59 protein-coding genes, 5 tRNA genes and 1 other RNA gene (2 of these 65 running past the window's edge) are annotated in these 57671 nt (G+C 43.9%); 22 read left to right on the plus strand and 43 right to left on the minus strand.

Features of this window, described 5'->3' with window-relative positions; genetic code table 11:
* The 14 genes from rplA to A3774_RS03055 all read right to left on the minus strand — a co-directional run.
* On the minus strand, positions 1 to 640 hold the 5' portion of the coding sequence (rplA, locus tag A3774_RS02990) for a 50S ribosomal protein L1 (protein ID WP_067862902.1). Its footprint begins 56 nt before the window's first position; the window shows 640 of its 696 coding nt (coding positions 1-640); it begins with the start codon at positions 638 to 640; its stop codon lies off the left edge, out of view.
* Positions 640 to 1074 (minus strand): 50S ribosomal protein L11, encoded by a 435-nt coding sequence (gene rplK / locus A3774_RS02995; RefSeq protein WP_067862909.1) that lies wholly within the window; start codon positions 1072 to 1074, stop codon positions 640 to 642. Before rplK ends, rplA begins: the two co-directional genes overlap by 1 nt.
* Before the next feature lie 102 nt (positions 1075 to 1176).
* Positions 1177 to 1710, minus strand: a complete 534-nt coding sequence (gene nusG / locus A3774_RS03000) for a transcription termination/antitermination protein NusG (RefSeq protein ID WP_067862911.1) — start codon at positions 1708 to 1710, stop codon at positions 1177 to 1179.
* A gap of 12 nt (positions 1711 to 1722) precedes the next feature.
* Complete coding sequence (gene secE / locus A3774_RS03005; protein WP_067862913.1) at positions 1723 to 2091, minus strand: preprotein translocase subunit SecE; 369 nt, start codon at positions 2089 to 2091, stop codon at positions 1723 to 1725.
* A gap of 60 nt (positions 2092 to 2151) precedes the next feature.
* Positions 2152 to 2227 (minus strand) — tRNA-Trp (locus tag A3774_RS03010).
* 66 nt (positions 2228 to 2293) lie between these two features.
* Positions 2294 to 3517 carry an elongation factor Tu gene (tuf, locus tag A3774_RS03015; RefSeq protein WP_067862880.1) on the minus strand — a complete coding sequence of 408 codons (1224 nt, stop codon included), beginning with the start codon at positions 3515 to 3517 and terminating at the stop codon, positions 2294 to 2296.
* Between the two features lie 85 nt (positions 3518 to 3602).
* A tRNA-Thr gene (locus A3774_RS03020) sits at positions 3603 to 3677 on the minus strand.
* 10 nt (positions 3678 to 3687) lie between these two features.
* Positions 3688 to 3762: transfer RNA gene (locus A3774_RS03025), tRNA-Gly, on the minus strand.
* Positions 3763 to 3773: 11 nt separating this feature from the next.
* Positions 3774 to 3857: transfer RNA gene (locus A3774_RS03030), tRNA-Tyr, on the minus strand.
* A 30-nt stretch (positions 3858 to 3887) separates the two neighbouring features.
* Positions 3888 to 3963, minus strand: a tRNA-Thr gene (locus tag A3774_RS03035).
* 26 nt (positions 3964 to 3989) lie between these two features.
* Entirely contained in the window at positions 3990 to 4652 is a 663-nt protein-coding gene (locus A3774_RS03040) for a hypothetical protein (protein WP_067862918.1), read from the minus strand.
* Positions 4652 to 5377: a type III pantothenate kinase gene (locus A3774_RS03045; RefSeq protein WP_067862920.1), complete on the minus strand. Its 726-nt coding sequence runs from the start codon at positions 5375 to 5377 to the stop codon at positions 4652 to 4654. Before A3774_RS03045 ends, A3774_RS03040 begins: the two co-directional genes overlap by 1 nt.
* A complete protein-coding gene (gene birA, locus A3774_RS03050) occupies positions 5374 to 6348 on the minus strand; it encodes a bifunctional biotin--[acetyl-CoA-carboxylase] ligase/biotin operon repressor BirA (protein ID WP_067862921.1) in 975 nt (324 codons plus the stop codon). The genes A3774_RS03045 and birA overlap by 4 nt, the downstream gene beginning before the upstream one ends.
* Before the next feature lie 19 nt (positions 6349 to 6367).
* Positions 6368 to 6871 carry a dihydrofolate reductase gene (locus A3774_RS03055; RefSeq protein ID WP_067862922.1) on the minus strand — a complete coding sequence of 168 codons (504 nt, stop codon included), beginning with the start codon at positions 6869 to 6871 and terminating at the stop codon, positions 6368 to 6370.
* Positions 6872 to 6974: 103 nt separating this feature from the next.
* Here A3774_RS03055 and A3774_RS03060 point away from each other — a divergent pair, with 103 nt between their 5' ends.
* Entirely contained in the window at positions 6975 to 7826 is an 852-nt protein-coding gene (locus A3774_RS03060) for a thymidylate synthase (protein ID WP_067862923.1), read from the plus strand.
* A 108-nt stretch (positions 7827 to 7934) separates the two neighbouring features.
* Here the strand turns inward: A3774_RS03060 and lgt are convergent, their stop codons facing one another.
* Positions 7935 to 8732, minus strand: coding sequence for a prolipoprotein diacylglyceryl transferase (gene lgt, locus A3774_RS03065; RefSeq protein ID WP_067862924.1), 798 nt, complete (start codon positions 8730 to 8732; stop codon positions 7935 to 7937).
* 10 nt (positions 8733 to 8742) lie between these two features.
* Positions 8743 to 9543: a sulfite exporter TauE/SafE family protein gene (locus A3774_RS03070; protein ID WP_082792330.1), complete on the minus strand. Its 801-nt coding sequence runs from the start codon at positions 9541 to 9543 to the stop codon at positions 8743 to 8745.
* 110 nt (positions 9544 to 9653) lie between these two features.
* Here A3774_RS03070 and A3774_RS03075 point away from each other — a divergent pair, with 110 nt between their 5' ends.
* The gene (locus tag A3774_RS03075) at positions 9654 to 10427 is read left to right on the plus strand and encodes an NRDE family protein (protein WP_067862926.1); all 774 of its coding nucleotides are present in this window, start codon (positions 9654 to 9656) and stop codon (positions 10425 to 10427) included.
* 7 nt (positions 10428 to 10434) lie between these two features.
* On the opposite strand, the gene ptsP is transcribed toward A3774_RS03075, so the two are convergent.
* Both ptsP and A3774_RS03085 read right to left on the minus strand, forming a co-directional pair.
* Positions 10435 to 12708: a phosphoenolpyruvate--protein phosphotransferase gene (ptsP, locus tag A3774_RS03080; protein ID WP_067862929.1), complete on the minus strand. Its 2274-nt coding sequence runs from the start codon at positions 12706 to 12708 to the stop codon at positions 10435 to 10437.
* A 13-nt stretch (positions 12709 to 12721) separates the two neighbouring features.
* A complete protein-coding gene (locus A3774_RS03085) occupies positions 12722 to 13213 on the minus strand; it encodes an RNA pyrophosphohydrolase (RefSeq protein WP_067862931.1) in 492 nt (163 codons plus the stop codon).
* A gap of 244 nt (positions 13214 to 13457) precedes the next feature.
* Here A3774_RS03085 and A3774_RS03090 point away from each other — a divergent pair, with 244 nt between their 5' ends.
* Entirely contained in the window at positions 13458 to 14111 is a 654-nt protein-coding gene (locus A3774_RS03090) for a histidinol-phosphatase (RefSeq protein WP_067862934.1), read from the plus strand.
* A 55-nt stretch (positions 14112 to 14166) separates the two neighbouring features.
* On the opposite strand, the gene A3774_RS03095 is transcribed toward A3774_RS03090, so the two are convergent.
* From A3774_RS03095 to A3774_RS03135, 9 genes are all read right to left on the minus strand, one after another.
* Positions 14167 to 14574, minus strand: coding sequence for a CBS domain-containing protein (locus tag A3774_RS03095; RefSeq protein ID WP_067862942.1), 408 nt, complete (start codon positions 14572 to 14574; stop codon positions 14167 to 14169).
* Positions 14575 to 14684: 110 nt separating this feature from the next.
* Complete coding sequence (locus tag A3774_RS03100; protein ID WP_067862945.1) at positions 14685 to 15722, minus strand: NADP(H)-dependent aldo-keto reductase; 1038 nt, start codon at positions 15720 to 15722, stop codon at positions 14685 to 14687.
* Positions 15723 to 15740: 18 nt separating this feature from the next.
* Positions 15741 to 16937, minus strand: coding sequence for a class I SAM-dependent rRNA methyltransferase (locus tag A3774_RS03105; RefSeq protein ID WP_067862948.1), 1197 nt, complete (start codon positions 16935 to 16937; stop codon positions 15741 to 15743).
* A gap of 113 nt (positions 16938 to 17050) precedes the next feature.
* Entirely contained in the window at positions 17051 to 17443 is a 393-nt protein-coding gene (gene gcvH, locus A3774_RS03110; RefSeq protein WP_067862951.1) for a glycine cleavage system protein GcvH, read from the minus strand.
* Between the two features lie 42 nt (positions 17444 to 17485).
* Positions 17486 to 18592: a glycine cleavage system aminomethyltransferase GcvT gene (gene gcvT, locus A3774_RS03115; protein ID WP_067862953.1), complete on the minus strand. Its 1107-nt coding sequence runs from the start codon at positions 18590 to 18592 to the stop codon at positions 17486 to 17488.
* A 252-nt stretch (positions 18593 to 18844) separates the two neighbouring features.
* A complete protein-coding gene (locus A3774_RS03120; protein WP_067862956.1) occupies positions 18845 to 20107 on the minus strand; it encodes a UbiH/UbiF/VisC/COQ6 family ubiquinone biosynthesis hydroxylase in 1263 nt (420 codons plus the stop codon).
* A 10-nt stretch (positions 20108 to 20117) separates the two neighbouring features.
* Positions 20118 to 21365, minus strand: coding sequence for a 2-octaprenyl-6-methoxyphenyl hydroxylase (ubiH, locus tag A3774_RS03125; RefSeq protein ID WP_067862960.1), 1248 nt, complete (start codon positions 21363 to 21365; stop codon positions 20118 to 20120).
* A complete protein-coding gene (gene pepP / locus A3774_RS03130) occupies positions 21362 to 22678 on the minus strand; it encodes a Xaa-Pro aminopeptidase (protein ID WP_067862963.1) in 1317 nt (438 codons plus the stop codon). The genes ubiH and pepP overlap by 4 nt, the downstream gene beginning before the upstream one ends.
* A complete protein-coding gene (locus A3774_RS03135) occupies positions 22679 to 23290 on the minus strand; it encodes a UPF0149 family protein (protein ID WP_067862966.1) in 612 nt (203 codons plus the stop codon).
* 188 nt (positions 23291 to 23478) lie between these two features.
* Here A3774_RS03135 and A3774_RS03140 point away from each other — a divergent pair, with 188 nt between their 5' ends.
* The 4 genes from A3774_RS03140 to A3774_RS03155 all read left to right on the plus strand — a co-directional run bounded on the left by A3774_RS03140 (position 23479) and on the right by A3774_RS03155 (position 24917).
* Entirely contained in the window at positions 23479 to 23688 is a 210-nt protein-coding gene (locus tag A3774_RS03140) for a TIGR02449 family protein (protein ID WP_067862969.1), read from the plus strand.
* On the plus strand, positions 23685 to 24008 hold the full coding sequence (locus tag A3774_RS03145) for a cell division protein ZapA (protein ID WP_067862971.1): 324 nt from the start codon (positions 23685 to 23687) through the stop codon (positions 24006 to 24008). The genes A3774_RS03140 and A3774_RS03145 overlap by 4 nt, the downstream gene beginning before the upstream one ends.
* A 132-nt stretch (positions 24009 to 24140) precedes the next feature.
* Positions 24141 to 24320, plus strand: a non-coding RNA gene (ssrS, locus tag A3774_RS03150) — 6S RNA.
* 12 nt (positions 24321 to 24332) lie between these two features.
* Complete coding sequence (locus A3774_RS03155; protein ID WP_067863326.1) at positions 24333 to 24917, plus strand: 5-formyltetrahydrofolate cyclo-ligase; 585 nt, start codon at positions 24333 to 24335, stop codon at positions 24915 to 24917.
* A 7-nt stretch (positions 24918 to 24924) separates the two neighbouring features.
* On the opposite strand, the gene A3774_RS17120 is transcribed toward A3774_RS03155, so the two are convergent.
* On the minus strand, positions 24925 to 25050 hold the full coding sequence (locus tag A3774_RS17120) for a hypothetical protein (RefSeq protein WP_269454593.1): 126 nt from the start codon (positions 25048 to 25050) through the stop codon (positions 24925 to 24927).
* 175 nt (positions 25051 to 25225) lie between these two features.
* Positions 25226 to 26164 carry an AEC family transporter gene (locus A3774_RS03160; protein WP_067862973.1) on the minus strand — a complete coding sequence of 313 codons (939 nt, stop codon included), beginning with the start codon at positions 26162 to 26164 and terminating at the stop codon, positions 25226 to 25228.
* A 54-nt stretch (positions 26165 to 26218) separates the two neighbouring features.
* Here A3774_RS03160 and A3774_RS03165 point away from each other — a divergent pair, with 54 nt between their 5' ends.
* Positions 26219 to 26737: a glycine cleavage system protein R gene (locus A3774_RS03165; protein WP_197467998.1), complete on the plus strand. Its 519-nt coding sequence runs from the start codon at positions 26219 to 26221 to the stop codon at positions 26735 to 26737.
* Between the two features lie 119 nt (positions 26738 to 26856).
* Here the strand turns inward: A3774_RS03165 and argH are convergent, their stop codons facing one another.
* Positions 26857 to 28251, minus strand: coding sequence for an argininosuccinate lyase (gene argH, locus A3774_RS03170; RefSeq protein ID WP_067862976.1), 1395 nt, complete (start codon positions 28249 to 28251; stop codon positions 26857 to 26859).
* Between the two features lie 167 nt (positions 28252 to 28418).
* On the opposite strand from argH, the gene hemC reads away from it, so the two are divergent.
* The 4 genes from hemC to A3774_RS03190 are packed head-to-tail and all read left to right on the plus strand — an operon-like array spanning position 28419 to position 32733.
* The gene (gene hemC, locus A3774_RS03175; RefSeq protein WP_067862979.1) at positions 28419 to 29360 is read left to right on the plus strand and encodes a hydroxymethylbilane synthase; all 942 of its coding nucleotides are present in this window, start codon (positions 28419 to 28421) and stop codon (positions 29358 to 29360) included.
* Positions 29361 to 29363: 3 nt separating this feature from the next.
* Positions 29364 to 30149: a uroporphyrinogen-III synthase gene (locus A3774_RS03180; RefSeq protein ID WP_067862982.1), complete on the plus strand. Its 786-nt coding sequence runs from the start codon at positions 29364 to 29366 to the stop codon at positions 30147 to 30149.
* A gap of 23 nt (positions 30150 to 30172) precedes the next feature.
* Entirely contained in the window at positions 30173 to 31486 is a 1314-nt protein-coding gene (locus A3774_RS03185) for a uroporphyrinogen-III C-methyltransferase (RefSeq protein ID WP_067862985.1), read from the plus strand.
* A complete protein-coding gene (locus A3774_RS03190) occupies positions 31486 to 32733 on the plus strand; it encodes a heme biosynthesis HemY N-terminal domain-containing protein (RefSeq protein WP_067862988.1) in 1248 nt (415 codons plus the stop codon). The genes A3774_RS03185 and A3774_RS03190 overlap by 1 nt, the downstream gene beginning before the upstream one ends.
* Before the next feature lie 75 nt (positions 32734 to 32808).
* On the opposite strand, the gene A3774_RS03195 is transcribed toward A3774_RS03190, so the two are convergent.
* From A3774_RS03195 to trxA, 4 genes are all read right to left on the minus strand, one after another.
* On the minus strand, positions 32809 to 33849 hold the full coding sequence (locus tag A3774_RS03195; RefSeq protein ID WP_067862991.1) for an FAD-binding oxidoreductase: 1041 nt from the start codon (positions 33847 to 33849) through the stop codon (positions 32809 to 32811).
* 3 nt (positions 33850 to 33852) lie between these two features.
* The gene (gene ubiD / locus A3774_RS03200; protein WP_067862994.1) at positions 33853 to 35331 is read right to left on the minus strand and encodes a 4-hydroxy-3-polyprenylbenzoate decarboxylase; all 1479 of its coding nucleotides are present in this window, start codon (positions 35329 to 35331) and stop codon (positions 33853 to 33855) included.
* A gap of 64 nt (positions 35332 to 35395) precedes the next feature.
* A complete protein-coding gene (gene rho, locus A3774_RS03205; protein ID WP_067862996.1) occupies positions 35396 to 36655 on the minus strand; it encodes a transcription termination factor Rho in 1260 nt (419 codons plus the stop codon).
* Positions 36656 to 36884: 229 nt separating this feature from the next.
* Positions 36885 to 37211, minus strand: a complete 327-nt coding sequence (gene trxA, locus A3774_RS03210; protein WP_067863000.1) for a thioredoxin TrxA — start codon at positions 37209 to 37211, stop codon at positions 36885 to 36887.
* Between the two features lie 258 nt (positions 37212 to 37469).
* Here trxA and ppx point away from each other — a divergent pair, with 258 nt between their 5' ends.
* Positions 37470 to 38984 (plus strand): exopolyphosphatase, encoded by a 1515-nt coding sequence (gene ppx / locus A3774_RS03215; protein WP_067863003.1) that lies wholly within the window; start codon positions 37470 to 37472, stop codon positions 38982 to 38984.
* Positions 38985 to 39064: 80 nt separating this feature from the next.
* On the opposite strand, the gene A3774_RS03220 is transcribed toward ppx, so the two are convergent.
* Both A3774_RS03220 and hslO read right to left on the minus strand, forming a co-directional pair.
* A complete protein-coding gene (locus tag A3774_RS03220) occupies positions 39065 to 40612 on the minus strand; it encodes a phosphoenolpyruvate carboxykinase (RefSeq protein WP_067863006.1) in 1548 nt (515 codons plus the stop codon).
* A gap of 164 nt (positions 40613 to 40776) precedes the next feature.
* Positions 40777 to 41649, minus strand: a complete 873-nt coding sequence (gene hslO, locus A3774_RS03225) for an Hsp33 family molecular chaperone HslO (protein ID WP_067863009.1) — start codon at positions 41647 to 41649, stop codon at positions 40777 to 40779.
* 123 nt (positions 41650 to 41772) lie between these two features.
* On the opposite strand from hslO, the gene A3774_RS03230 reads away from it, so the two are divergent.
* Entirely contained in the window at positions 41773 to 42561 is a 789-nt protein-coding gene (locus tag A3774_RS03230) for a phosphatase PAP2 family protein (protein WP_067863012.1), read from the plus strand.
* A gap of 66 nt (positions 42562 to 42627) precedes the next feature.
* On the opposite strand, the gene hslR is transcribed toward A3774_RS03230, so the two are convergent.
* Both hslR and yrfG read right to left on the minus strand, forming a co-directional pair.
* On the minus strand, positions 42628 to 43035 hold the full coding sequence (gene hslR / locus A3774_RS03235) for a ribosome-associated heat shock protein Hsp15 (protein ID WP_067863015.1): 408 nt from the start codon (positions 43033 to 43035) through the stop codon (positions 42628 to 42630).
* A gap of 11 nt (positions 43036 to 43046) precedes the next feature.
* Positions 43047 to 43700 (minus strand): GMP/IMP nucleotidase, encoded by a 654-nt coding sequence (gene yrfG, locus A3774_RS03240; protein WP_067863017.1) that lies wholly within the window; start codon positions 43698 to 43700, stop codon positions 43047 to 43049.
* A gap of 32 nt (positions 43701 to 43732) precedes the next feature.
* Between yrfG and nudE the strand changes: the two genes are divergently transcribed.
* Positions 43733 to 44293 carry an ADP compounds hydrolase NudE gene (gene nudE / locus A3774_RS03245; RefSeq protein WP_067863020.1) on the plus strand — a complete coding sequence of 187 codons (561 nt, stop codon included), beginning with the start codon at positions 43733 to 43735 and terminating at the stop codon, positions 44291 to 44293.
* Positions 44294 to 44347: 54 nt separating this feature from the next.
* The gene (cysQ, locus tag A3774_RS03250) at positions 44348 to 45181 is read left to right on the plus strand and encodes a 3'(2'),5'-bisphosphate nucleotidase CysQ (protein WP_231867923.1); all 834 of its coding nucleotides are present in this window, start codon (positions 44348 to 44350) and stop codon (positions 45179 to 45181) included.
* A 136-nt stretch (positions 45182 to 45317) separates the two neighbouring features.
* Here cysQ and A3774_RS03255 read toward each other — a convergent pair whose 3' ends face one another.
* Positions 45318 to 45599: a hypothetical protein gene (locus A3774_RS03255; RefSeq protein WP_067863026.1), complete on the minus strand. Its 282-nt coding sequence runs from the start codon at positions 45597 to 45599 to the stop codon at positions 45318 to 45320.
* Positions 45600 to 45889: 290 nt separating this feature from the next.
* Here A3774_RS03255 and A3774_RS03260 point away from each other — a divergent pair, with 290 nt between their 5' ends.
* On the plus strand, positions 45890 to 46471 hold the full coding sequence (locus A3774_RS03260) for a superoxide dismutase (RefSeq protein WP_067863030.1): 582 nt from the start codon (positions 45890 to 45892) through the stop codon (positions 46469 to 46471).
* Positions 46472 to 46561: 90 nt separating this feature from the next.
* Here A3774_RS03260 and A3774_RS03265 read toward each other — a convergent pair whose 3' ends face one another.
* Positions 46562 to 47182, minus strand: coding sequence for an arylesterase (locus A3774_RS03265; RefSeq protein ID WP_231867924.1), 621 nt, complete (start codon positions 47180 to 47182; stop codon positions 46562 to 46564).
* Between the two features lie 11 nt (positions 47183 to 47193).
* Here A3774_RS03265 and A3774_RS03270 point away from each other — a divergent pair, with 11 nt between their 5' ends.
* Entirely contained in the window at positions 47194 to 47883 is a 690-nt protein-coding gene (locus A3774_RS03270) for an ABC transporter ATP-binding protein (RefSeq protein ID WP_067863033.1), read from the plus strand.
* Positions 47880 to 50372 (plus strand): ABC transporter permease, encoded by a 2493-nt coding sequence (locus A3774_RS03275; protein WP_067863036.1) that lies wholly within the window; start codon positions 47880 to 47882, stop codon positions 50370 to 50372. Before A3774_RS03270 ends, A3774_RS03275 begins: the two co-directional genes overlap by 4 nt.
* Before the next feature lie 81 nt (positions 50373 to 50453).
* Here A3774_RS03275 and A3774_RS03280 read toward each other — a convergent pair whose 3' ends face one another.
* Entirely contained in the window at positions 50454 to 53303 is a 2850-nt protein-coding gene (locus tag A3774_RS03280) for a DUF748 domain-containing protein (RefSeq protein WP_067863039.1), read from the minus strand.
* 419 nt (positions 53304 to 53722) lie between these two features.
* Here A3774_RS03280 and A3774_RS17125 point away from each other — a divergent pair, with 419 nt between their 5' ends.
* Positions 53723 to 53845: a hypothetical protein gene (locus A3774_RS17125; RefSeq protein WP_269454594.1), complete on the plus strand. Its 123-nt coding sequence runs from the start codon at positions 53723 to 53725 to the stop codon at positions 53843 to 53845.
* A 267-nt stretch (positions 53846 to 54112) separates the two neighbouring features.
* Complete coding sequence (locus A3774_RS03285) at positions 54113 to 54403, plus strand: hypothetical protein (protein ID WP_067863043.1); 291 nt, start codon at positions 54113 to 54115, stop codon at positions 54401 to 54403.
* Between the two features lie 62 nt (positions 54404 to 54465).
* Here the strand turns inward: A3774_RS03285 and rpiA are convergent, their stop codons facing one another.
* Complete coding sequence (gene rpiA / locus A3774_RS03290) at positions 54466 to 55137, minus strand: ribose-5-phosphate isomerase RpiA (RefSeq protein WP_067863047.1); 672 nt, start codon at positions 55135 to 55137, stop codon at positions 54466 to 54468.
* Between the two features lie 162 nt (positions 55138 to 55299).
* Between rpiA and ilvA the strand changes: the two genes are divergently transcribed.
* Positions 55300 to 56817, plus strand: coding sequence for a threonine ammonia-lyase, biosynthetic (gene ilvA, locus A3774_RS03295; protein ID WP_067863050.1), 1518 nt, complete (start codon positions 55300 to 55302; stop codon positions 56815 to 56817).
* A 14-nt stretch (positions 56818 to 56831) separates the two neighbouring features.
* Here ilvA and A3774_RS03300 read toward each other — a convergent pair whose 3' ends face one another.
* Positions 56832 to 57671: the 3' portion of an RluA family pseudouridine synthase gene (locus A3774_RS03300; protein WP_082792331.1), read on the minus strand. 96 nt of this gene lie beyond the right edge of the window; 840 of the gene's 936 nt are visible here — the last part of the coding sequence; its start codon lies off the right edge, out of view — the gene reads right to left on this strand; its stop codon occupies positions 56832 to 56834.

Raw genomic sequence — 57671 nt, forward strand, 5'->3', positions numbered from 1 at the left:
GAACTACCTTCTTAAGATAAATACCTTTTGCAGCAGAAGGCTTCAGCTTCTTCAAATCTGCAATCAATGCTTCAATGTTTTGCTTGATAGAAGCAGCTTCAAAATCAGCTTTACCAACGCCAGCATGAATAATACCGTTCTTATCAGTACGGAAACGAACCTGACCTGCTTTAGCATTTTTAACTGCTGTAACAACATCTGGTGTTACTGTACCAACTTTAGGGTTAGGCATTAGGCCTCGAGGACCAAGCACCTGACCTAGCTGACCAACAACACGCATAGCGTCTGGCGTCGCAATAACAACACCAAAATCAAGATCACCGCCTTTAATTTGCTCAGCAAGATCTTCAAAACCAACAACATCTGCGCCAGCTTCTTTTGCTTTCTCAGCATTTTCACCTTGAGCAAATACGGCTACGCGAACATCATTACCTGTACCATTAGGCAATACAGTAGAACCACGAACAACCTGATCAGATTTACGTGGATCAACGCCTAGATTTACAGCGATATCAACCGTTTCTTTGAACTTTACAGTAGATAGTTCAGACAATAGAGAAACAGCATCTTCGATAGCGTACGCTTTACCAGCTTCTACTTTCTCAGCAATCAACTTTTGACGTTTAGTTAACTTAGCCATTACTCATCCACCTCTGTAAGTAAGCCCATGCTACGCGCTGTACCAGCAATAGTACGGCAAGCCGCATCCATATCAGCAGCTGTAAGGTCTGGCATTTTAACAGTAGCGATCTCTTCTAACTGAGCGCGAGTAACAGAACCCACTTTTTCAGTATTCGGACGACCAGAACCACTCTTAAGGCCTGCAGCCTTCAACAACAACACTGCTGCAGGAGGTGTTTTAGTGATGAACGTAAAGCTACGATCAGCATAAACAGTAATAACAACAGGAACAGGCAAACCGCTTTCCATGCCCTGTGTCTGGGCATTAAACGCTTTACAGAATTCCATGATGTTAACACCATGTTGACCTAACGCAGGACCTACTGGAGGTGACGGATTCGCGCCACCGGCAGGAACTTGCAGCTTAATGTAAGCTTCAATTTTCTTAGCCATTTTTCAATGTACTCCTAGTGGGTTCAAACGCCTCTCAGCTCCCCATTTTCTCAAGACAGAAAAACCCCAGCTCTCGCTGAGGTTATTCCTTCATACTTTTTATCAGGCTTTTTCTACCTGACCAAAATCTAGCTCAACCGGTGTAGAACGACCGAAAATCAACACTGCAACATGCAGTTTATTCTTCTCGTAATTAATCTCTTCTACAACACCGTTAAAGTCAGCAAATGGGCCATCAGTAACACGCACCATTTCGCCTGGCTCAAACACAGTCTTAGGACGCGGCTTATCAACACCACTTTCCACACGACTTAGAATTTCATTCGCTTCAGCTTCAGTGATCGGCGCAGGCTTACCTGCCGTACCACCAATAAAACCTAAAACATGAGGTGTATTTTTCACCAAATGCCAGCTTTCGTCGTTCATATCCATATTCACTAAAACATAACCAGGATAGAACTTACGTTCAGATTTTCGCTTTTTACCATCGCGAATCTCTACAACCTCTTCGGTAGGAACTAAAATCTCACCAAAAAGATCCTGCATACTATGCAGTTCAACTCGTTCTTTTAGCGTATTCATCACACGCTTCTCGTACCCGGAGTACGCATGCACTACATACCAACGCATCGACATGCTTATCGCCTCTTAACTAATCGCCCCAGATACAAGCCAACTCAATAACGAGTCAAGCCCCCACAGCATCAAACCAACAACCAAAACGACCACAACAACAATAGCTGTCGTCTGCAACGTTTCTTGGCGTGTCGGCCACACCACCTTACGAATCTCCTGCTTTGCTTCTTTAAACAAAGTGAAGAAAGCCTTACCTTTAGCCGTTTGCAGGGATATAAAACCTGCAACCATAGCCAACACCAGCAATGCTACTACACGGTAGAACAAAGACTGATCAGCAAAGATGGAGTTACCCACAACACCGGCAGCGACAACCGCCACTACAACCACCCATTTCAGGGCATCAAACTTTGAACCTTCGGGATTCACTTTCGCATTCACGCTTAGGGCCTCAGGATTACTAAAAACGATTCGCTTGCAAGATACCAACTCCGAATGAGTTGGCAGGCCAGGAGGGACTCGAACCCACAACCTGCGGTTTTGGAGACCGCTGCTCTGCCAATTGAGCCACTGGCCTATCGCATAATAGGGAGGCGTATTGTATAGGCCTCCCCATCGATTGGCAATACCTAATTATCTAATATTACTCGATAATTTTAGATACAACACCAGCACCTACTGTACGACCGCCTTCACGGATCGCAAAACGCAGGCCTTCTTCCATCGCAATCGGGTTGATTAGCGTAACATCCATCTGAACGTTATCGCCTGGCATTACCATTTCAACACCGTCTGGAAGCTCACATGCACCCGTGATATCCGTTGTACGGAAGTAGAACTGTGGACGGTAACCTTTGAAGAAAGGAGTATGACGACCACCCTCTTCTTTGGATAGCACGTACACTTCGCCTTCGAAACGAGTATGCGGTGTAATAGAACCTGGTGCAGCTAGAACCTGACCACGTTCAACATCTTCACGCTTAGTACCACGTAGAAGCGCACCAATGTTCTCACCTGCACGACCTTCGTCAAGCAGTTTACGGAACATTTCAACACCCGTACACGTTGTTGTCTGTGTTTCACGAATACCAACGATCTCAACTTCAGAACCTGTATTAATAATACCGCGCTCTACACGACCTGTTACTACAGTACCACGACCTTGGATAGAGAATACGTCCTCGATAGGCATAATGAATGCACCATCAATTGCACGCTCAGGCTCAGGAATATAAGAATCTAGCGTCTCAACCAGCGTCTTAACTGCTGTCGTACCCAGCCCATTATCATCTTCACCATTCAACGCCATTAGCGCAGAACCTGCGATAATTGGTGTGTCATCACCTGGGAAGTCATACTGCTCTAGAAGCTCACGAAGCTCCATTTCAACCAATTCAAGCATCTCTTCGTATTCTTCAGAATCAGCACCGCCACAATCTTCTGCAAGAAGATCAGCTTTGTTCAAGAATACTACGATGTAAGGTACACCTACCTGACGAGAAAGCAGGATGTGCTCACGAGTCTGTGGCATAGGACCATCAGTCGCGCCACATACTAGAATCGCGCCATCCATCTGCGCAGCACCTGTGATCATGTTTTTTACATAATCCGCGTGTCCTGGGCAATCAACGTGTGCGTAATGACGATCTGGAGAATCATACTCAACGTGTGAAGTCGCGATTGTGATACCACGCTCACGCTCTTCTGGAGCGTTATCGATACCATCGAATGCAACTGCATCACCACCCCAAACCTCAGCGCATACGCGAGTCAGAGCAGCAGTAAGTGTAGTTTTACCGTGGTCAACGTGGCCGATTGTACCAACGTTAACATGCGGTTTTGAGCGTTCAAATTGTTCTTTAGCCATCGGTCTCTACCAGTACAATTAATTTACAAAGCGCCAAATATAACAAAGGGCAGATATATTTCTATATCTACCCTAAAATAAATTCTGGAGCTCAAGAGCGGAATTGAACCGCCGACCTCACCCTTACCAAGGGTGTGCTCTACCCCTGAGCTACTTGAGCAATAGGTCATTGGAGCGGGTAGCGGGAATCGAACCCGCCTCTTCAGCTTGGAAGGCTGAGGTAATAGCCACTATACCATACCCGCCTTGCAATGAATGGTGGTGGGGGGTGGATTCGAACCACCGAAGCTTTCGCGTCAGATTTACAGTCTGATCCCTTTGGCCACTCGGGAACCCCACCAACAATTTCAATACTTCGCCTGGCCTGAGATGGTGCCGGCACGAGGAGTCGAACCCCGGACCTACTGATTACAAGTCAGTTGCTCTACCAACTGAGCTATACCGGCCTCTCAACAACGAAGTGGCGCGTATATTACTCAGTAGACCTTATGCTTGCAACCCTTTGACACACTTTTTTTTCATTTTTTTCTACAGAATAGCTTTCCATAACTACTTCTTTGATTTCATTGGATAATTTTCGATCAATATCCTCAAAAACACGCACCCTAAAACGTAACTCGCTTACCCGTTCAAATTCAATACGCGCCTTTATTTTAGAGGCCTTCAGCTCCATCAGCTTCTCTTCAGCCTCCGCTCTGCCTTCAAAAGCTGCGATCGCATACTCAAAATTAAGCATCTTTTCCGATTTTAAGCCTTCAGAGCTTTCTAAATAATCTATAACCCTCATGCGCTCATTTAATTCATCAGGCAGAACAACTATCACTTTATGATTACGCTCAACTTGAACTCGAACTTCCTCCACTTCAGAAGAAAACCCTTGCTCATAAACAAATCGTTTTACAGCACCAGCCTTTACCCGACTTCTAAAACCATCAAATTCTACACATGATGAAACTTCAGAGTCTCCACTCAGCCAAACTAATGATTGAGGGTTAATCTCGCCCACAAGACGCAATGTATCAATATCGCGGGAAAGATTATCGAGGCGGGGGACCGTACGCGGAGCTTGCACCGAATACCACAACAAAAGAAGCGCATTTGCCAATAAAGCAAACAGACAAATCCAACGCAGCATTACGTGCTGAGACCCCAAGCAAGACCATCAAGTACAAGATCAGAAGAATACTCCCCTCCCTCAACAAGAGACGCAAACAGCTGCCCATCTCCACCCGTGACAAATAGCTGATATGACTCCATAGGCTTATTAATATCTCTGGCGACCTTTTCAACCAAAGAAAGAAACAGGTAATTAATACCATGATCAACTGCCGCAGACGTATCTCTGCCCGGCACAAGATCAAAAGCAGATATAGATCGATCAACTTGGATCTCAGCTGTATTAGACAACAAATCCTGTTTCATCAATCTAAGTCCAGGCAAAATATATCCACCTTGATGCTTTCCAAATGCATCAATAAAATCAATCGTGATAGCGCTACCACAGTCCACAACACAACAAGCTCGCTTAACTTTATTGTAGGCCGCCAACATGGCCAACCAACGATCGACTCCCATGCGCTCGGGTTGCGCATAGCTATTTTTCACGCTAGCACAAAAACCTGTCGTTTGCGCAAACCGTATCTCTATGGAGTGATAGCCAGAGAGAACAGCTTCTATTTGCAGATTAATATCTTTACCAGCTACGGAGGCAACTCTAATTTCAGCAACTGCCTCCTGCCATTCAACAGGTATGCTTCGACTTAACTGTTCTGTTAAAAAGCGCCCACGCTTCACTACATCTAAGTTATCAAGCAAGCGCCACTTAACAAAGGTATTACCTGCATCAATCTCTAGAATCATACTGGACGTCTAACACTAATTTCACCACCATGATAAGCCTTGATACCGGCAGCAGACTGAAGTAACAAAGCACCAGAGCCATCAACACCCCGACATACCCCTTCCACAAACTCATCACCTATTTGCAGAATCACCGCCTCGTTTTGCATAGCGTGACGAGATTGCCACTCATCAACCAACCCCACAAAGCCCTCCTTATCAAAACGCTCCAAACAAACCACTAACTCATTAAGGATAACCGCTAGCAATTGATTACGGCTTACCACTCCACCAGTAATAGTCTTCAGATCGGTCCATGGTTGATCTATAGCCTCACTTACTTCTTTCGGCATCTCAACATTAATACCGACACCAATAACAACCTGGCACTGACCGGAAGCCTCACCATGAACTTCGAGCAAAATTCCAGCAAGTTTTTTACCTTGATGTAAAAGATCATTCGGCCATTTAAGCTCAACACCTTGGATCTCCATCTTTTCCAAGGCTCGCACAATAGCAAGACCCACTAAAAGACTTAAACCTTCAAGTGCAGCAACACCTTGCTCAAAACGCCAAACCAAAGAGAAATACAGGTTACGAGCAAACGGACTTACCCACTCACGACCTCTACGTCCTCGGCCAGCTAATTGCTGCTCAGCCAAGAACAAGCGACCATGACAATCACCACGCTGACTGGCCTCCATCGCTAACTCATTAGTGGATTCGATACTCAGTCGCAAATCAGGATCCTTGATCAACACCTTAACCTCAGGCAATAGCCCTTGCTGAATACGCTCTATATCGAGTAGTTCAAGACCACCTGGGACTCGATATCCACGCCCTTTAACACTGAAAATATCTAAACCACCGTCTTCAAAACGACGTACATGCTTCCAGATCGCACTACGACTAACACCAACCTCATCTCCCAGCTCTCGCCCTGAATGAAACTTGCCATCAGCCAAAATAGACAACAACGAACGGACCGTCATACTACTTAGCCTTTTTTGATTAAATTCGATCTAACACGATAAAACTATAATTATAGGGATTTGGCCCTTCAGCCAAAAAGTCTTCCCGCCCAAGCTCATTCCAAGCAGAACGATCAAACTCTGGAAACCATGCATCACCATTAATCTCTGCATCGACTTCCGTTAAGTATAAACGATCAGCTCTATCAATCGCCTGAGCATATATCTGCGCACCACCGATAATCATTGCTTCATCGGCGCCATCAATTAGACAGATACTTTCAGCTAATTCAGCTGCATCATCCAAACTATTAACAACTCTCACCCCTTCTGGGGCATAACTTTCCTGACGCGATATAACAATATTCACCCTACCTGGCAATGGCCGCCCGATAGACTCGAATGTTTTTCTCCCCATAATAATTGGTTTACCCATGGTCACCTGCTTAAAATAGCGAAGATCCTCTGGTAGATGCCAAGGCAACTTATTATTAATACCGATTGCCCGATTTTTATCTTGAGCAACAATGATGGCTAACTTCACACCCACTCCTTCTACCGTAATTTTAAAAAACTGCTAACATGGCATTCTTTTTTATCGTTATCATAAACTAGTCTCAAATCGAATTCAGGTTAATAACAAAGCCATGAAGCAATATCTAGATCTTTGCCAAAGAATAGTCGATCAAGGTGTCTGGGTTGACAACAAGCGAACAGGCAAGAAGTGCCTAACCATTATCGACGCTGATCTTACCTATAACGTAAAAGATGGAGAATTCCCTCTCGTTACAACTCGCAAAAGCTTTTATAAATCTGCTATAGCAGAGATTATCGGTTATATCCGAGGCTACGATAACGCGGCTGATTTTCGCAAAATCGGCACCAAAACTTGGAATGCTAACGCAAACGATAATTCAGACTGGCTTGCCAATCCATATCGCAAAGGGACTGATGATTGCGGATTAATCTATGGCAAGATCGGGCGCAACTTCCCTAAAGTCGATGGCGGAAAAATTGATCTACTTCGTAAGATTGTCGATGACCTTTCTAATGGCATTGATGATCGCGGCGAAATTTTCACTTTCTATCACCCAGGCGCGTTCCACATGGGATGTTTGCGTCCCTGTATGTACAGCCATCATTTTTCCCTACTCGGCGATACGTTATACTTGAACAGCACCCAAAGAAGCTGTGATGTACCGCTGGGGTTAAATTTCAATATGGTTCAGGTTTATTTCTTCTTGGCCATCATGGCACAAATTACCGGCAACAAGCCCGGACAGGCTTTTCATAAAATCGTCAATGCGCACATTTATGAGGACCAGTTGGAATTAATGAAAAATGTACAGCTTCAACGCGAGCCATTAGCCTCACCAAAACTGATCATCAACCCTGATATCAAATCACTAGAAGATCTAGAAACATGGGTCACACTCGATGACTTTGAAATCGAAGGCTATGAGCATCACCCGGCTATACAATATCCATTTTCCGTGTAATTCTACTATCCCATCGCCCTGCATTCAGTCTAAAAGACTGTATGCAGGGATATAGAAAGTCATATTAACGACAATCTATACCTTTCAACTATTTCGTCTAATGGTTACTCATCGAGCAACAGCTTCTACACTCCCCTGCTTTTTTGACCAAAGAAGAAGGAACACACCCACGATGATCATAGGCAAGGATAGCAACTGCCCCATTGTCAGCCAATCAAACGCCAAAAACATTATGTGCTCATCAGGCTCACGCACGAACTCCACCATCGAACGAAAAACCCCATACAACAGGAGAAATAGTCCTGATACAGCCATTCGAGGCCTAGGCTTAGACGAGAACCACCACAACAACACAAACAGCACTACGCCCTCAAGCACAAACTCATATAACTGAGAAGGATGTCGCGGTAAATTTCCTGCACGTGGAAAAACAACTCCCCAAGGCTGATCCGTCACTCGCCCCCATAGCTCACCACCGATAAAGTTACCAATACGACCAGCGCCTAAACCGACCGGTATTAAAGGTGCAATAAAGTCGGTCATTTGAAATAAGGTTTTTTTATGCTGGCGACCAAACAGATACATCACCACAATAACCCCAAGCAAGCCGCCATGAAACGACATGCCCCCTTCCCATACAGCAAACAACCATAAAGGGTCAGATATAAACTTATCAAAGTTATAAAAGATGACATAGCCCGCACGGCCCCCAAGTACAACACCCATTGCCCCCCAGAAAATAATGTCTGAGATCTGTTCTTCGCTCCAACCTGAACCCGCTCTGCGCGCACGCCTAACGCCCAGCCACCAAGCCGCAGCAAAACCCACTAAGTACATCAAACCGTACCAATGAATTTTCAAAGGGCCTAAAGCAACGGCAATAGGATCTATATCATGCACCCACATCTGTATCTCCTTATAGCAAATTAGTCAGTAAAAAACGCAAACCTACGCAAAGCAAAAACACTGCAAAAATTCGCTTTAATACAGGCCCAGGCAGGCTGTGCGCAAGCTTAGCTCCTACCTTGGCAAATAACGTACTTGTAAGCACAATTCCTAAAAAAGCAGGAAGGTAGATATATCCAGCACTCCATTCAGGCATATCAGCATGCCCCCAGCCTTCCCAAATATTAGTCAATGCACCCATCACCGCGATAGGTAAACCACAAGCAGCAGAGGTAGCAACCGCTTGCTGCATCTGTACTCGTCCCCAAGTTAGATAAGGCACAGTCAATGTACCGCCACCAATACCAAAAATACTCGACAACCAACCAATTAGGCCGCCAGAAATAACGAATGATCCCTTCGAAACCTCTTTCTCACCAGCCGACGGTTTTAAGTTCAGGGACATCTGAAAAGCCACCGCAATAGCAAAACAACCAATAGCAATCTGGAGCCATTCCCCCTTCATCTGCCCTGCCGTTTTTACACCGAGCACCGCCCCAACCAATATACCTAACGCTAACGGCTTAAAAATATCCCAGCGCACAGCACCTTTACGATGATGAGCCAACGTAGAACTAACCGAAGTTGCAACAATAGTAGCTAACGAGGTAGCGACCGCAGCATGAGTTAACACCTCCGATGACATACCCTGCAATTCAAAGCAAAAAATAAGCACAGGTACAATCAAAAGACCGCCCCCAATCCCAAATAGGCCAGCAACAACACCCGCAGCGGCACCAAGAACAAGATAGGTCAAAATAGTCACTAACATCACGCAAACCTTTACTGATGTGAATTTTTATTCCTGAACACTTAGAATCGACAGTGTACAGTTAGATTTTAAATAGGATCGCTATCTTACCCATTTAACGGATATTTACTATGTGTCTAATCGCTTTTGCCTATAATTGCCATCCTAAATATTCGCTTATTTTAATCGCAAACAGAGATGAGTTTTACCAGCGCCCGAGTGATTTATTAAATTTTTGGCAGGATGAGCCTCAAATACTCGCTGGTCGTGATCGTGAAAAATCAGGAACATGGCTAGGTATTACAACAACAGGGCGCTTCTCCGCCGTAACGAACTATCGGGATGGCCATAAGACAACGAATAAGCGTTTACGTTCACGAGGAGAACTAACACGCAACTTTCTCTGCACAAATATACCTGCCCAACACTATCTGCAACAATTGGCATCAAAAGAAATGGAATTTAGTGATTTTAATCTACTACTCGGTGACCAATCCGGTTTTTACTACGCCTCAAACAAAAGCACTGATACCCAAAAGCTCGAATCAGGCATCTATGCACTAAGCAATGCATTGCTCGACACTCCCTGGCCTAAGGTCTGTTATGTAAAAGCACAACTTTCCCGCCTAATCAAAAATAAGAACTTAGATATTGAGTCACTCATTGAGATTATGAGCGATCAGACACAAGCATCGATCGAACAACTGCCAGATACAGGCGTAAGCCTCGAGTGGGAAAAGATACTTTCATCAACCTTTATAAAAACCAGCAACTACGGAACAAGAGCAACGACAGTATTACTACAGGAGAAAGATGGCACCACCCAAATACTAGAACAAAGCTACGGAACAGATGGTAAAATTAGCCGCAAAGCACAGCTAATTCAAGTTCCCCCAATTGGATAATCGACGATTATATAACTAATACTGGCTGAGCAGGTAGCGCTATACCAAGTTGCTCTAAGCGCTCATTCATAAACCTTTGTATGCGATCAGCATCATCCATCGCCATCACATCTTTCAGTAACAGATCGGCATTCTGCTTACTCACCGAGCGAATCGCTGACTTCACCTTAGGCAAATTCGTTGCATTCATAGAGAGCACATCGTATCCCATCGCCATCAATAGCAGAGCACCACCGGGCTCTGAAGCCATTTCACCACAAATAGATACATGAGCCCCTTCTTTATGGGCTTCGCGAGCAATATGCTGCAATGCTTTAAGTACCGCAGGATGATAGCTTACATACAATCCTGCTACGCGTGGATTATTTCGATCAACAGCCAGCAGGTACTGGGTTAAATCATTAGAGCCCACTGAGATAAAATCTACACGTCGTGCAAACCTACGTACTTGGTACACTGCAGCAGGCACCTCTACCATCACGCCAACAAGCGGACGTTTAATCGCATAACCCTCATCCTGAAGCTCCTGAACCGCGCGATCAATTTGACGATTTGCCTCTTCTACCTCACCCACACTAGTAACCATTGGCAGCATAATCCGAAGATTGTCATAACCTTCACCTGCTTTCAGCATGGCGCGTACTTGAACTAGAAAAATCTCAGGATGATCTAAAGTAACTCGGATACCTCGCCAACCAAGAAACGGGTTTTCTTCGTTGATCGGAAAATAGGGAAGCGCTTTATCGCCACCTATATCCAGTGTTCGCATAGTCACAGGGCGAGGGGAAAAGGCTTCAAGCTGCTTACGATACGTATCAGCCTGCTCTTGTTCGCTAGGAAAAAACTCACGAATCATAAAAGGCACTTCGGTACGATACAAACCAATACCTTCCGCGCCACGATCTAGAGAACGAGCTACATCAGCCACCAGCCCAGTATTCACCCACAACGGCATAATATATCCATCGCTGGTTTCTGCAGGAAGATCTTTTAGGGCTTCTAACTCAGTCGCTTGCTCCTGTTCACAACGTGCAATATCGCTGTATGCCGTCAGTAACTTTTCACTAGGCTGTACATAAATACGGCCAGAATAACCGTCAAGAATCAATTGACGCCCATCAATACGCGTAAGAGGCAGATCGACTGCCCCCATAATGGTTGGAATACCCATTGAACGAGCCAAAATGGCAACATGGGAGTTACTAGAACCATGAACCGAAACAAGCCCTACTAACTTCTCACTAGGTACTTCACCCAGCATCGCAGGGGTAAGCTCATCTGCAACAAGGATAGTCTCATCAGTAAATTCCAATAGTGCAGGGGAAGCTTCCTGTAAATAAGCTAAAACTCTGCGTCCAAGGTCTTTTATATCCGTCGCACGCTCTCTTAAATAGGGATCACCCATCATAGAAAACTGATGCACATGCTCACTGACAACTTCACGTAGTGCACCTTGAGCCCAATTACCTTGCTCAATACGTGAGACTACTTCACCCGCAAGCGCGTTATCATCCAACATACGTAAATAGACATCAAACAACGCTTGCTCTTCCGACCTTAAACGCTGCGCTAAACTCCGGCCGACAACTTTTATATCACGGCGTACAAGTCTAAGTGCCTCTTGAAAGTTAGCGATCTCTTTAGCTATATCTTTCGCAGCCTTATCTGGCACAGAACTCAGATCTGCAGGCGGTGATACAACAGTAGCAGAACCAATAGCTACACCGGCCACACCGGCAACACCTTCAAACCGCAGATCAATCACATCGGTTAACTGAGCACCGATGGCGCCTAAGGCGCCCGTTGCTTCAGCGTGGGCAATAGCGCCGGCTAGCTGGGCAGACAGTGTAACAAGAAAGGCTTCTTCACTTTCATCAAAGCGGCGCACCTCTCTTTGCTGAACAACAAGTACGCCCAATACATCTCGATGACGAATAATCGGGACACCTAAGAAAGAACTTAATCGCTCCTCTCCAGTCTCCTCAACATACTTATATGCAGGGTGATCAGCGGCATTTTCAAGATTGATTGGCTCTGCACGCTTTACCACCGTACCGACCAAACCTTCATCGATTGACAGACGCACACTACCAATCGCCTCTTCGTTTAACCCCTCTGACGCCATCAGCACATAGCACTGATCACTCGGGTCAAACAGATAAACAGAACAAACCTGCGTATGCATTGAGCGCTGAATTCTCTGCACAATAAGGTTAAGCACCGTCTCTAAATCAGGAGCTACGCTTACCTCTTGCACAATTTTTCTTAATACATTCAGCACTCAATCTCTCCACTCAGGTCTTTTTATCATTAATACGCGACAACTTTGGAGATAGCTCTCGCATTGCCTTTCGGTAAACCTCTCGCTTAAAAGACACAACTTGGCCAAGCGGATACCAGTAGCTCACCCATTTCCAACCATCAAACTCTGGCGAATCAGTGTGATCGATAGCAACTGCACTATCGGTGCTTAACATCCTCAACAAAAACCATTTTTGCTTCTGGCCGACACATACTGGATGTGAATTGCGCCGGATCATTCGTTTGGGCAACCTATATCTGAGCCAACCGCGCGTCACCGCGACGATTTCGACATCTGATACTTTAAGTCCTATTTCTTCCCGCAATTCCCTATACATTGCATCTTCAGGTGTTTCATCTTCATTGATACCACCCTGCGGGAATTGCCAAGCATCTTGGCCTATTCGTCTTGCCCAAAGGACCTGACCCAGCGAGTTAGCCAGAATGATACCGACATTCGGCCTAAACCCATCTGAATCAATCACTGTACAATCCCTAAATTCTTTTCAGCTATTGTTCCACACTTCTTTCATACTCAGCAAATCCTCAGACAATATATTACTCCTGAATATGACTATTAAGCACAAGAACAGGCTGGTTTGAGGGAAAAATCATAATAAAGCATATAACCCTTACAAGCTTAGACAATGGCGATTGCATTCACTGGCGTTCCTCCCTATGCTCTCGAACTGACATCGCATTCATCTAATACAGGCAGGAGATACCCCATTGAGCTTAGCTATTTTTGATTTAGACAACACCTTATTGGGTGGTGATAGTGATCACGCTTGGGGAGAGTTTTTATGTGAAAAAGGAATCGTCGACAGTGATGAATACCGCCGCGCTAATGACTATTTCTATGACCAGTATAAAAATGGCGGTTTAGATATTTATGAGTTCCTAGATTTTGCACTCCGTCCTCTAGCAACACTCCATAAAGAAAAGCTAAATACACTACATCAGCAATTTATGGCAGAAAAAATAGAGCCCATTATCTTACCAAAAGCCCTAGAACTACTGAAAAACCACAGGGAACGCGGTGATTATCTATTAATTATTACAGCAACAAATCATTTTGTTACTAGCCCCATTGCGAACAGATTAGGCGTTGATGCCATTATCGCGACAGATCCTGAGATGATTGATGGCAATTACACGGGCAAAGTAACAGGCATCCCATGCTTCCAAGAGGGAAAAGTCACTCGACTTAATGACTGGCTATCAGCAAATCCCTATACGTTAGAAGATAGCTATTTTTATAGCGATTCCCATAACGATCTACCTTTACTCCAACTAGTCACTAATCCGATTGCTGTTAATCCAGATGAAACTCTAGAAGCCCACGCCAACGAACACCTTTGGCCGGTATTAGATCTACGTTAGATCTATTTAAAGCATACTCTGCTTCTTAGCGGAGTATGCTCAGCCTAGACTAACATCACGCTACCGCATTACACTGCTTCAGAGCCTCGTTTAGCGTCTTCATCAGCATACTTCGCGTTATTACACCTAGCAGTTTACCCTGTTCCACAACCGCATAAACCTTAGGTTTATCTAGAGCCATCTGCTGAGCAAGATCAACAATACTCATAGTCGGCGACACCACTAGCGGATTTTTCTGCATTAACGTCTCAACCGTCACATGACTATCGCAATGATAGCTGTCCCTTAACAGATGAGGCAGACAGTCAAATTCAGACAAAAAACCCACGACTATCGAATCAGTATCTACCACCGGCAACCCTAGATAGCCCGATTCAAGTATCGTCTCTACAGCATAAACCAACGACATATCAGTTCTAAGTGGGCAACTAACAGGATACATAGCATCTTTTACTTGCAACATAAGATCACCTTATTTGTCTTATCACTAAACAAAGTCTGGCAAAAAACTTACAAATGGCAATAAAAAAAGAGATTAGAGCAACAGGACGTTGCTCTAAAATAACTTAACAACTATGGACAAGGGTTAGGAAAACGAACATTAATTTCTTCAATAGCTGTGAGTAACTCACTACTAAGATCAACGTCGATAGAATCAATATTATTTTGTAACTGAATTATATTACTCGCACCTATAATATTGCTCGATACAAAATCGCGACCGTTTACCCAAGCTAGAGCCATAGTGGCAGGATCAAGATCATATTGGCGCGCTAAATCAACGTATGCCTGTGTTGCTAGCTGCCCTTGCTCATTCAAATAACGAGCAAACACAGGATAACGGGTCAGCCTTGCATCTTCAGGGCGAGCGTCTCCAAGATATTTACCACTCAACACACCAAAACCTAATGGCGAATACGGTAATAGGGACACCTCCTCTCGATGTAGAACCTCAGTCAGACCTATTTCAACACTGCGATTAAGTAGATTAAAAGGGTTCTGTACCGACACACACTTAGGCAGGCCATGCTGTTCAGCTAACTGCAAAAACTTCATAGTTCCCCACGCAGTTTCATTAGATAAACCAACATGACGAATCAAACCCTCTTTCACCAATTCGCTCATCACATCCAATGTTTCGAGCAACGGCGTACCATCTTTTTCTGGCTGATGGTTATAATTCAACTGACCAAAAAAATTAGCAGCTCGATCAGGCCAGTGAATCTGGTAAAGATCGATATAATCCGTTTGTAAACGTTTAAGGCTATTCGTGACTGCTTCGCGGATATTACGGCTATCTAGCGCCATATCAGGACGGAGATAACTCACCATATCACCCGGGCCGGTCACTTTAGTAGCAACAACCATTTGTTCACGGTTTTGACGAGCTTTCAGCCAGTTCCCGATAATCTCCTCATTACGTCCCTGATATTGAGGTGAGGTTGGAATGGGATACATTTCCGCACCATCAAGAAAGTTAACGCCTTTCTCAAAGGCATAATCCATCTGCTCAAACGCTTCAGCTTCGCTTTGATCACTGCCAAATGTCATAGTACCCAGACAGATGGCACTCACTTTGAGGTCCGTATTTCCTAATCGGTTATAACGCAAGACCTATACCCCTTTGATTTATGAAGATGGTAAAACCCGAACAAAGAAAGATTTCAGGTAATCAGTTTCAGGAATCGCAGGATGCACTGGATGATCAGCCCCTTGATGACCCTGATCAAAAATCTGCGCATTACGATCCAGTTCACGGCTGTTACTACGAATAATATCAACTAAGCGCTGACGCTCAAGATGCATAGAGCAAGATGCAGACACTAAGATTCCATCTTTTTTCAGCAGACGCATCGCAAAGTTATTCATTCGCGCATAAGCACGTTCACCATTACGTATATCCTTTTTCTTCTGGATAAACGCCGGAGGATCAAGAACAACCATATCAAATTTTTCTTTATCGGCGATCAGCGACTTACAAATATCAAATGCATCACCATGGAAACCTTCAAAACGATCCGCAGCATTATTTATACGCGCATTTTCTGCCGCAACTTCCAACGCAAAATGAGAAGCATCGACACAAATCGCCTGAGAGGCGCCCGCAGCAAGCGCTTGCGCTCCCCAGCCTCCAACGTAACTAAACAGGTCAAGCACACGTTTGCCCTCAACGTGACTCTGCATCTGCGCACGATTGTTTCGATGATCATAAAACCAGCCTGTTTTTTGGCCTTTCTGTAATGGCGCTAAAAGAGAGACCGAGTTTTCCATCAGAGGGCATAACTCAGGAATATCCCCTTGTACAATTTCAGTGTAGGTTTCAAGACCTTCCATATCGCGCATTTTGCCATCATTTCGCAACAAAATAGCCTTAGGCGTAAACACCTTATTGAGCGACTCTATGATCTCGTCTAATACCGCTTCCATTCCTGCAGTGGATATCTGCACAACAAAAATATCATAGAAACGATCAATAACTAACCCCGACAAGCCATCACTGTCGCCAAAAACCAAGCGATAACAGCTATCACTAAAACAACTTTCTCGCAAGGAAAGCGCAATTTTCAAACGATGGATGATCAAAGATCGGTCCAGTTTATATTTCAAATCACGGCTAACAATACGGCCACAAATCAGCGTATTTGGATTAACATAAGCCACACCTAAGGGCTTACCTTTATCCGTTTCAACAATCACCTGTTCGCCTGGAGCAAAGCTTTTTAAAGGTGTAGCACGATTATCTACCTCATTACTGTAGATCCAAAGATGACCACCCCGAAGACGACGCTCAGCGCCACTATTAAGTTTTAGTGTTTGCAGTGACATGTTTTTCCAGCATTTATGGACAGTTTTTATAAACAATTATCCCGGCATAGAGCCGGGACAATAATTTAACTTGTACAGAACCTAAGGCTCCATAGGCTTATAGGGCTATACGCTTAGGCTTCTGATTCACAAAGACCTGTATAACCTTCCGCATCTAATAGATCATTTAATTCTTCAGTATCGCTTAGCTTGATCTTAAAGAACCAGCCATCACCATAAGGATCGGAATTAACAAGCTCTGGCGAGTCTTCTAACTCTTCATTGATAGCAACAATTTCACCGCTTAATGGTGCATATACATCAGAAGCCGCTTTAACGGACTCAACAACACCCGCTTCATCACCACCCGCAAGCTCAGCGCCTACCTCAGGTAGTTCAACAAAAACCACATCACCCAGCAAATCCTGAGCGTGGTCAGTTACACCAATAGTAACGATACCGTCACCTTCGACGCGGATCCATTCATGACTAGCAACGTATTTCAGTTCAGATGGGATGTTACTCATGTTTATTTCCTACCCTTGAGGTCTTAGTTCTTATCTAATTTCTTAATCGAAAACTTTCTTGCCGTTTCGAACAAATGATGGTCTTAACACACGAACAGGTACCCGTTTTCCACGAATTTCCACATCCGCCTGTTCTCCTGTTGCGGCTGGCACTCGCGCCATAGCAACAGAAAAACCTAAGGTCGGAGAGAAAGAACCACTTGTAATCTCACCTTCCCCTACACCATCAACAATAACTTTTTGATGGGCTCTCAATACACCTCTAGACTCCATAACTAAGCCAACAAGCTTATCAGTTACGCCGCTCTCTTTTTGTGCTTCGAGGGCTTCTCGACCGATAAATTTGCGATTTTCAGGTTCCCACGCGATCGTCCAACCCATATTAGCCGCTAATGGAGAAATCGTCTCATCCATATCTGAGCCATATAGATTCATGCCAGCTTCTAGACGCAGTGTATCACGTGCACCTAAACCACAAGGCTTTACACCATTATCCGACAACGCCTGCCAAAATTTGGCTGCTTCATCTTCTGGCAACATGATTTCCAATCCATCTTCGCCCGTGTATCCGGTTCTTGCGATAAACCAGCCTTCAGATTCGAGTCCCTGAAACACACTCAATTGGTCAATCAATTTAGCGCGCGATTCTCCTACGGTCTGTTTACTAAGCTCTATCGCTTTAGGGCCTTGAATGGCAATCATAGCAAGATCTGGTTGCTCAGTTAACGCAACATCATCGAATCCCACTGTATGATCAGCCATCCAACGCAGATCTTTCTCTCGAGTTGCACAGTTAACAACAATGCGGAACCATTCTCCTGAAACACCCGGCTCAGTCATAAGGTAAACAATAAGGTCATCAATAACACCACCATTATCATTTAACATACCGCTATATAGCGCTTTGCCTTTTTCCTGTAGTTTCACAACATCGTTAGCAAGTAGGTAACGCAAATATTCTTTAGCATCAGTTCCGGTAACGTCTACAACCGTCATATGGGAAACGTCAAACATACCTGATGCTGTTCTCACCTGATGGTGTTCATCAACCTGAGAACCATAATGGATGGGCATATCCCAACCACCAAAATCAACAATTTTAGCACCCATCTCTTGATGCTTCGCATATAGCGCTGTTTTACTACCCATTCTATATAACTCTTATTAAGGGTCTGTATTAAGGGCTTGGTACATCAATCGAATCGCCTAATAACCTAAGGATGACCAATACCGCTCTTGATATTTATTGCATTCTAAGCATAGATAGATATCAACAGAGCTTAAAAAGCAAAAAAGGGATGACAATTTATAGGGATTTACGCTTTAGTTCAATCTTTGGGCGAAAAACATCTCTGCAACTATAGTAGAGACCTCCTCACAACCATCTCACAGTCTATACATTTACTCTTTAATTGGCCGTTTTGCCAGTGTAGGTAAATTCCCAGATAAGCCCATAGCATCCTGAACAATATGGTTTTTTATAGGAGCCAACTGATCTAGAAGATTCATCCCCATATTTCGTGCCAATCGCAATAAAGGCTGCTTGTTATCAAACAAACGTTTAAAGCCCTCCATTGCAGCTGACATTTGAAGATTTTCTGTACGTCTCGCACGCTGAAAACGCTTTAGAACGTTTTCACTTCCAATACTCTCGTCTCGATTTTTCGCCTCAAGCAACGTATCCACCAGCTGAGCAGCATCCATTAAACCTAAATTCACGCCCTGCCCAGCTAACGGATGTATAGTATGTGCAGCGTCACCAATAGCCGCAAAATTTTGTTCCACATAGCGCTTAGCATGGCGCTGCTTTAACGGAAAAGAAAAACGTTTATCCACAGATAGAATCTGACCTAAACGCTGCTCAAAGGCCAGTTCAAGCTCAACACAAAAATCTTTATCATCTAATGCCATCAGCGTTTTTGCATGAAGAGGCGATGTTGACCAAACAATAGAGCAGTAATTTTCACGATCATCACTACTTAAAGGCAAGAAGGCTAAAGGCCCATCCTCAGTAAAACGTTGCCAAGCCGTTTCGCCATGCTGCTTTTCTGTTTTGACTGTAGTCACAATTGCATCATGGCCATAATCCCACTCCCACATAGGAATTCCAGCCATTTGACGTGTTTTGGATAGCGCTCCATCAGCAGCAACCACCAGCGAAGCCTTAATAACGCGCCCATCATCCAAACTAATACTTCGACAACCATCTTCACTATTGGAAAGTTCAACAACACTGACACCCAGTTCAAGCTCTATATTATTAGCTTGCTTTATAACCTTATGGAGCGCAGCAAGTGTTACACGGTTCTCGACAATGTGTCCAAGTACAGGCTCATGCAGGTCTTGAGCGGAAAAATGTATATGCCCAGTACCTTCTCCATCCCATACATCCATAAATTCATAGGGGCTGATACGACAATCTTGCATATATTGCCAGGCACCTACAGCGGTCAAAATCTGCTGAGATGCGCAAGTCAAGGCACTCACTCTTGGGTCGAAACCTTGTGTCTGCGCATGCAGTACTGCATCGATATCTAACAAGCTATCTATGCGTTGCTCAAGGATGAGAATATTCAGATCATTCGATGCAAGCCCCGCCGCCAAGGTCAAACCGACCATGCCCGCTCCAACAATCACTACATCCACTTGAATCTGTTCTGACATCGACATATTCCTATTTCAGCTTTGGAGCCGGTCTATCAAGCCCCATCGCACTGCGGGCAAATAAGGTTTTTGCTGCGGGGCATATATCTAACAGCTGGAGCGCTACACTCCTACCGGTCGCTAACAACGGGTTATGATTAGAGAACAGCTTCATCGTTTGGTCACTAAAAACTACCGTACGTGTCTGATCTAATCGTTGTTGCTCATAAAACGTTTGCAAAAGCGCTAAATCACCCAAGTTCTGTTTGCCTTTTCGAGCTTGAATTAATTTATCCGCCAAAGCAGCAACACCCCGTAATGCGAGATTATAACCTTGCCCTGCTATAGGATGCAGTGCATGGGCAGCATTACCTAATACTACGAGGCCTCGCCTTACCTGTTCATCCGCTAAGGTCAACTTCAAAGGATAGGAAGATCGCTGACCGACTTTAATAAAATTACCAGCTCGGTAACCAAATCGCTCATGTAACCGCTCAATGAAGCTCTGGTCATCTAACCCAAGCAACTCTTCAAGCATATCATCCGGTACAGTCCACACTAATGCGCTGCGGTTATCCCCGTCATCATTATTCAAGGGCAACAATGCCATCGGCCCACTATCAGTGAAACGCTCATAAGCAACACCTCCGTGGGGCTGATCGGCGCTAATATTGGTGACGATCGCATGCTGATCATAAGCCTTTTGAGTATAACTAACCCCCATAGACTCGCGTAAGGAAGAACGCCCACCATCGGCCATTACAACCAATTCACAACTCAGCTCTATACTCTGCTCTTGATAAAGTACAGTGACCCCCATTATTTCTGCGCCACTGCGAACATTAGTCACTTCAGCGGGGCAAATGAAATCAATGTTAGGCTGATCCGCTTGCTGCAAATGCTCAAGCAGCACATGGCCTAGCCACTGGTTTTCAACAACATAACCTAATGCAGGCACACCCTCTTGCTGGGCATTCAAGCGAGTAATACCCAAATGGCCTTTATCTGAAACATGGATATCACTTATCGGCGACACATGCTTTTTTAAGCGATCCCAGACACCCATTGCCTCATAAATTGAACGGCTGCCATAAGCCAAAGCTGTAGACCTTGCATCATAACTAGGCTGATAAGTGAGAGAACCTTTTGCAGGCAAAGGTGTACTCTCAACAACAGCTATATTGAGATCCAGTTCCTCTGAAACAGACAGTAGAGAGCAAGCTAAGCTAGCACCCACCATCCCGCCGCCAATTATCACTATGTCGTAATGCTGCTTCATGCAGAGGCCATCAACGCTTCAATTTCATCAATTTCTTTAGGTACTGACGCCGTTAAAATTTCGCAACCTTGTTCGGTAATCAGCACATCATCCTCAATACGTATCCCAATACCGCGCCAACGGGGTTCAACCTTCTCATTATCAGCCGCCACATAGATACCTGGCTCAACGGTCATCACCATACCCGGCTGCAGAAGTCGCCACTGGTCATCGACTTTGTAATCCCCTACATCATGGACATCCATACCTAACCAATGCCCTACACGATGCATGTAAAAATCTCGGTAGCCGCCCCCGTCTATCTCATCCTCTAAAGAACCTTTTAATAGCCCGAGATCAATCAATCCCTGCGTTAAAATCTGAACCGATTTCTCATGTACCTCATCCCAAAGAGTGCCCGGCTTCGCAAGATCTATACACGCTTTTTGTGTATCTAAAACCAACTGATAAAGCGCCTTTTGCTCTGCGTTAAAACAGCCATTTACAGGAAAAGTACGCGTAATATCACCGGCATAACAATCTAGTTCGCAGCCTGCATCAATAAGAACAAGGTCGCCATCATTAAGAACTTGATCATTCTCTATGTAATGCAGCACACACGCATTGATACCGCCACCCACAATAGTTGAGTAAGCAGGCTGACGACAACCTTGCATAGCGAAGCTATGTAAAATTTCAGCCTCTAGCTGATACTCCATCATCCCAGGTTTACAGATCTGCATCGCCTTAATATGCCCTTGAGCCGAGATCTCTCCCGCTTCACGCATTACAGCTTGCTCTGCATCAGTTTTTATCAACCGCATCTCATTTAACAGCTGGTCAATCATCACTAATTCAGACGGCGCTACAGCGCCTTTACGTACATTTCGACGAATAAGGTTTAACCAGTGTCTAACCTGCTGATCTAAATCCTCATCTCGACCAATGGAGTAATAGATACGTGAGATGCCATCAAGAAGCGCAGGCAACAGCATGTCGATCTCGTCAATGGTATGTGCTTCAGCAATATTATAATCCGCCACAACCCCTTCAGGGCCAGCACGATAACCATTCCAAATTTCCATCAACTTGTCGCGCCCACGACAAAACATGACCGATTCACCAGCGGCACGCCCTGGAATTAACAGCAAAACGGCATCAGGCTCATTAAAACCGGTTAGGTAATAAAAATGGCTATCCTGCCGAAAAGGATATTCAACATCACTATTTCGCTGCTTCATCTGCGCTGCAGGAATAATGGCGATGCTACCTGGTAGCATCTTATCCATCAGCTGCTCTCGTCGCTTAGCAAACTGTTCCAAACTAATTTTCATTTAATGCAACCTGTTATTTTCCGGCTGAACTTGCGCGAACGCTTTTTCTTTATTTTCAACCGCTTGATTACATTCAGTGAAAAGCATAAGCACAGCCATTCGGACGTACTCCTGCACTTCCATCAGATCAGACTCATTCTCGTCCAACTCTTCAACATCAATCGAGACTTGAGCAATCTGCCCTAAATCATTCAACGTTTCTTTAGCCTCAGTGGATAATGAAGCATCTGTGTGCTTACCGTACAAACCAAATCCACCTAGAAAACTCTGACACCAACGACCTAAAGCATCAGCACGTTGGGATATTTCATTTTCATCGTCTGGAAGTAACATTTCAAAATCTAAATCCAAACTTGCTAAGGCATCTGCCGTAGCTTCATATAAATTCACTATCATTAGTTTACTGCTTTCTTGAGATAACGACTCAATATCCAGTAACTCACATGCTGTCTGCAACAATGCTTCAGGCTTTAATCTAGCACCTGCTGCCAAATGCCCCGATATTAAACCATGCAACTCCGAAGGCGATACGACCCGCACCCCTTCCTCAACAAACATATTAGCAACCAGCTCAAAATCCGGCAGATCTACAGGAATATTTTCTAAAGGCATGAATAAAGTCCATCAATTTTAATATGACGCTAATCCTAGCATTTAAGCGAATCCTGTGCAGCGTCATTGACCCATTGGCAAGGGCTGATTATAGTCCTGCAGAGAAGAATAAACCTGCGCTTCTTAATAAGTTAGTATTTAACAACTCAAAAGCAGGTTTTAAAAAAGGTTAGGAGTCTCGATTCTGCATGGCCGAGCATTATTTTGACGCGCTAGAACAAAAAATTGACCAGATTCTTAAGCGCTATACAGCACTAGAGGAAGAAAACTCTCAACTTCGTGAACGCGAAAAAGCGCTTAAAGAGGAGCGCGCGCAACTTATTCAAATCAACGAACAAACACAGAGCAAGATAAAAGCCATGATTGTTCGACTTAAAGCGCTGGAGCAAAACAGATGAGTCATGCAGATTCTCAAACCGTATCCATAAGCTTATTAGACAAAGAGTTTAGCTTTAACTGTCCACCCGATGCAGAGGCTGAGCTTTTAGCCTCCGCCGACCTGCTCAATGAAAAGATGCGAGACATTCGCAAATCAGGAAAAGTACTCGGTTTAGAACGTATCGCCGTTATGGCAGCCTTAAACCTTGCTCACGAACTGCTACAAGCTCGTCAAGAAACCAATAGTAACGTTGAGCGGCGACTTCGTCATTTAGGAAACAAACTTGATACAGCGCTACAAAAAAGTAGTGCATCCATAAACATAGATGAAACTCTTTAAAAAGCACAACCACGCTTGAATTTTTTTCATATTTCGCAAATTTTCTTAAAATACATACCGTTACAAAGCATGTAGCACAAATTAATTTTATTACAAGACCTGACAGTCAAACTAGAAGGCGTATAATAGACATATGCCCTGGGGTGTTCGGTTGTTAGTTACGTCCCTCGAGCCGATAACCACACTTTTGGAGGTTGCTCGTAGTTTCTGGTGTGCATGTCCGATTATCGGAAAGCCTAATGTTGCTCAGCGACCCCCTCCTTGAACCTTCGGGTTCAGGGCCATAACCGACGTCGGCACCTTGGGGATCTTCTTTATTTAGTGATGAATAACCGCAAACAACTTCGCCAGCATATTCGCACCTTAAGGCGATCACTCACCCCCCGCCAACAGCAACAAGCCTCACAGCTATTGCTAACAAATATTCGCCATAGAACTGATTTCCGTCGCGCCAAAAATATTGCCATGTATTTACCTAATGATGGCGAAATCAATCCTGAGTCTCTCATTCGCTTATGCTGGAAATTAGGTAAACGCGTATATCTGCCTGTATTACATCCGGTCTTACATAACAGATTATGGTTTGTGCCTTACACGGCAAAGACAGACATGATCAAAAACATTTATGGCATAAAAGAACCAAAACTTATCCCTCACCATAGACGGGCTGCCTGGGCGTTAGATTTAGTTCTACTACCACTGGTAGCGTTCGATGAAAAAGGTAATCGGATGGGGATGGGCGGCGGCTATTATGACCGTACTTTTAGCTTTAAGGCATTAAGAAAAGGACTGGCAGGTCCCAAACTAATAGGACTGGCTCATGAAATTCAGAAAGTGAAAGAGCTACCCACGGAAAACTGGGATATCCCTTTGTCCTCAATTATCACAGATACTAACAGCTACCCATAATAGGTTATTAGCTATTAAATACTTGCTCAAATAATGACGCGAGCTCGAAATCAGCATGTGATACACCGGTCATAACTGACCCTAGCACAAACACAACAACTAATATTAATACGAGATCTGGACCTTTTTTCATTACTCTGCCTATCAATGTTTAGCGTGCATAAAATAAACGCCCGTTTATATTATGACTGGCGCGTAGTCTTTCACATTTCAAATATTTTGCAACTATTCGCGAAATATCACTTAAATTAGCGTTTCGGCAAGTTACATCTTAACTTTAATCCAAAAAGACAGAAAGTTCCAATTACTCACTGATTTATAATGATTTTTTGCAAAAAAGACAAGGAAATCAACATAAATGGTATAGAAATCATCGAAATTAACGTCTGCCCAGTAATAATAGCGGCCATCATCGGTGCATCACCGCCTAACTGGCGCGCCAAAATATAAGACGAAGTCGCTGTTGGTAGCGCAGCGTACAACCAAATAATTTCCGCACTCTCCAGCTCTAAAGCCACAACAAAACACAACGCGAATGCAATTAAGGGCATGAAGCCTAACTTGATAATAGACGCCCAAGCGATCTCTTTACCGCTTTTAACCAGTACTCTAAAACTCAATCCAGCACCAACGGATAACAAACCTAAAGGCAAGGCCATCCGGCTCAACAATTCAGCTACAGGTTCTAAAATAAGAGGGAAACCTAACCCTGTCTGGTTAAGCAACAATCCTAACAAGCTACTGATGATTAGGGGGTTCTTAATTATAGCAAGAAGAATAGAGCTGATATTGCCACTCTTATGTGTAAAAGCGGAGAAAACCAACACACAACAAAGGTTCAATAACGGAATCATAATCGCCATCACTACCGCACCTACAGCAAGACCTAAGCTCCCATAAAGTGTTGCAGAGGCGGCTAAACCTACATAAACATTGAACCGGACAGAGCCTTGATAAAGAGAAGTGAAACCAGCCGCATCAAACTGAGTAAAAAGCCTGACTAAAAATGCCAACGCACTCGCGATCAACACCATCAATAATATAGTTAGACCAACAGCACCTAAGTCCACCACCGACATATCCGTTGTTGATAACCGCGTTACTAACAATGTAGGGAAAAGAATAAAATAGGTCGCTTTTTCGGCCTGTCGCCAAAAGCCCTCCCCTGGAAATTGCGCCTTTTTGGCAGCATACCCCAATAAAATCAACGCAAATACAGGCCATAAAGCACTTATTATTTCAAGCATAGTGGTATAGTACTTTTCAAAATAAATAATGGTGTAATAGAGTGGAGCAGAATTATGATGACATCTCTTGTATTAACAGTCATCGGCCCAGATAAGCCCGGGCTGGTCGAAATGCTAGCACAAACCATCGCGAATAATAGCGGAAACTGGCTAGAATCTGGTATGTCTCGTTTGGCGGGTAAATTTGCGGGCATTTTAATTACTGAAGTCCCAGAAAAGCACGCAGAGCAATTAATCAACGCATTATCAGCATTAGAGTCTCAAGGCCTTAAAGTCACCGTTGAGCGCTCTGACAGCCCAGAGAATAACTCTCTCACCCAACACTTCACCTTAGAATTAGTCGGCCACGATAAACCCGGTATCGTACGTGATATATCCAGCGTGTTAGCAAAACACCATGTCAACGTTGAACGCCTCACTACCGAACTCGTATCCGGCTCAATGTCTGCTGAACTACTCTTTAAAGCAGAAGCAGAACTATTAGCAAGCACAGACTTAGATCTTGATGAGCTTCAAACATCTATTGAAAACATTGCTAACGACTTAATGGTCGATATTGTCTTTAACAAATAAAGCATTAACTAGAAACAGAATGCCTCCAGCGCAGATAAGATCTTAAGCACTAAAAGCTAAACCAAAAACGCACCTAGTAATTAAGGTGCGTTTTTAGTCACGAACTATATTACAAAAGCTTAACTGCGCTGATCCAACTTAGCCTGGCCACGCTTAACCGCCGCACGAACTTGGTCAGGAGCCGTGCCACCAATATGGTCACGAGCTGCAACAGAACCTTCTAGACTCAACACATCAAAAACATCTTGCTCGATGGTGTCAGAGAACTGTACTAACTCTTCTAAGCTCATTTCACCTAGATCTTTGTTCTGCTCAATACCATAAGCAACAGATTTACCCACAACCTCATGGGCATCACGGAACGGCATACCTTTACGAACAAGGTAGTCAGCTAAATCAGTGGCTGTAGAAAAACCACGGAGTGCGGCTTCCCTCATACTTTCTTTCTTCGATTCTAATGCTGGCACCATATCAGCAAACGAACGCAAACAACCTTTAACTGTATCTATAGTATCAAACAGAGGTTCTTTATCTTCTTGATTATCTTTATTGTACGCCAGCGGCTGAGACTTCATTAAAGTTAACAAACTCATTAAATGGCCATAAACTCGACCACTTTTACCACGTACTAACTCAGGTACATCAGGATTTTTCTTCTGCGGCATAATAGAAGAACCCGTGCAGAAACGATCCGGCAAGTTAATGAAGTTAAACTGCGCCGATGTCCATAAAACTAACTCTTCAGACATACGTGTCATATGCATCAACAGCACACTAGAAGCGGCACAAAATTCAATCGCAAAGTCACGATCGGATACAGCATCTAAAGAGTTTTCAGCCGGTGCACTAAAGCCAAGTAGCTCACAAGTTAAATCACGCTGAATAGGGTAAGTAGTGCCCGCTAACGCAGCAGCGCCTAAAGGCATAATATTGACACGCTCACGGCAATCAACAAAACGACTGTAATCACGGCTTAGCATTTCAAACCATGCCAACAGGTGATGACCAAAGGTGACCGGCTGAGCCGTCTGCAAGTGCGTAAAACCAGGCATAATGGTGTCAGCTTCGCCTTCAGCCAAGGTCAACAAGCCTTGCTGTAAACGCGTAATCTCCAGCAAGATAAGATCGATCTCATCACGTAGATAAAGACGAATATCTGTAGCCACCTGATCATTACGCGAACGGCCCGTATGTAGCTTTTTACCTGTAATACCGATTTTAGCAGTCAGAGCAGCTTCTATGTTCATATGCACATCTTCCAGCGCAATAGACCACTCAAACTCACCCCGCTCAATCTCAACGCGAATTTCACCTAAACCGCGAATAATGTCATCACGCTCTTGCTCTGTTAACACGCCCGCTTGGGTCAGCATTTTTGCATGGGCGATAGAACCGCGAATATCCTGCAGATACATGCGCTGATCAAACTCTACCGATGCTGTAAAACGTGCTACAAACGCATCAGTTGGCTCATTAAAACGACCACCCCACTGCTGGTTGGTTTTATCACTCATGGGAAAACCTCTACTAACTCAGTTTATGCTGCAACCTAATTCAGGCCAACTCTGTAAATTTGCGCAACATTATATCACGCCCTTTGACTTCACGCGGCTATATCAAGCACGGCAATCTGATACAATTGGCCATAAATATTCCAAATGTCGTACTAGAGACAACTTTTATGAGCAGAACAATCCGTATCGCGACCCGAAAAAGCCCTCTTGCCCTTTGGCAGGCGGAGTATGTTAAAGCTGAACTTGAACGCCACCATGCTAGCATCAATGTTGAAATTCTCGGCATCGTCTCTAAAGGCGATAAAATACTTGATGCCCCATTAGCAAAGGTAGGCGGCAAAGGCCTTTTTGTTAAAGAGTTAGAAGAGTCTATGCTTGCAGGCGAGGCGGATATCGCTGTTCACTCCATGAAAGATGTGCCTATGGAGTTCCCTCAGGGCTTAGGTTTGGCCGTTATATGCCCACGCGAACGCCCTACCGATGCCTTTGTATCTAATAACTACAACAGCATTGACGAACTTCCTGAAGGCGCTATCGTTGGCACCTCCTCTCTTAGACGCGAAGCACAGATCCGGGAAAGACGTCCCGACCTTAAGGTCAACTGGCTACGCGGCAATGTGAATACCCGCTTACGTAAGTTAGATGACGGAGAGTATGATGCAATCATTCTGGCGACCGCAGGACTTCTGCGCTTAAAAATGCCAGAACGTATCCGCTCGGAAATTTCTGTCGACGTAAGCCTCCCCGCTGGCGGACAAGGCGCTGTAGGTATTGAATGCCGCACAGATGATGCCGAGCTAATACAGCTACTTCAAGCTCTACACGATCAAGAAACCACATGGAGAGTAACCGCTGAGCGCGCTATGAATCGTCGTTTAGAGGGTGGTTGCCAAGTGCCCATCGCCTGCTATGCCACGCTTAATGATGATAACAGCGAGCTTTATTTACGTGGTTTAGTGGCAAAGCCTGACGGCACTCTGATTCTCAGAGAGGAAGAAACAGGTAAACCGGAAGACGCTGAAGCGATGGGTATCGCAGTCGCCGAGCGCTTATTAACCGCAGGCGCTAAAGAAATTCTAGACGCCGTTTATAACGCTTCCAATACTTAAGCTATGCAAAAAGAGCATCTAACTGGCTTGAGAGTACTCGTTACTCGACCACAACATCAGGCCCAACATTTAATTCAAACGCTCCGCAGCCATGGCGCGGAGCCTATTGCCTTTCCTCTGCTCAAGATTAGCCCGATCACTGAATCTGACACTAACTACCATACATTAAAACAACAAATATTGGATTTAGATCACTTCCAGCATTTAATATTTATCAGCTCAAATGCAGTACATAAAGGCTATGATTGGATTGATCAGTATTGGCCACAGCTCCCGATCGGCATAAAATGGTTAGCGATAGGCAAGCAAAGCGCTAACGCCCTAAGCAACTATGGTATAGATGCCTATTACAGCCCATTAGGCTACGATTCAGAGACACTGCTAGCCTCTACAGCACTCAACAACATTCGCGGAGAGAAGGTGCTTATCATGCGTGGAGAAGGCGGTCGCGAAAAATTGGCCGAAGAACTACGTGCACGAGGCGCCGAGGTTAGCTATGCTGAACTCTACCGCCGTGAACAACCAACATACAATGATGGCGAGGTTGCTGAAGCCTTATATAACAATGAGCTTGATGCCATTCTTATCAGTAGTGGAGAAGGTCTACACAACTTAATGAGCATAGGTAAAGGAAGCCAACAACAATTCAGCACTGATTCACTATTAAAATGCCATCTTATAGTGCCAAGTGAACGTATTAAGCACGACGCTGAATCAGCAGGATTCACAAGAATAACCACAGCAGCAGGCCCTGATGATCAATCAATGATCACCACCTTGCTGCAGTAATTGACTTTTGCGGAAATCGACAGATGAGCGACAAGAAGAAAACGCCACAGGAAGAGAGCACTGAAGCGCCAGAAACTAGCACACCTGAAATGTTAGACGAGGCGGCTAAAGAGACAACAAAGGATACAACCGAAGAGGTTGTAGCAGCAAAATCAAAGGACCCAGTCAAAACGACTCCTTCTGCTGAAGACGCTGAAATCAAAGAGGCGATCGATGAAGCCGTCAAAAGTGCCGAAGCAAACAAAACAGCTGCAGCTAATGAAGCCGCCGAAAAGCACACAAAAAAAGAGAAACAGCGAGCGACATGGCCGGGTAAATTAGCTCTTCCTCTATCGATTATTGCTCTCGGGGCCGCAGGCTATCTTTACTGGTTATCCCTTCAACAAACGAACAACGTTGAACAAAATAACGCTGCTATTCAAGCCCAAGTAAGCGCTTCACTCAGTGCTGCACAAGGTTCAATCGATCAATCTCTTGCCAGCATGAATCAAAAACTTGGCCAGTTACAAGCACAGAGCCAAGCAGACAAGAATAATATTGATGAGCTTCAAGCCCGCTTAACGAAAAGCATCCAGCAAGTTACTGCAACACAAAGCACCTCCCGTAAAGATTGGTTACTTGCCGAAGTGGAATACCTTTTACGCTTAGCGAACCAGCGCGTCTTGATGGAACAAACGGCTGATGGCGCTATCAAACTTTTAAAATCTGCGGATAAAATACTCAAGGAGACGGATGACGTTTCGATCTATGAAGTTCGCAAAGCCCTCGCCTCTGATATCGCCGCTTTAGAAGCCGTACCCGCACTGGATACTGAAGGGGTATTTTTAAAATTAGATGCCCTTAACCAGCAAGTGCCCAACCTACGCTTAATTCCCATTTCCGAGCAGCGCAAGCTACCGGACCTACTGGAAGAAGTAACACCCGATTCAGTCTCTGAATCTTGGACGGCTGGCCTAGAAGCATCATGGGGTAAAGCTGTCGATAAACTTGATAAGTTGGTTGTGATTCAACATAGGGACGAGCCAATTGAGCCACTACTCTCACCTGAGCAATCCTACTATCTGCAACAAAACCTGCATCTAATGCTGGAACAGGCACAACTCGCATTACTGCAACGTAAACAAGCCTCTTATGACGCGAGCTTAACAAAAGCACAAGATTGGATCTCTACCTATTTTGAAGCGAAAGACAGCACAACCCAAAGCCTTCTGAATAACATTACTGAGCTACAAAGCGTCAAAGTTACCGCAGAGATGCCTGACATCTCAGGCTCGCTACGCACACTTAAAGGCTACTTAACCCAGATGGCTAAACTGAAGGAACAGGGAGCATCCTAATGAAGATTTTGTTCCTTATTCTATTAGTTATTTTAGGGGCCGGCGCCTTTGTCGGAGAACTGATGATTCAGGACTCCGGTTACGTCTTGATCGCCTATAATCAGACCACCATAGAAACCAGCTTATGGGTGCTGCTGGTAGCCCTACTAATCACCTTTATCCTCTTGCATTGGATAATCAATGTATTAACCCATACAAAATTACCTACAACTAAACTAAAAGCGTGGAAAGATCATCGCAACCACCTAATTAGCCGCCGAAAAACCCTGAAGGGACTAACTTCTTTATCTGAAGGGAATTGGGCTCAAGCCCAGAAACAGTTGGCACAAGCCGCAGAACGGTCAGACCTTCCGCTGGTTAACTACTTAGCTGCTGCACGTGCGGCCCATGAGCAAAATAATGAACAGGCAACGGACGAGCTGCTACAAAAAGCACGCAACTCAACGCCCGAAGCCGAAGTGACTGTTGCTATATCCCAAGCAGAGATACAGCTATCACGCGGCCAGCTAGAGCCCTGCTTAGCCACTCTGCTACGCTTGCGTACTTTAGCGCCGAAGAATACTTATATAATGAAGCTTCTAAAAGATATCTATCTGCGCCTAAATGATTGGCAGGCACTATCTAAGTTCATTCCTGTATTACGCAAGCACCAAGCATTAAAAGATGAAGAGCTCACTCAGCTTAGCCGTGAGTGCTATAGCCAGTTACTAAATGAGAGCATCAGCAAGCTCCCTATTGAAACGAGCAATGAAGATCGTCTTAGAGCATTAGGGAAAGCATGGAGCGACCTTCCCAGTGAGCTTTCACGGGATGAGGATTTAGTCCAACGCTACACAGAACTACTTGTCTCTCTTGGCGCAGAAGGACGTGCTGAGCAGAACCTTAGAGATCTTATTAAGCGTAACTGGAATGAACAATTAGTAAACCTTTATGGACGCCTCAGCGGTGAAAACGCGAAGAAACAATTAGATACCGCACGTGGCTGGCTAAAATCCCATGATGATAGTCCAAGCTTACAACTAACCTTAGGGCGACTGTCTATGCGGAATCAACATTGGGGGCAAGCAGTTAAGTATTTTGAACACAGTCTAGAACTTAACCCTAGCTCAGAAACTTTAGCTGAATTAGCTCGTCTACTACGTCATTTAGGTGATGGAGAACGTGCCCAAGCCCTATTACAACAGAACCTTAATCTAGTTGCATCGGGACTGCCTGAACTGCCTATGCCGGAACAGGAAAAAGCTTAGCTATTAAATAGCACACATAAAAAAGGGATGCTTTGCATCCCTTTTTTTATGGCTGATAATAAGCCCCTTGAACTCTTACTTACTTCTTGGCGCGTACGCAAAAACATCCGAGTGCATATGCTCTTCCTTAAAACCTTTCTCTTCACAAGCTTCAAGTAAGGCATAGACCATAGCCGGCGAACCACTAGCAAAGATCTCTACATTATCAAAATTTTCAAAGTCATCCAAAATTGCTTCAGGTAGCAGGCCAATCCGTCCGGTCCAATTTGGACTATTTTCAGATTCACTCACAACCCGCTCAAAATGCACATTGGTATGCTCTGCCGCCCACTGCAAAGGAAGGTTACCTAAATAGATATCATCTTCCACTCTAGCACCCCAATAAATATAGATAGGGTTACTAAACTGATTAGCTAAAAGGTGTTCAACCACACTTTTCACTTGCGCAAAACCAGTACTTGCTGCCGCAAAAATTAATCGTGTATCAGAACTGATCTTATGCGCCTGTAAATAACAATCACCCTTAGGGATTTCAACTTCAACCGTACTAGCACTTTGTAGATACTGAATAATATTATTAGACATCTCACCACTAGGTACGTGACGAATATGAAGCTCTAAGTTACGACCCTGATCAGGTGCAGACCCTATTGAGAACGATGCTTGTTTCCCATTAGGTAAGATTAAATCTAAATATTGACCTGCATAAAACTCAGCAGACATAGATGCTGTAACAGGTAACTGAAGGCGGACCCGATAGACGTCTGAATTCAGTTTTTCAATCGCTGTAATATCACATTGCAGTTTTTTCACTAGTAGCTCTCCAGGGCATTTCAGCCCCTCTATTTTCACCCTAACGTCGCTTAAAGGCCGACATGTACAAGCAAGCACTACCTCTGTCATCTGATTTATTTTTTTATTTAATTTCAGATGCTTTTCAGGGTAATGCTGAATAATCTCGCCATTTATCAGCCTAACTTCACATATTTCACAAACGCCATTTCTACAACCCACTCGAAGTTGATAGCCATGCCGCCAGAGGCTCTCCAATAAAGTTTCGCCGGATTGACCCATAAGTATACGGCCAATATTTTCGATCTCTATCTTATGAGCCATCAATCAATCCAGAATGCCTAGATCATCCCACAAGTCATCGACTTTTTTCTGTACTTCAGAATCCATTTCAATCGGCAAGCCCCACTCACGGGTGGTTTCACCTTCCCATTTATTGGTGGCATCCATACCCATTTTCGAACCTAAACCCGATACAGGCGATGCAAAATCAAGATAATCTATAGGTGTATTATCAATCATCACTGTATCGCGCTGGGGATCCATACGTGTAGTAATTGCCCAGATCACATCATTCCAATCTCGTGCATTCACATCATCATCACAAACAATGACAAATTTTGTATACATAAATTGGCGTAAGAAAGACCAAACCCCTAACATAATACGCTTGGCGTGCCCTGGGTATTGCTTCTTGATAGTCACAACCGCCATACGATACGAACAGCCTTCTGGTGGCAGATAGAAATCGACAATCTCAGGAAACTGTTTTTGCAAAATAGGCACAAAAACTTCATTCAACGCCACCCCCAAGATGGCGGGTTCATCTGGCGGCCGCCCTGTATAGGTACTGTGATAGATAGGATTACTACGATGAGTAATGCGCTCAACAGTAAAAACAGGGAAGCTATCTACCTCATTATAATACCCCGTATGGTCACCAAACGGGCCCTCATCAGCCATCTCATCTGGATGAATATAACCCTCTAAAATAAACTCTGCACTTGCGGGTACCTGCAGGTCACTGCCTAAGCACTTAACCACTTCAGTTTTACCACCCCGCAATAAACCGGCAAAGCCGTATTCGGATAAGGTATCAGGCACAGGCGTTACTGCACCAAGAATAGTGGCTGGATCAGCACCTAAAGCCACAGCTATAGGAAAAGGCTCACCGGGATGCTCCAACTTCCACTCACGAAAATCTAAAGCGCCGCCCCTATGAGCTAACCAACGCATAATCAGTTTGTTTTTGGCAATTAGTTGCTGCCGATAGATACCTAAGTTCTGTCGTTCCTTATTGGGCCCGCGAGTAATAACCAGCGGCCATGTAACTAAAGGTGCTGCATCGCCAGGCCAACAGGTTTGAATAGGTAATTTATTCAGATCTACATCATCACCTTCGATAATATGTTTCTGACAAGCCGCTGTTTTCACAACTTTAGGGCCCATATTCAAAACCTGTTTAAATATAGGTAGCTTATCCCACGCGTCCTTCATTCCTTTTGGAGGTTCGGGCTCTTTCAATTGCGCTAAAAGTTTTCCAACCTCTCGCAAAGCTACAACACTATCTTCACCCATTCCCATAGCAACACGCTCAGGTGTGCCAAAAAGGTTGGTAAGTACGGGATAGTCATAGCCTTTGGGGTTTTCAAACAGGAGCGCTGGGCCACCAGCCTTTAGAGTCCTATCACTAATCTCTGTCATTTCAAGATTAGGATCAATCTCCTGTTTAATCCGCTTAAGTTCGCCACGTTCTTCCAACATATGAATGAAATCACGTAGATCTTTGTATTTTGGAGTCGCCATATATAGAACCTAGTAAAAACAAAAAAGGGCAAGCATAAGCTCACCCTTTTATACGTAAACTGGTTTATTTCCGTTTCATCGACAGGAAGAATTCATCATTTGTTTTAAAGTCTTTCAACTTATCAATAACAAACTCTGTTGCTGCAGTATCTTCCATTGGGTCAAGAAGCTTACGTAGGATCCACATACGCTGCAGCTCTTCTTCAGACGTCAGCAAGTCTTCACGACGGGTACCTGAACGACGGATATTAATGGCAGGGAACACTCGCTTCTCAGCAATCTTACGATCGAGGTGAACCTCAGAGTTACCTGTACCCTTAAACTCTTCGAAAATAACTTCGTCCATTTTGGAGCCTGTATCAACCAACGCCGTAGCGATAATCGTCAAACTTCCACCCTCTTCGATGTTACGCGCAGCACCGAAAAAACGCTTAGGACGTTCAAGTGCATGAGCATCAACACCACCTGTTAACACTTTACCCGATGAAGGAATAACTGTGTTGTAAGCACGCGCTAAACGTGTGATCGAATCCAGCAAGATCACAACATCTTTTTTATGCTCCGTCAGGCGTTTCGCTTTCTCGATAACCATCTCAGCGACTTGAACGTGACGTGATGGAGGCTCATCAAACGTTGACGCAACAACTTCACCACGAACGGTGCGCTGCATCTCAGTTACTTCCTCTGGACGTTCATCAATTAGCAAAACAATCAAATGGGTTTCCGGGTTGTTACGCGTAATGCTGTTAGCAATATTCTGCAACATTAAGGTCTTACCCGCTTTTGGTGGAGATACCACCAATGCACGCTGGCCTTTACCCATAGGGCAAACAAGATCGATAACACGGGCAGTCAGATCTTCTGTACTACCATTCCCGATCTCCATTCTCAGACGATCCTGAGCAAATAGTGGCGTCAGGTTTTCGAACAGTATTTTGTTCTTGGCGTTGTCTGGTTTGTCGTAGTTAATCTCATTAACTTTCAACAGAGCAAAATAACGCTCACCATCCTTAGGAGGACGAATCTTACCTTCGATCGTATCACCTGTACGCAGGTTAAAACGACGGATCTGGCTTGGTGATACATAAATATCATCAGGACCAGCTAGGTATGAGGAGTCAGCTGAACGTAGGAAGCCGAAGCCATCCTGCAAAATTTCAAGGACACCGTTGCCATAAATATCTTCGCCACCTTTAGCATGGCGTTTCAGGATAGCAAAAATAACATCCTGTTTACGGGACCGTGCCAAGTTATCCATTCCCATGCCTTTGGCAATATCAAGTAGCTCGGGAACGCTTTTAGTTTTTAATTCGGTAAGATTCATAGTTTGAAGGAAACAAGCACTAAGCTGATTTTTTTATTTGGATGGAATTTAGGAAGAAATACGAAAATGGCCTTAAGACACAACACTAAAAAAAGATTAAAGAAAGATGAAATTCTAGCGGGCTGGCCAAACTTTAGACACTATAGAAGGAAGAAAACCGCCTGTCTATAGTAAACGCTAAGAAAGTGTAATGTTTTATAAAACATCACACTTTACTAAGCTTACTAGCTTACAAATTAGCTTCGATGAAAGCTGCTAATTGTGACTTTGACAAAGCACCAACTTTAGTTGCTTCGACATTACCACCTTTAAACAACATTAGAGTTGGAATACCACGAATACCAAATTTTGGCGGTGTTTCGCTGTTTTCATCAATATTCAGCTTACAAATTTTAAGCTGATCACCATACTCTTTTGCAATCTCTTCAAGAACTGGCGCAATCATTTTACAAGGACCACACCACTCAGCCCAATAATCCACTAAGACTGCACATTCAGCCTTGAGAACATCTTCGTCGAAGGAAGCATCTGTAACATTTACAATGTTTTCACTCATGGGAACTATTCTCCGCTGCGCCCAACACTTTAATCAGACAGCCGATAATAACACCCAACAGGCCATTGTGTAACGGGGTTGTAGCCAATTAGCGACCATTTTCTCACTTAAAAACGCGTTTGATGTGAATAAACTGTTTCAAAACAAGCATCTATTACGCCGTCACATTATGTTAACGAAAAGCAACTGCAGCCAAAGCCTTCTTTTGGTACTCTACTCTCCAATTCCTCTCTACTATCATCTATGAGGCTTTTTGTAATGACCGAGCAGAATACTGCTAGCGATAACATTGAAGAGCAATTTCTCGCCGCTATAGACCTTGGCTCCAACAGTTTTCATATTGTTGTAGCCCAACTCGACCAAGGCGAACTACGAACGGTAGACGTCATGTCCGATAAAGTTCAACTCGCAGCCGGCATTAACAATAAGCGCTACTTAACCGATGGAGCCAAACAGCGAGGTCTTGAATGCTTAAGTCGTTTTGCTCAACGCATCAAAGATTTACCAAGAGATGCTGTACGGGTTGTCGGTACAAACGCGTTACGCGAAGCCAAAAATAGCCGAGAGTTTATAGAAGAAGCCGAAAATATCCTTGGCACTCCACTTGAGATCATTGCAGGACGAGAGGAAGCTCGCCTCATATATTTAGGCGTATCCCATACATTAGCCGATGACAAAGGCGCTCGCTTAGTCATTGATATAGGTGGTGGCAGCACCGAATTTATCATTGGGGAACGCTTTGAACCCAACATGATGGAAAGCCTACATATGGGCTGCGTTAGCTTCACTCAACGCTACTTCCCCGACGACATCATTAGTGCAAAAAACTTCAAACGCGCCCAAACCGCCGCACTTCAAGAGCTACAATCAATCAAGTTTTCCTATAAAGACCATGGTTGGAATAGCACAGTAGGTTCATCCGGTACAATAAAAGCGGTTCGTAACGCTTGCATCAGCAACGGATGGAGTGATGACCGCATTACCAAAGATGCGCTACATACACTTAAAGATACAATCTTAAGTTTTGACAACAGCAACGATATCGATATTGAAGATCTAAAGCCTGAGCGAAGAAAAGTCTTTCCAGCCGGAGTTGCGATCCTTTGTGCCGCATTTGAAGCGCTTGATATTGAAGAGATGCACTTTTCAGAAGGCGCACTCCGCGAAGGGGTACTTTATGATATGGCTGGGCGCTTGCGTCATGAAGACGTTCGAGACCGAACCATCAATGCCATTATGCAGCGCTACCACGTAGATCAAGAACAAGCAGAAAGGATCGAACAGACCGCATTAATCGCCTGGGCTCAAGTAAAAGAAGAGTGGCAGCTATCACGTAAACACTACGACATGCTTAGCTGGGCCGCAAAGACCCATGAAATAGGCCTGACTATTGCGCATAGCCAGTTCCACAAGCACAGTGCCTATTTACTTACCCATGCCGATCTACCTGGCTTTACTACACAGGAACAACTCCAACTAGCGACCTTAGTCCGAGGCCACCGTCGAAAATTCCCAAAAGATGACTTTAAAGCCTTACCAAAACGCTTACAGGAGCCCTACACCCGCCTTTGCGTACTACTACGTATTGCGGTCGTACTCCATCGGAGTCGCTCAAAAGACAGGCTTCCTGCTATCTCTTTTTCTATCGATAACAAAAAACTGATTATAGAATTCCCTGAAGGCTGGCTAGAACACCATCCCCTAACACTTGCTGATTTAGAGCAAGAGACTGAATATCTGAACAGTGCAGATATAAAGCTCCGCGTACAATAAACCAGCTCCAAATAAGCAACGCAGATACAAAAAAGCCCCTGCATTTCTACAGGGGCTTTTCTTTTACCGACGAAAACTAATTAAAGCTTAGGACCCGCGGCAATAATATCTTCAGATACACCATCGAACTTTTTAAAGTTCTCAACAAACTGGCCTATCAGGTCTTTTGCAGCAGCATCATAAGATGATTGATCAGACCAAGTTTCACGCGGATTCAATAACCCAGAATCTACACCTGGAACAGAGACAGGAACGTTAAGGTTCAAACCATCCAAATTAACAGTCTCAGCATCCGTAAGAGCACCATTCTGTATAGCGCTAATAATACCGCGCGTAGTTGGAATACTGAAACGTTCGCCAGTACCGTAAGAACCACCAGTCCAACCGGTATTAACAAGATACACTTTAGAGCCGAATTCTTCGATGCGCTTCATTAACAACTCAGCGTAAACATGCGCTGGACGCGGGAAGAAAGGCGCACCGAAGCAAGTTGAGAAGGTAGATTTAATACCACCACCAGAACCCATCTCAGTAGAACCTACAAGTGCTGTATAACCAGAAAGGAAGTGGTACGCAGCTGCTTCTTTAGTCAATACTGAAACAGGTGGTAATACACCGGTTAAATCACATGTAAGGAATACGATAGAATCAGGCTCATCACCCATATTCAGCTCAGTACGTTTCTCAACATGCTCTAATGGATATGCGCAGCGACCATTTTCAGTCAGTGACGTATCATCATAATCAGCTGTACGCTTCTCATTCAATGTTACGTTTTCAACGATAGCGCCAAAACGAATCGCATCCCAAATGATTGGCTCATTTTTCTGGCTTAGATTGATCGTCTTCGCGTAGCAACCACCTTCAAGGTTAAATACAACACCTTTACCCCAACCATGCTCGTCATCACCGATAAGGTAGCGATCTGGGTCGGCAGAAAGGGTTGTTTTACCTGTACCCGAAAGACCAAAGAATAAGGTAGTACTATTATCTTCACCTACGTTTGCAGAACAGTGCATAGGAAGCACATCTTTTTCTGGTAGTAGGAAGTTCTGAACAGAAAACATCGCTTTCTTCATCTCGCCGGCATAACGCATGCCTACAAGTAACACTTTACGCTTAGCGAAGTTAAGAATGACACAACCGTCACTGTTTGTACCATCGCGCTCTGGCTCGCATTCAAATCCAGCCACGTTTAGCACTTGCCACTCTTCTTTCGATTTTGGATTGTATTCCGCAGGACGAATGAACAGGTTTTGACCAAACAGATTCTGCCACGCAGTCTGAGTTGTCATTTTAACAGCAAGATAGTGACTTGGATCAGAACCGACATGTACGTTAGATACAAAGTGTTCTTTATCCGCTACAAACTCTTCTACACGAGTCCATAGGGCATCAAACTTATCAGAATCGAAAGGACGATTAATATTGCCCCAATCGATTGAATCTGAAGTACTTGGCTCATCAACGATGTAACGATCCATCGGAGAACGGCCTGTACGTTTACCTGTTGTTACTACTAAGGCGCCTGAATCAGCTAATATCCCTTCACCATTTAAAATGGCTTTTTCTACTAGCTCAGCTGGGCTTAAATTTTGATATGCAATGTTCAATGAATCTTTGGTCATTACTGGGTTCCCTTGGCATAGGCGCCAATAACGTTTCCTAAATAAGGCGTAAGGTATATATCGTATTTATAAGGACGCGTATTATGCACAAAAATCGCACGAAGCGCCATTACAGAAAGCTATTAAGAGTTGACTTAATGCAATTTTAAGCTAAAGAAGATCAATTAATGTATATTTTGTGTGTGGTCAGCTACACCTGATGTGGAAAATAACGCCTCAACATCAGTCTGATCAAATCGATAATGACGGTTGCAAAATTGGCAGCTCACATCAATCATCCCTTCCTCTTTGAGCAGTTCAAAGAGATCATCCTTCCCCACCAATTTCAAAGAAGCTAAGCTCCGCTCCCGAGAACAAGTACACGTAAACTGCACGCTGTCTGGTTCATAAAGCCTGCACGTCTCTTCATGAAATAAACGATATAATAGCGTTTCATTATCCAATTCAAGCAGCTCATCGCTTTTGAGTGTAGATGCGAGCAGACTAATGCGTTCCCAATCATCTTGACCTGAACCTTCCGCCGGTAAGACTTGCAACATTAAACCTGCCGCTGTCTCTCCATCGGAAGCCAACTGCACATAAGTCGGTAACTGCTCAGAACTGACGAAATAGCTCTCAAGGCATTTTGCTAAATTTTCACCACCTAAAGGCACTACACCCTGATAACGCTGTCCATTTTCTGGCTCAATCGTCAACACTACCTGACCTTTAGGTAACAATTCAGTCAAGGTCGCATTATCCGGCACCTCCCCTTCCAAGCGAGCAATCGCTCTAACATCACGATGCTGGTTCGTTTCAGCCATCAAAAGACGCACATTCCCTTGCCCTTGGGCTTGAAGGATTAAACGGCCTTCAAACTTCAGGTTGGAACTAAGCAAGCTAACGGCAGCTAACATCTCACCTAGCACCTGCTTAATTACTGAAGGGTAATCGTGGTTTTCAAAACAGTCACTACAGGTTTTCTTTAAACCTGAAACGACACCTCTTATATCCAGCTCATCAAACATAATGCGTTGGATCTGATCAGGATTGCTCATATTAATAAAATCTATTCGCTTGTTCGGAATAAACTTGAATATCTAAATTGATATTCAAGACAAGGAACTTATTTTATCATACCCTTCCTACTATTCGAGCCAACGACAGACACAAATATAACAATGACAACTATTAGCGTTTTTAATACTCAATGGAATTTCAAAGCCCTAATCATCAGCCACCTGCTAGCCGCGTTTTGGCTAGGTTTTTTCCTAACGGATACTGGTTTTGCTGTCTGGCGGAGTATTGATCAAAACATATTCTTTCTATTGAACGGTACGTTATCGGAAGATAACAGTTGGACACGCTTCTGGGCTTGGGCCAATGTCCGTATTTTCGATCTTATTCCGCTCCTCATTATTTTAGTCAGTGTTACTTTCCCAGGTATGGGGCTAAAGCGCGATCGGCTACAACAAGGCTTTATTGGTTTTGTTCTCTTACTTGTATTGATGTTTCTTATTCGCGAATCAGTTTACGCCTATGCGCGCGCTATTGATTTGAGCGGAGCCAGCCCATCATTAATATTAGAGCCCGCTTTCAGGCTCAGTCAGATCGTGCCAGACATTCCCGCCAAAGATTCCGCCGGCCATAGTTTCCCAGGCGATCACGCAACGGTCGTCTTAACCTGGGCTGGGTATATTATATTGAATGCGAGAAGTACACTCTCAATAGGCGCGTTTCTTTTAGCCCTATTATTTATGCTACCCCGCATAGTAGGCGGTGCTCACTGGGCCAGCGATAATTTAGTCGGGGGGGCATTCGCAGCGGCCATTACATTGAGCTGGGCCTTTTGCACGCCGCTTATGCACTACTTAACCTCAGGTGCACATAAACTACTAAGCCCTTTGATTCGTTTATTTGGAAAAATCCCACTGGTGAATCAACTACCTATTCTAAAACAATCCAATTAAAACGCATGTTGAGCACGTTAGTCGTTACATAGGGAAACGTCACGACTAACGTAGAAATTCCTAGTATTACTTATCAAAAATACCGCGCCCTTCGTCTTTAAAAGATATGATCTGGCGACGCTCTTTCTTATTAGGACGATTACGTGGATTCAAACCACTTCCCATAGCTTTACGTTGGGCCGCATGTTCTTCACGCTTTTTAATACTCGCTTCGGTTTCTTTATAAAGCTTTTGCGCATCAGGTGCGCCTCCCCGACGATCAGACAGCTCCACAACAACGATCTCTTTTTCATCGAACCCTTGGCGAATCGTCAAGGTGGCACCCACCTCAACATGACGACTACATTTAGTTCGCTGTCCGTTATAGTGGACTTTACCACCATCAATCATCTGCTTAGCAACTGCCCTGGTTTTATAAAACCTAGCAGCCCATAGCCATTTATCTAAACGAACCTTATCTTCAGGCTGTGTCATTCTGTTCCGTTCTATTTCGGTGTGATTTCATTGAAATGGTCGATGGCAGAAAAACCATCGATCTCTCTTTTTGGCTGCTGACTATCCGGCTGAAAGATGGAGAGTAGATAGCGGATTCCATATTCACGAGCACTTTCAAGTACCGCAAAACTATCATCCACCAGCAAAGTTCGGTCTTTATTAAACGACTCTACCTCTTGTAGTCTATCCCAAAAACCAAATGTTTCCTTAGCAAGTCCAAAATCATGTGAGCAGATAACATGATCAACCAATTGGTCTAAATTAGTCGTTTCAGCCTTAAGAGATAAACTATCCTGATGCGCATTAGTCACAATAACAGTGCGGATACCCTGCTGTTTTAAAGACAAAAGAAAGTCCTGCACATGAGGTCTAAAGGCAATTTTTTCTGCCACTTCTTTTTTTAATTCGGCAACAGGTACATTAAGCTCTCGCGTCCAAAAATCTAAGCAATACCAATTGAGCGAGCCCTGCTCCTCTATGATACGCTCATGGAGCCACTGACGAGCTTCCTCTATTTCCATGGAATGAATCTGCGCATAGCGTAAAGGAAGATGCTCAAGCCAGAAAAACGTGTCAAAGTGTAGGTCAAGAAGCGTGCCGTCCATATCTAACAACACTGTATCGATATTTTGCCAATCAAACATTACTCAGGCCATTTGTAGAAGGAGACTTCAGTATGCCGATTAAACCTGAGATTTTAAAGATTACGAACACGGCTAACAGCCGATTATTTAAAATAGAAGAGATTGAGCTCCGTTTTTCCAATGGAGCAGAACGCATTTATGAGCGTCTAGCCAATCGTGGCCATGGTGCGGTTATGATCATCCCCATCACAAAAAATAACGAAGTATTACTAATTCGAGAGTATGCGGTTGGCATAGAGGATTACACCTTAACCCTACCTAAAGGCTTAATTGACCCCGGTGAAGACGAGCACACAGCCGCTGACCGAGAATTAAAGGAAGAAGCTGGATTTGGTAGTAACCGCTTACATACGTTAAAAGTAATGTCATCCGCGCCTAACTATATGGGCCATACAGTCACCGCTGTCGTAGCACAGGACCTCTACCCATGTAGATTAGAAGGTGATGAACCTGAGGAGATGGAAGTTGTCTGCTGGCCACTAGATAAACTAGAGCAATTAATTGAAGATCCCGACTTTACCGAAGCTCGCGCAATAGCTGCTTTATATATGGTTAGAGATTTTTTGACTAAACAATCGACAAAAGGCGACTAATATAAATACAGAGATAGGTCTATGCTGATTTTATAATTAGAAGAAAGGGCCATAATGATGAATCATCAACAACTCATCAAATCGCTTATCCCTCTATGTCAGCAAGCGGGCGCAGCGATCATGCAAGTCTATGAACATAAAGACTTTGCAATTGATACTAAGCAGGATCAATCCCCCGTTACCTCCGCAGACCTTGCTGCGCATGAAATCATTCAGCAAGGACTACTTGCTCTTACACCCAATATCCCACAGTTGAGCGAGGAAGGTAAGGCCGTTTCCTTTAAACAACGTCAGCAATGGAATAGGTTCTGGTGTATAGATCCATTGGACGGCACTAAAGAATTTATCCAAGGTAACGATGAGTTCACTGTCAATATTGCACTCATCGAAAACAATAAACCTGTGCTTGGCATCATCTATGTTCCTGTATCAAAAACCTGTTACTGGGGCAGCACACAGCTTCAAGCTAAAAAGCAAATAAATGGTCAACATTCTATTCACATTCGTAGCAGACCACTTGGGCAAGAATTAGTGATCGCAGCCAGCCGCAGGCATGGTGAGGATAATAATGACGGTCTGCTTAAACAGCTATACAAGCACTTTAGGCATGTACACAATCATGCGATGGGAAGCTCTTTAAAGATGTGCCTTATTGCTGAAGGTGTCGCAGACTTTTACCCCCGGTTATATCCAACGTCCGAATGGGATACCGCCGCTGCCCAAGCAATTGTTGAAGCCGCTGGCGGGCGTTTAGTTAATGCAACTAACTTGCAGCCTCTTGCCTACAATGAGCAGGAATCATTAGAGAATCCTTTCTTCTACGTGTGTGGCGACCCACAGTTCCCACTCGAAGAGATAACTCTACGTGATAAAACAATGTCGATCTAAATCTTAGAGATAAACTAAATCGTGCTTGGAGATGGGCAGGGATATGCACTTATCCGCATATCCCTGTCAATGGGAGTTTACTCGTAGCAGGGCAGTTACTTAACCTCGCTAAATAAAGAAAGTTTTTAATTAGAAATCATTCTACAGAACAAGCCTTTGAGCCACTGCTAACCACTTCTTCAACCTTCAGTTTGAAGTCTGGATCGCTAAGCTGATTCGACATGATCAATTTCACTTCGTTATCACTAAAATGCTTATGAACATATTTTGCCAAACAATCACAACGCTCCTCTGTTGCTCCCTCCCCTTGCATGCAGCCCTCTTTAAAAGGCTCAAAAGTGTCAGAGGTTAAAAACTGTGTTTTAACAGCCAAAATACCCAATGCAACAAACGCAATCCAAATAAGAACTTTATACATTGTTAAATAATCACTTTTTTATCGTTATATAAAATAAAACAGCCGTCATTCTAGGGCTAATAAGCAACAGTTTCAGCAAACTTTAGTCGCAGGACAACCTTAAACATAGATATTTGATAACAAATGAACGAGTAAACACACTTTTTGTACCATGAAATATAGAGTATTGAGTGCTATCATTCACCCGAATTAGTTTTTACTGGCTGCCATACCATAGTGAGAGTACTAAAATGGTGAGCAGCTGCCTGATAATCTGTCTAAAAATAGACTGACAAAATAAGGTGACACTTATGAGCTTTGAACTTCCGCCGCTACCTTATGCTAAGGATGCTCTGGAACCACACATTTCTGCAGAAACTCTGGACTTCCACCACGGCAAGCACCACAACACATACGTTGTTAAGCTAAACGGCCTTGTTCCAGGTACTGAATTTGAAGGCAAAACGCTAGAAGAGATCATCACTTCTGCGCCTGCTGGCGGCGTATTCAACAACGCAGCACAGATCTGGAACCACACATTCTACTGGAACTGCCTAGCACCAAATGCAGGTGGCGAACCAACAGGCGCTATTGCAGATGCAATTAACGCTAAATGGGGTTCTTTCGCTGCGTTCCAAGAAGCACTTAACGACAAAGCAGTTAACAACTTCGGCTCTAGCTGGACTTGGTTAGTTAAAAACGCTGATGGTTCTCTAGAAATCGTTAACACTAGCAATGCTGGCTGCCCACTTACAACAGGTCAGACACCTTTGCTGACTGTTGACCTTTGGGAACATGCTTACTACATCGATTACCGTAACGTTCGTCCTGATTACCTAAAAGGTTTCTGGGCGCTGGTTAATTGGGATTTCGTAAACGCAAACTTCGCATAAGTTTTCGTTTTACTATAAAAAGGCACCTAAGTTAGGTGCCTTTTTTTTGCCGTAGCTCATCGCTCTATGAATAACTAAACACTGAAAGCCCTAATCTATATTTTCCAATAAAGCTTCAAGGTGAGGCCAAACAGTCTCTAACAAGTAAGGCTGCCCTTTAGCATTAGGGTGAATGCCATCAGCCTGCATACGTTCTGGCACAAGCGCAACCTGCTCCATAAAAAAGGGAACGAACACAGCGCCTGTCTCGTCTGCAATATCAGGATAGATCTCTCTAAACGCTTCCGTATATGCAGCACCATAATTAGCGGGTAGTTGAATACCCAACAGGACAACATCCGCTTCAGCATCTTCAACCATATCGATCAGCCGCAGTAGATTGTTACGAATAGCAAAAGGTGGTGTGCCCCTTAAGCCGTCATTACCGCCCAATTCAATAATAACAATATCTGCATCAATCTTTTGCAATAGCAATTTGAGACGCGCTATTCCATTTTGCGTAGTATCTCCACTAACACTGGCATTAATAACATCTAATGCATAGCCTTCACGCTGTATACGTTGCTCTAAAAGATGCACCCAACCTTGTTCTGGTTTCATGTTGTGTGCAGAGGATAAACTATCCCCTAAAACAACAAGGGAACCTGCACTAGCCGGTAACGTCAAAGCAAAATGACCTAGAATGAAAAGTAGTGAAAGTAGAATTCGCACAGGGACACCTAATGAATCACAAAAAAGACACAGTTATCAGTGCTCAGCATCTCGCAAAACAGTTTAAGACTCAAGCAGGGAATTTAGAGTTATTTAAAGATCTTAATCTCGACATTCAGCGAGGAGAAACGGTAGCTATTATTGGTCCATCAGGTACAGGAAAATCATCTTTGCTGGCTATCTTAGCGGGATTAGATCAGCCCAGCGCAGGCTCGATACTGCTCAATGATACAAATCTAGAACATTTAAGCGACAAAGAGCGCGCCGAATTTCGTAACCAACATATTAGTTTTGTTTTCCAAGCCTTCCATCTACTACCCGATTTAACTGCATTACAAAATGTCATGCTCCCATTACAGATACGCAACAGTAGAAATGCAGAACAGGAAGCTGCCCGTTGGTTAGAAAAAGTGGAATTAGGGGCTCGTCTACATCACAAACCCGCTGAGCTGTCCGGGGGTGAACAACAGCGCGTTGCTATTGCCCGTAGCTTTGCTACACAACCGACTCTATTATTTGCAGATGAGCCCACAGGCAACTTAGATGAGCAAACTGGAGAGCAAATTATCCAACAGCTATTCTCATTAAATACAGAACAAAATACGACGCTGATTTTAATCACCCATGACCCCTCCCTCGCTAAACGTTGCCAACGGGCTTTACGATTACACAATGGCGAGCTAACTGAGATAAGTCTATGAGTGCAACAACACCTATTAAATTAGCCGCCCAACAAAGTATAAGCTGTCTTAAACTCAGCGAATGGCGCTCCCTAATTATCGCATTAGTCTTAGCCATTACTATCGCAAGCCTAATGGCTGTTTTAGGCGAACGAATTGAACGGACATTACTACGCCAAGGTAGCGACATATTAGGCGCAGATCTCATTCTTAGTAGTAGTCGCGGGCTTACGGATAACTCAGCGCTTGTCGCCGAAGAAATGGGAATAACGTCAAGTGAAGTCGTTCAACTCGGTACTATGGCCAGTAGCGGGGGAAACTTTTTATTAGTCACTATACGCGCACTTCAAAGCACTTACCCCCGTGGCACAATCGTTCTAGACCCTCCCCTAGATAGCGAAATACCCAATCTAGGAGAGGCTTGGGCTGAGCAAAGTGCATTAGATCGGCTAAACCTTAAACTAGGCGATCAAGTCACTTTAGGGAGCACTGCTTTTACTATCAGCGCCGTTATTAAATCAGCGCCCGACCGCGGGCGAGGTTTTATTAGCTTTAACCCGCAATTAATCATTAACCGGCAACAATTAGAGCAAACAGGCTTACTTGGCCCCGGCGCTAGATTAAGATATAGCCAACTTTTCGCGGGTACACCTGAGCAGATTAGCGCGCTAGAACAAAGTTTAAAACAACATCTAAAAACCGGCGAGAAGCTCACCTCCATTGCATCGGAAGAGGGCCAGCAGAATAGCGCACTAAGCAAAGCATCCTCCTACCTACGACTCGGGGCTCTCTTTGCACTGCTGATCTCGGCAATGACCATTTTTCTCAGCCTTCGGCGCTTTACTCAGAGTCAATACAAACGTGCCGCATTACTAAAAACCTTAGGCGTAAGCGACCATCAAATACTGCTGCTGTATATCACACAGTTTATCTTCGCTTGGGCCTTATGCTCTATAGCGGGAGTCTCCCTTGCACTCCTATTAGAAAATCTAGGTCTGACCCTTTTACAAGGTGTTCTTCCTCAACCAGTTCCAGCAGCGTCCTCTTTTACCTATTTATCGGGCCCCTTGCTGGGGATAAGCATCTTGCTATGCTTAGGTCTGCCCTCCCTCTTTAAACTACAAAAAAGTAATCCACTGCAACTTATTCAAGATCAAACGGCCTCGCTTAGCTGGGGGAGCAAGCTGCCTTACCTGATCGCTATTGGCCTACTGATCATTTCGACCACTTGGTATCTCAACAATATTCTATTAACGATCAGCTTAATTCTTTGCTTGCTCCTAATTGGAGGGCTCCTTGGTAGCTTTGGTGCTTATGTCAGCAAACAGATTACCAAGAAATTGGCTCCTCACCATCCTATGGGGAATTTGCTTCTTAGCCGTGTGCAACAGCAGCAGCGCTGGTATAGGGTACAGATCCCCGTGATCTGTCTATTATTCTCCCTGCTGAGTATTAACCTTATCGCTTTAAACGATTTACTCAGTCGTTGGCAGGATCAACTGCCAGAAGACACCCCCAATCATTTTTTAATTAACATTCAGGAGTGGGAGAAGGACGACCTACAAGTATTGTTACAGCAAAATAAGATTGATAATCCGCTGTGGCCTATCTATCGCGGCCGTTTAAACAGTATTAATGATCTGCCGCTGTCAGAAGCCCTAACAAAAAAACAGCAAGATCACCCCTCACTTAATCGCGAGCTCAATTTAACCTCTACCGCTACGATGCCCGCCCACAACACCTTAATAAAAGGGCAATGGGACACCCAGACTAAAGCAGCTGAGACACAGGATACTCAACCAGCCTCTGTTTCCATAGAGGAGAAAATCGCCTCGGAGTTAGGACTAAAATTAGGTGATATTGTCGGTTTTAATATTGGGGGAATCGAACGTAAGGCTGAAGTCCAAAGCATACGTAGAGTTCAATGGGATTCATTCCAGCCCAACTTCTATTTTATCTTCTCTCCAGGGCTGCTAGAGGATCTATCCGCCAGCTATTTAACCAGTTTTCATTTAGACAAAGATAACGCTTCAGTTAGCCGACAGTTAATGGAAACCTTTCCAACCTTAACGCTAATTGATGTACGGCAAATACTGGAACAACTGCAACACCTGCTGACTCGGTTATCAATGCTATCAAGTTTATTAATGCTACTGACGACAAGTGCAGGACTCATACTACTGTATGTCACGCTTACCCAAGAGCTTGAACAACGCCGCTATGAAAATGCACTTTTACAAACACTCGGTGCAAGCCAGCAGCAATGTAGGCAACTTGATCGTATGGAGATGGGATTAATTGGTTTAATTAGTGGATTTTTAGCGGTGGTTATTACCGAAGTCAGCTTATGGCCAATTCATCAACAACTCTTAAAACTTGATCCAGTCCTGCATCCTTACCTGTGGATAAGTTTACCTCTATTGAGCTGTGCACTATTTATGCTGATTAGCAAACTGAGTCATCGTCAACAAAGCTTAGCCAAAAGTTACAACACTCTGATCAGCCGCTAAGTCAGTAACCTGTTAGTTTTTATAACAGCCCCACAGTTCAAATACCTAACTATTTGAACTGTGGGGCGCTTACTCTAAGCTTTATAATCCTAAAGTTACTTGTGGCTTCTCTTTAGTTTGCAGATCAACTTTAGGGTAACAGCTAAATAATCGCTCTATATCAACCCCCTGTTTATCTGAAAGCTCGCTCTTAACCGCATCGCTACGCTCCTGCGCTAAAGCTTGCAAAGCGGGTTCTAACTCAAGTAACAAGATCTCCTCATCTACAGGCTTATCCCGTTCTTTATTCTCAGCCTGTAACTGCTCCCATATTGCAGGCTTATCCGCAATAACAGCTAAACCGCAAATATTCATACGCATCCCTTTACGCTCATTCATCATCTCAGCCAATTTAGCCATATAAAGTTTTGATTCGGATGATAGCGTCGTTTGCGCAGGGGAGAAAAAGACAGGCTGCAGCTTAATAAATGAACCTTTATCTTGAGCATCCATCACCATCTGGCTAATAGAAATCAACGCGCCAAAAGGTTGAAGTGCTTTAGTTAGATAACCCATAGCTGCATTTTTAAGCCCTTTTCCTGCCAGCTTATTAATAACCGTCTGATAACCAAATTTAGGATCATCCAACGAGCCATCTAAAGGTATTTGTAGATCAATATTATTATCATTATCTTGAAGAATCATGATGGCGGTGCCTAAAGGCATAGATACTTTTTTATCGAACTCTCCGCTACGTTTATTGTTACGTGCTTCCACCTCAAGCTTGTTTAGACGAATATCTGAATCTCCATCTAACTTCCGATCTTTAATTGAGCCTTTAGTGGTCAATGTTAGTTGACCACTTTGTAAATAATAACCGGTATATTCTAACGAATAAGGGCTAACTTCTGGTAACTCAAGCCCTTTAATCACCGCATCCCAATGACCACCGTAATTGCCACTAAAGAGCTCCATCGCCCCTTTTGCAGTAATCGTAGAAAACTTGCTTTTGGCTGCTAACTCAAAGCTTGTTTCACCTTTAGACCCTGTATCTAAAGACCGCAGATTAATTTTGCTAATATCAAGTTTTGTTTTAAAAGCGGGTTTTACACCCTGATCGACAACACTGACCTGATTATTGCCGGAGAGTAATACTTGATTAAGTTTAACGCGGAAAGGTTTTCCACCCGCTGCTGTACTTTTAGACTCGGAATCCCCTTTGCTTGATGGGACATGAGCCAACAACCAATCTAGATCCGACAAGCTACGCGTAGACGTTAAATGTAAGCGGGTTTGACTATCATTTAAAAGGAGCTGATTAATACTAAGGGTCTGTAATTGGTTTAGCTGGATTTTTTTCGCACGAATACCCTTCCACTGAGTGAACCCCCCTCCATCCCCAGCCACTTTTAACTGTTCAGTGTTCAGTTCAGCTAATGTCATCTGATCTAAACCCTGTAAAGAAGCTGACGCCAGAGTTAACCCTTTTACTGAAACAAGCGAGTCACCGGATACTGATAGGTCAACATCTGTTACATCCAGTTTAGGTACAGATAGTTGCAACTCAGGTAAGTTTGCAGCTTCAGATCCAAGTTTATGCTGCAATGATGCCGATGCTAGCGCAAAACCTTTAATAGAGATCAAAGCATCTGCCGCAGATAAACCAACATCCGTTAAATTTAAGCTGGGTAAAGACACTTTCCAAACATCCATATCTGCTGTTTCAGCACTGGCAGCAAGATCTAGAGCATCGATATTGACAGCCAGATCCGCTTGCGAAAGCTTTAATTTGCTCAGGTTAAGGACTAAATCAGAGACTCTAAGTTGTTTTAAATTTTGTGCTTCAGCACTGGCATTTAGGGTCAGTGCATCGATATCGACGGCCTGATCCGCTTGTGAAAGCTTTAATTTACTCAGATTAAGGGCTAAATCAGAGACGTTAAGTTGCTTTAAACCTTGTAGGTTAATCGCTGAATTTAACTGCAGGTCATCTAATGACAACTGACTTCCAGCCTGAGTTAAATTTACCCCTTTAAGTGCTAGTTTTCCCTTAGTATTTAAGGACTTTAATTCGCTTTTGAGTAACGCCAGATTAACACTACCGCTCCACGCTAAACTTTGTTCATTGATCTTTAAATCGTCTTGCTCAAAGGCGAGATTACGTACACGTATAGAACCATTCTGTACAACATTAGTTAAATGGCTGCCTATATTACTCTGCGCTTTAATATTTAAATCAAGGTCTATATGGGCACGAAGTGTCGGTAAAAAGCCCCCTGTAACACTGTGCAATGGGAAGTTTTCTAATTTAACTTTAAGCTCTGAGCTCTTCTCTTCAGGTAAAGGTAAAGAACTAGAAGAGAGGGTTATTGGTGCATTGTTTAACTTACCATCTAGATCAATAGAAACGAGCTGATTCTGATCCCATAGATAAAAGTCAGCAACACGGCCCGTCTTTAATTGCAACTGATGTTTCTGACCTGCTATATCAGCAGACCATTTAATATCAGTTAAGCGTAATTCAGCTAAACCAAAGCTCCAATTAGATGGTTCATCATCGGTTTCCTCTTCAGGCTCTGCAGGACTATCGCTCTTCGTTAATCCATTCAGATCAATAGGGCCCAACCACAGACTTTCACCCTGCTCACGAAGACCTAGATTAATACCCATTAGCTCAACAGCAGTTAATACTATCTTTTCATCTTTTAATTGCGAGTAATCTAAATCAACGCTGAGCTGATCAACCACTAACGCCGGTTTATCTGGCGTTGACGCTTTAAGTCCATCAATAAGGATATGACCGGTAAACCAGTTAACTTTAATTGCCTTTAATTCCGCTTGCTCTGCGCCATTATTTAACAACCAAACAACAACCTGATCTCTAACAAGATAAGGCACACTGTGAAACAGTAAAGCAAGAGTAACAATGGAGATAAGAAAGAAACGCAACATAATTATTTTTCACTCATTAATCTAACGCTAGTCTATTCATCATAATAGAATTTTATGAATAGGAGCCTAACGTTCTATAAAAAAATCAATATATTAATCACTAAAAGATCAGATCTTGTCGGCTAACGCAAAAAACCACATAAAAAGCAATGATATAGCACCACTATTAAGTGCTAATACACCAATATAAATAACCTATTAAATTTTAAACAATCCTGTTAAAATCCCGCGCAATTGGCGAATCTACTATAGACCACCAAGACAGTTCTATGCACATTAACACGGTTTTAGCCGTTCTCTACACCCTGCCAAAAAGAAGCTCTTAAGGGCTCAGGCTTAACATGGGTTGAAGTCATCTCTATTGATTTACTTCACAGAACAGGCTGGCATCGTTATATCTTTAATTAGGGGTGACTATCATGGCAGAACATAACGAAGATTTCCGCGACTCCTCTGGCTTCTCTTGGATCATTATTAACTTAATAGCTATGGCTTGGATTACTATGCCAGCAAGTATAGCTATTAGCCGAATGACGTTCTAAGTATTATAAGCAACTGATAAAAAAGCATTAGGCTGTTTTTAACTCACTAAGAAAACAGCCTAATATTCCCGCCCCCGCTTATACATCTCTCTATGCGCCACAGCTATCTGCATATCCTTAGTATCTCAACACGAAAAGAGACGGATAGTTTGCTTAAAAGCAGCTAACAGTAAGTCCTATTTAACCTCACCGTAATAAAACCTTAATATCATCTGTAACTGGTTTTTCGACCTTAACTATAGATTGACCCGAATACTTTGGAGTCCCATGGAAAATATAACCCCTATTGCCATTTTACTGAGTTACTGGCTGACCATTGGCCTATTGGCAAAATGGTGCGTAAAAAAAGAACAACCAATTTACGTTGCTTTTGCTATAGGAGCGATTACCTGCGTTATTAGTGCGGGTCTAGTCTTGGGCATATCAAGCATCTATCACGAAAAACTGATGCTGATAAATAACAGCCTAGCAATGACCCTATTTCTTTTTGCAGGACTTGCGATTATGGGTGGTTGGCGCTGTACCGATAGAGTAAAAAAGGCAAGCCGATCAGAATAAGTTATCCATAACAAAAAGCCCCGCAGATGCGAGGCTTTGAGCGATATAAGAGTGCCAGCGAGTTATAGAGTAATTGTCTCTACACCCGTCTCTGTGCCCATCAAGACGACATCAGCACCACGATTCGCAAACAACCCGTTGGTCACTACGCCAACAATGTTATTTAGCTGCGTCTCGAGTTCTTTGGCATGCATAATTTCCATATCATGGACATCCAAAATCAAGTTGCCATTATCAGTAACAAAACCTTCCCGCCACTCAGGCATACCATCTAATTTCACGATTTCACGTGCCACATAAGAACGCGCCATAGGGATCACTTCTACCGGCAACGGAAAAGCACCGAGCACTCCCACCTTCTTAGTACCATCCACAATACAAACAAACTCTTTCGCCACAGCAGCAACAATCTTCTCGCGAGTTAATGCGCCACCACCACCTTTAACAAGGTTTAAACCGGAGTCAAATTCATCCGCCCCATCAACATAAACGTCCATTTCAGAAACAGAATTAAGATCAAACACCTCAATACCATGTCCTTTTAGGCGTTCAGCAGTCGCTTCTGAGCTTGCAACAGCGCCATCAAACATATGCTTTATCTCTGCCAACGCATCAATAAAGAAATTTGCAGTAGAGCCTGTACCTACACCAACAATACTCTCTTTGCTTAGTTTAGGTTTGATGTATTCTACAGCAGCATCGGCAACTGCTTTTTTCATCTCATCCTGCGTCATGATTGGCACCTGTGCTTAACGGGCAGTTAAAACACCCGTATTTGCTAATAAATGTTAATTTCTGCGTAAATTATACGCTGCATCGCCTCCATCGTGTAGACGCAATACCGCTTTGCCTTTACCATTTCTACCCTATTTGGTTTTTCAGATGAAGTTATCCCTATGCCAGACCGTTATATAAAGAAAATTTTAGAAGCCCGCGTTTATGATGTAGCAATAGAAACGCCATTGGATGAAGCCAAAGGCCTGTCTGAACGTCTGGAAAATCGAATTTTACTTAAGCGTGAAGATAAGCAGCCCGTTTTCTCATTTAAGATTCGCGGGGCTTATAACAAAATGGCTCAGCTCACGGAAAAACAAAAAGCATGCGGTGTTGTTGCCGCCTCCGCAGGCAACCATGCGCAAGGCTTGGCAATGTCAGCTAAATACCTCGGTGTTAAAGCAACCATCGTCATGCCAAAAACTACACCCGACGTAAAAGTAAATAATGTACGTCGCTTAGGTGGCAAAGTAGTTCTACACGGAGATGCATATGACGATGCGTCCAGCTATGCTCAGAAACTCGTCAAAGAGAAGGGAATGACCTACGTCCATCCTTTTGATGACCCTGATGTTATCGCGGGCCAAGGCACTGTTGCCATGGAGATATTACGTCAAGAATCAGGCCCTATAGATGCGATTTTTGTTCCTGTAGGCGGGGGCGGTTTAATCGCAGGTATCGCTGCCTACGTTAAGTACCTTCGCCCAGAGACAAAAATCATTGGCGTCGAATCTGAAGACTCCGCTTGTCTAAAAGCTGCATTAGATGCCGGTAAGCGCGTTACACTGGATCAGGTGGGCATTTTTGCTGACGGCGTTGCTGTTGCCATCATTGGTGAAAATACCTTTGAGGTTGCCAAAAAGTATGTCGATGAAGTAATCACTGTATCGACCGATGAAATTTGCGCAGCGATTAAAGATATCTATGATGATACCCGCTCTATCTGCGAGCCGGCAGGTGCCTTAGGTGTCGCGGGTATGAAAAAATATGTTAACCGAGAGCAATGTTCAGATAAAACACTGATCGCTATAGATTCTGGCGCGAATGTTAACTTTGATCGTTTACGTCATATTGCAGAACGTTCTGAACTAGGTGAAAAACGTGAGGCAATTATCGCCGCACGCATCCCTGAGCAAGCAGGAAGTTTTAAAAAGTTCTGTTCAGCCTTAGGTAAACGTAATATCACCGAATTCAACTACCGCTATAGCGATGATAGCAATGCGATTGTTTTCGCTGGAGTGCAGCTAACGCCCAACAGCAATGACCGTACTGAACTCCTTACTGAACTCCGTGAGCAAGCTTATGAAGTTGAAGACCTAACAGATAATGAGATCGCCAAACTCCACGTTCGTTATATGGTGGGAGGGCACTCACCTAACAGCCTTAATGACGAGGTTATTTATCGATTTGAGTTCCCGGAACGTCCTGGGGCACTGATGAATTTCCTTAGCAAACTAGGTGGTAAATGGAATATTTCCATGTTCCATTACCGTAACCATGGCGCAGCTTATGGACGCGTATTAGTTGGCATGCAAGTACCCAACGCTGAACGCGACCAAGTGGGTAAATTCCTATCTAAAATCGGTTACAACTACTGGGAAGAAACGGACAACACTGCTTACAAACTATTCCTTGGCTAAATCAGGAGAATTAACTACAGGTGCGAATAGGCATCTGTAGTAATTTCCACCTTTTCGTCTGGTAGTGACAGAACAACCTTAACCGCTTCTAATCGCTGATAGGGACTGCTTAGACATTGATAATCCAATGCTGAAAGCCCCTCTGTTAATCGCTGAAGATAATACCGCCCTTGATGAGCATATATTTTATCACCCAGAATGGGATGACCTAAGTAGGCTAATTGAGCTCTAATTTGATGTTTACGCCCAGTACATAATTCACACTCAATCAGCGTATAGCCTGCTTTACGCTGCAGCACTGTAAATATTGTCTTACTGTATTTAGGCTTTTTAAAAAGATCGGCACTATCTGGTTCAACAACGTATACCTGACTGCGAATTAAGCTACCCTCTTTTTCTGATAACTCACACTCAAACCGATGAACATCCCAGCTTGGCTCACCACTTACCCACGCATGATAGACTTTTTTTAGCATCAACTGATTAAGTTTAGGCTTCCACTTTCGATCAGCAGCCCGATCTTTAGCAAGCAGAATCACCCCCGCTGTTTCCGTATCCAAGCGATGTAGTAATTGGCACTGATCGTAGACTGTTTCACGCCGAACCAAAGAGATAAGTGTGTGGTAAAGATTGCGCGTGGTACGACTTACAGGTAAAAGATGAGGCTTATAAAGAGCAAGTAGCTCTGTATTTTCCCATAGTAGTTTCCAGCGAGTATCGACAACTTCCTCCTGATGCTCTGGCAGGAAAACTGTCACCTTTTGCCCAGCATCTAAAGCTTGATTTAAAGAAGCCGGTTGATTATCAATAAGAATACGATAAGAACTAGACAGATCGGCTAACTGTGCGCCGTG

The organism is Neptuniibacter marinus, assembly GCF_001597725.1.
Classification (GTDB): domain Bacteria; phylum Pseudomonadota; class Gammaproteobacteria; order Pseudomonadales; family Balneatricaceae; genus Neptuniibacter; species Neptuniibacter marinus.

Excerpts from the sequence above, each read along its gene's own strand:
- trxA (WP_067863000.1), bottom strand. The coding sequence starts at position 37,211 with ATGAGTGAAAACATTGTAAATGTTACAGATGCTTCCTTCGACGAAGAT.
- ppx (WP_067863003.1), top strand. The coding sequence starts at position 37,470 with ATGACCGAGCAGAATACTGCTAGCGATAACATTGAAGAGCAATTTCTC.
- A3774_RS03045 (WP_067862920.1), bottom strand. The coding sequence starts at position 5,377 with ATGATTCTAGAGATTGATGCAGGTAATACCTTTGTTAAGTGGCGCTTG.
- A3774_RS03140 (WP_067862969.1), top strand. The coding sequence starts at position 23,479 with ATGGCCGAGCATTATTTTGACGCGCTAGAACAAAAAATTGACCAGATT.
- pepP (WP_067862963.1), bottom strand. The coding sequence starts at position 22,678 with ATGAAAATTAGTTTGGAACAGTTTGCTAAGCGACGAGAGCAGCTGATG.
- ubiH (WP_067862960.1), bottom strand. The coding sequence starts at position 21,365 with ATGAAGCAGCATTACGACATAGTGATAATTGGCGGCGGGATGGTGGGT.
- nudE (WP_067863020.1), top strand. The coding sequence starts at position 43,733 with ATGCCGATTAAACCTGAGATTTTAAAGATTACGAACACGGCTAACAGC.
- A3774_RS03135 (WP_067862966.1), bottom strand. The coding sequence starts at position 23,290 with ATGCCTTTAGAAAATATTCCTGTAGATCTGCCGGATTTTGAGCTGGTT.
- tuf (WP_067862880.1), bottom strand. The coding sequence starts at position 3,517 with ATGGCTAAAGAACAATTTGAACGCTCAAAACCGCATGTTAACGTTGGT.
- gcvT (WP_067862953.1), bottom strand. The coding sequence starts at position 18,592 with ATGGGTAGTAAAACAGCGCTATATGCGAAGCATCAAGAGATGGGTGCT.
- A3774_RS03060 (WP_067862923.1), top strand. The coding sequence starts at position 6,975 with ATGAAGCAATATCTAGATCTTTGCCAAAGAATAGTCGATCAAGGTGTC.
- A3774_RS03180 (WP_067862982.1), top strand. The coding sequence starts at position 29,364 with ATGCAAAAAGAGCATCTAACTGGCTTGAGAGTACTCGTTACTCGACCA.
- A3774_RS03230 (WP_067863012.1), top strand. The coding sequence starts at position 41,773 with ATGACAACTATTAGCGTTTTTAATACTCAATGGAATTTCAAAGCCCTA.
- A3774_RS03190 (WP_067862988.1), top strand. The coding sequence starts at position 31,486 with ATGAAGATTTTGTTCCTTATTCTATTAGTTATTTTAGGGGCCGGCGCC.
- A3774_RS03275 (WP_067863036.1), top strand. The coding sequence starts at position 47,880 with ATGAGTGCAACAACACCTATTAAATTAGCCGCCCAACAAAGTATAAGC.
- A3774_RS03120 (WP_067862956.1), bottom strand. The coding sequence starts at position 20,107 with ATGTCAGAACAGATTCAAGTGGATGTAGTGATTGTTGGAGCGGGCATG.
- hslR (WP_067863015.1), bottom strand. The coding sequence starts at position 43,035 with ATGACACAGCCTGAAGATAAGGTTCGTTTAGATAAATGGCTATGGGCT.
- A3774_RS17125 (WP_269454594.1), top strand. The coding sequence starts at position 53,723 with ATGGCAGAACATAACGAAGATTTCCGCGACTCCTCTGGCTTCTCTTGG.
- A3774_RS03285 (WP_067863043.1), top strand. The coding sequence starts at position 54,113 with ATGGAAAATATAACCCCTATTGCCATTTTACTGAGTTACTGGCTGACC.
- A3774_RS03255 (WP_067863026.1), bottom strand. The coding sequence starts at position 45,599 with ATGTATAAAGTTCTTATTTGGATTGCGTTTGTTGCATTGGGTATTTTG.
- A3774_RS03105 (WP_067862948.1), bottom strand. The coding sequence starts at position 16,937 with ATGTCACTGCAAACACTAAAACTTAATAGTGGCGCTGAGCGTCGTCTT.
- rplK (WP_067862909.1), bottom strand. The coding sequence starts at position 1,074 with ATGGCTAAGAAAATTGAAGCTTACATTAAGCTGCAAGTTCCTGCCGGT.
- argH (WP_067862976.1), bottom strand. The coding sequence starts at position 28,251 with ATGAGTGATAAAACCAACCAGCAGTGGGGTGGTCGTTTTAATGAGCCA.
- birA (WP_067862921.1), bottom strand. The coding sequence starts at position 6,348 with ATGACGGTCCGTTCGTTGTTGTCTATTTTGGCTGATGGCAAGTTTCAT.
- hemC (WP_067862979.1), top strand. The coding sequence starts at position 28,419 with ATGAGCAGAACAATCCGTATCGCGACCCGAAAAAGCCCTCTTGCCCTT.
- hslO (WP_067863009.1), bottom strand. The coding sequence starts at position 41,649 with ATGAGCAATCCTGATCAGATCCAACGCATTATGTTTGATGAGCTGGAT.
- rho (WP_067862996.1), bottom strand. The coding sequence starts at position 36,655 with ATGAATCTTACCGAATTAAAAACTAAAAGCGTTCCCGAGCTACTTGAT.
- A3774_RS03165 (WP_197467998.1), top strand. The coding sequence starts at position 26,219 with ATGATGACATCTCTTGTATTAACAGTCATCGGCCCAGATAAGCCCGGG.
- A3774_RS03145 (WP_067862971.1), top strand. The coding sequence starts at position 23,685 with ATGAGTCATGCAGATTCTCAAACCGTATCCATAAGCTTATTAGACAAA.
- nusG (WP_067862911.1), bottom strand. The coding sequence starts at position 1,710 with ATGTCGATGCGTTGGTATGTAGTGCATGCGTACTCCGGGTACGAGAAG.
- A3774_RS03260 (WP_067863030.1), top strand. The coding sequence starts at position 45,890 with ATGAGCTTTGAACTTCCGCCGCTACCTTATGCTAAGGATGCTCTGGAA.
- A3774_RS03220 (WP_067863006.1), bottom strand. The coding sequence starts at position 40,612 with ATGACCAAAGATTCATTGAACATTGCATATCAAAATTTAAGCCCAGCT.
- A3774_RS03195 (WP_067862991.1), bottom strand. The coding sequence starts at position 33,849 with ATGGCTCATAAGATAGAGATCGAAAATATTGGCCGTATACTTATGGGT.
- gcvH (WP_067862951.1), bottom strand. The coding sequence starts at position 17,443 with ATGAGTAACATCCCATCTGAACTGAAATACGTTGCTAGTCATGAATGG.
- ilvA (WP_067863050.1), top strand. The coding sequence starts at position 55,300 with ATGCCAGACCGTTATATAAAGAAAATTTTAGAAGCCCGCGTTTATGAT.
- ubiD (WP_067862994.1), bottom strand. The coding sequence starts at position 35,331 with ATGGCGACTCCAAAATACAAAGATCTACGTGATTTCATTCATATGTTG.
- A3774_RS03070 (WP_082792330.1), bottom strand. The coding sequence starts at position 9,543 with ATGTTAGTGACTATTTTGACCTATCTTGTTCTTGGTGCCGCTGCGGGT.
- lgt (WP_067862924.1), bottom strand. The coding sequence starts at position 8,732 with ATGTGGGTGCATGATATAGATCCTATTGCCGTTGCTTTAGGCCCTTTG.
- A3774_RS17120 (WP_269454593.1), bottom strand. The coding sequence starts at position 25,050 with ATGAAAAAAGGTCCAGATCTCGTATTAATATTAGTTGTTGTGTTTGTG.
- A3774_RS03040 (WP_067862918.1), bottom strand. The coding sequence starts at position 4,652 with ATGCTGCGTTGGATTTGTCTGTTTGCTTTATTGGCAAATGCGCTTCTT.
- A3774_RS03095 (WP_067862942.1), bottom strand. The coding sequence starts at position 14,574 with ATGTTGCAAGTAAAAGATGCTATGTATCCTGTTAGTTGCCCACTTAGA.
- A3774_RS03075 (WP_067862926.1), top strand. The coding sequence starts at position 9,654 with ATGTGTCTAATCGCTTTTGCCTATAATTGCCATCCTAAATATTCGCTT.
- yrfG (WP_067863017.1), bottom strand. The coding sequence starts at position 43,700 with ATGTTTGATTGGCAAAATATCGATACAGTGTTGTTAGATATGGACGGC.
- A3774_RS03270 (WP_067863033.1), top strand. The coding sequence starts at position 47,194 with ATGAATCACAAAAAAGACACAGTTATCAGTGCTCAGCATCTCGCAAAA.
- A3774_RS03160 (WP_067862973.1), bottom strand. The coding sequence starts at position 26,164 with ATGCTTGAAATAATAAGTGCTTTATGGCCTGTATTTGCGTTGATTTTA.
- rpiA (WP_067863047.1), bottom strand. The coding sequence starts at position 55,137 with ATGACGCAGGATGAGATGAAAAAAGCAGTTGCCGATGCTGCTGTAGAA.
- A3774_RS03185 (WP_067862985.1), top strand. The coding sequence starts at position 30,173 with ATGAGCGACAAGAAGAAAACGCCACAGGAAGAGAGCACTGAAGCGCCA.
- A3774_RS03280 (WP_067863039.1), bottom strand. The coding sequence starts at position 53,303 with ATGTTGCGTTTCTTTCTTATCTCCATTGTTACTCTTGCTTTACTGTTT.
- A3774_RS03155 (WP_067863326.1), top strand. The coding sequence starts at position 24,333 with ATGAATAACCGCAAACAACTTCGCCAGCATATTCGCACCTTAAGGCGA.
- cysQ (WP_231867923.1), top strand. The coding sequence starts at position 44,348 with ATGATGAATCATCAACAACTCATCAAATCGCTTATCCCTCTATGTCAG.